Below are 57,671 nucleotides of genomic sequence, written 5' to 3'. Positions count from 1 at the left end.
TAGTCTAGCTAGTTTGCCACAGATTAAAGGATTACTATGATTTTATAATCGATGTAACCAGTGGCAAAAAATAAAATAGTAAATTTAAAATAAATCAAATGCCATGCTTAAAATTAAGTTTGGCATTTTTTGTAACACTTTGCGAACTTTGCGAAAAACTTTGCGAACTTTGCGGTTAAATATACAACAATGACAACACAACAATTAATTGATCAAATTCAAGCTAAAAAATCATTCCTGTGTGTGGGTTTGGATGTCGATTTGAATAAGATTCCGCAACACGTATTGGAAACAGAAGATCCTATTTTTGAATTCAATAAAGCGATTATTGACGCAACGCATGATTTAGCTGTAGCCTATAAGCCTAATACTGCTTTTTATGAAGCGTATGGAATTAAAGGTTGGTTGTCGTTAGAAAAAACAATTCGGTATATCAACGAAAATTATCCTGATATTTTTACCATTGCCGATGCAAAAAGAGGCGATATTGGAAATACGTCTTCGATGTATGCTAAAGCATTCTTTGAAGATTTGAATTTTGATTCGGTAACCGTGGCGCCGTATATGGGTAAAGATTCGGTAGAACCATTTTTGGCTTTTGAAGACAAACACACCATTATGTTAGCGTTAACTTCCAATGAAGGGGCGTTTGATTTTCAAACTTTGAATGTGAATGGAACCGAATTGTATAAGCAAGTTTTAAAAACATCCAAAACTTGGAAAAACAGTCATAACTTGATGTATGTTGTGGGTGCTACTAAAGCAGAATATTTCACTGAGATTCGGAAAATTATTCCGGATAGTTTCTTGTTAGTTCCAGGAGTAGGAGCGCAGGGAGGAAGTTTATCTGAAGTTTGTAAATACGGAATGAATGCAAATGTTGGCTTGTTGATTAATTCGTCAAGAGCCATTATTTATGCGTCTACTGGAATTGATTTTGCCGAAAAAGCAAGAGCTGAAGCCTTACAAATGCAACAAGAAATGCAAGCTATTTTAGGCTAACGTAGTTTTAATTTCTATATTTACAAAAAAGACTACTTGATTAATTATACCTTATACGAGAATAAAGACAGCAACCAATGGGTGACTTTTGTCCATGGGGCTGGAGGTAGTTCGTCTATTTGGTTCAAACAAATTCGTGATTTTCAAAAAGAATACAATGTATTATTATTGGATTTGCGAGGGCATGGAGAGTCGAAAACCAACTTAAAAAAGGCGTTCAAACAGAAATATACTTTTTCGGCTTTGGCCAATGATATCTTAGAAGTATTGAATCATTTGAAAATTGAGAAATCACACTTTGTAGGGATTTCGTTAGGGACAATTTTAATTCGCCAGTTGGCCGAAATGTACCCAGAACGCGTGCAAAGTATGAGTATGGGTGGTGCTATTTTGAAAATGAATTTTCGTTCTCAAATCTTAATGTTTGTGGGGAATGTGTTCAAATATATTTTACCTTATTTGGTGTTGTATCGTTTTTTTGCCTTTGTTATTATGCCGAATAAAAATCATAAGCAATCTCGAATTCTATTCATCAACGAGGCGAAGAAATTGTATCAAAAAGAGTTTATTAAATGGTTTAAATTGACTGCTGAGATTAATCCGGTGTTGCGATGGTTTCGACAAGTAGAATTGAATATTCCAACTTTGTATGTAATGGGTGAGGAAGATTATATGTTTTTACCCGCAGTTCGTAAGGTGGTTGCGAGTCATTACCGTAGTTCTACACTCTGTGTGATTCAAAATTCAGGTCATGTGGTCAATGTAGAACAGCCAATTCTTTTTAATTCGGAAGTGCTGTCTTTCATAAAAATAAATCAATAAAAAATGCCGATAGCTTTTTTCAAGCTATCGGCATTTTCATAACTAACCAAAACCAAAATAATAAATAACCAGTTTATTATCACTGCAAATATCATAAATGATTGATAGTATTAGTGTTAAGGTTTTGTTATTAGTTTGTTGAAGATTCGTTAAGTTTTTAAAACTAAGCAAAAACGACTGTTTTGTTATTGTACACAATAGTTTTTCGTTCAGCATGTAGTTTTATGGCTCTTGCCAAAACCATTCGTTCTAAGTCGCGTCCCTTCATGATAAAATCTTCAATAGAATGACTGTGTGAAACACGGGTAATGTCTTGTTCGATAATTGGACCTTCGTCTAATTCTTCGGTTACATAATGGCTTGTTGCACCAATAATTTTTACCCCACGTTTGAAAGCAGAATGATACGGCTTAGCACCAGGAAAAGCAGGTAAAAAAGAATGGTGAATGTTGATGATCTTATTTTTGTAAGCAGCTATTATCCGAGGTGTGATAATTTGCATATAGCGTGCCAATACGACAAAATCGATGTCATATTTTGCTAATAAATCCAATTGCTGTTGTTCTCCTTGCGCTTTAATTTCTTTTGTAAACGGAACGTATTCAAACGGAATTTCAAAACGTTCAGCTACTGATCTTAAATCTTCGTGGTTACTGATAATTAACGGAATTTCAAGATTCAATTCACCAGCACTATAGCGACCTAAAATATCATACAAACAGTGGTCGTATTTTGATATAAATAACGCCATACGGGGCTTTTGGTCCTGTGAATAAATTTCCCAATTCATGTTAAAGGGATTGGCTAAATGGGTTTCAAAATGAGATTTTATGGATGTTAAATCCCAATCTTTAGCGTTAAACTCACATTCTAAACGCATAAAAAACACATTTTCATCCGCATCTACGTGTTGGTCTAAGTAGGTGATATTTCCTTCAATCGAGGCAATATAATTGGTTACTGTGGCAATAATCGATTTTTGGTCTTCGCAGTGAATAAGTATCGTAATTCGTTGCATATACTTTTTTTAGGGACTAGTTTTTGTTTGTTAATCTGGTTTCAAATCTAAACTTATTTTTCTACAGAATCACCTCATTTTTAAAACAATATAAAGTAGAATTGTTTTATAAAACTAGGTTTAAATCTTGTCAATCTTTAAATAGCCAATATGAAGTATGTCTTCTTCTAAAGTTGTTTCAGAAGGGGTAATTTGTATGGAATACTTCTCCTTAAAAATTGGAGCTAAAATGTCATCTACATTGTAAATTTCATCTACGTCAATGCCATATTTATCATCAATGTGGGAAGTAGCACCTTCAAAGCTAAAATGTTTATAGAACGTAGTAGCTTTAGCTACTTTAGCTGCAAGACCTAAACTTTCGGCTACCGTCAATGTTTTATAATGGTATTCTTCAAATTCATTTTCTTTGTAGCCTCCTAAATTAATAAAGAATAATTTTCTACTGTTCTCGATTGTTTTTTTAGTTCCGATAGAAATAGAAAAATTATCAACGGTTGTTACTTCGCGCCAAGCATCAATATGAAATTTTCCTTTAGCTTCAGGCCAAAAAGCATCCATTTGGGGGATTAATTCTTTTAAAGAATTTCCTATTCCAAAAAAAATATCGTGTTGTTCGGTATATCGGCCTTCGGGAGTACATCCTAGCATGACCATATATAATTTTAAGTCTTGTGTCATCAAACAAAAATACAGATTTATCTACTATGCAGAAATTGAAGATTTAAAAAAAGAAATAAAAAAAGTGCCTTCTATTATAGAAGGCACTCTTGTTGTATATTGAGGTTAAATTACAAAGCTGATTTTACAGTTTTGATAATTCTAGCAGCAATTTTGTAAGGGTCTCCATTGGAAGCTGGTCTTCTATCTTCCAACCAACCTTTCCAACCTTTTTGAACGGTCATTAATGGAATACGGATTGAACAACCTCTGTCAGAAACTCCGTAAGAGAAGTCGTTGATAGATGCAGTTTCGTGTTTACCTGTCAAACGTTGTTCATTATAAGCACCATAAACAGCAATGTGCTCTTTTGTAACAGGACGGAAAGCTTCACAAATTTTCTCGTACGTTTCTTTTGAACCACAAGTTCTTAAAGTTGAATTAGAGAAGTTAGCATGCATACCAGAACCATTCCAGTCAGTATCACCAAGTGGTTTTGGGTGGTATTCAATATAGTAACCGTATTTCTCAGTTAAACGATCTAATAAATATCTAGCAATCCAGATTTCGTCTCCTGCTTTTTTAGCTCCTTTAGCAAATAATTGGAATTCCCATTGTCCACAAGCTACTTCTTGGTTAATTCCTTCGAAGTTGATTCCAGCAGCAATACATAAGTCAGCATGCTCTTCTACTAGTTTTCTTCCGTGAGTATTTTTTCCTCCAACTGAACAATAGTACATACCTTGTGGTGCAGGGTATCCTCCTACAGGAAATCCTAAAGGTAATTGAGTTTTTGTATCCATGATGAAGTATTCTTGCTCAAAACCAAACCAGAAATCATCATCTTCATCATCGATAGTAGCTCTACCATTAGAAGGATGAGGAGTTCCGTCAGCATACATAACTTCACACATTACTAAGTAGCCGTTCTTACGGTCAGGATCAGGATAAATAGCAACAGGAACTAATAAACAATCTGAAGAACCTCCTTCAGCTTGTCTGGTGGAAGAACCGTCAAATGACCAGTTTCCAATTTCTGCTAAAGTTCCTTGGAAATTTTCATGCTCCTCTACTTTAGTTTTACTTCTAAGGTTTTGAGTTGGCTCATAACCATCTAACCAAATGTATTCTAATTTAATTTTAGCCATAATACTATAATTTATATGTGATTCAAATTCTGACACAAATTTAATTTATTTTTCTAAAGCTTAAAAAGATAGGGGTGTTTTTTGTGTTGTTATAGGTTACTTTTCGCATAAGTGTATTTTTTAAGGGGGTATATTTAAAAAAAAATAATTTTTGATAGGCTAAAAAAATAATTTCGCAATTGTCTTCCTCGATTTAATATTGATTATATTTGCTTTTTTAGCAAAAATGAGTATTTAATATTAAATAAAACTGTTATGCCAACATTACGTTTTCAAGCTTTAAGAGAAGCATCTAGTAGGAAACCAATTCATTTTGAGGAAACTGAAAAAAAATCAGTCATTTTTGGTTCTAATGTATTTAATCAAAAAGCGATGAAACAATTCTTGACCTCTGAAGCTTATAAAGCAGTTCAAGGTGCTATTCAACACGGAACCAAAATAGATAGAAAAATTGCCGATTATGTGGCTATGGGAATGAAAGAATGGGCTTTATCAAAAGGTGTAACTCACTATACGCACTGGTTTCAACCATTGACAGGAACTACTGCAGAGAAACACGATGCTTTTTTTGAAACTTCATTTGATGGAGGTGATTCAGTAGAAAAATTTGGAGGAGCGCAATTAGTTCAACAAGAACCGGATGCATCAAGTTTTCCAAATGGTGGAATTAGAAATACCTTTGAAGCAAGGGGATATACTGCTTGGGATCCAACCTCTCCAGCCTTTATTTTTGGTACTACTTTGTGTATTCCAACCGTATTTATTTCCTATACAGGTGAAGCTCTAGATTATAAAACACCATTATTACGCGCCTTGACCGTTATGGATGATGCTGCTACAGAAGTGTGTAGGTATTTTGATAAAAACGTAAAAAAAGTAACGGCTACTTTAGGTTGGGAGCAAGAATACTTTTTAATCGATCGTTCTTTAGCTAAATCCCGTCCTGATTTGATGATGACGGGTAGAACGTTGTTAGGACATACCTCTGCCAAAGGACAACAATTAGACGATCATTATTTTGGGTCTATTCCTACACGTGCTTTGACGTATATGAGAGATTTAGAGCAAGAATGTATGTTGTTAGGAATCCCCGTTAAAACACGTCATAATGAGGTAGCTCCAAATCAATTTGAAGTTGCACCTATCTTTGAAGAAACCAATTTAGCAGTAGATCATAACTGTTTGCTGATGGATGTGATGGAAAAAGTTGCAGAGAGACATGATTTAAAAGTTTTACTACATGAAAAACCGTTTAAAGGAGTAAATGGATCAGGAAAACACAATAACTGGTCTTTAGCTACAGATACTGGGGTGAACTTATTGAGCCCAAGTAAAACTCCAATGAGTAATTTACAGTTTTTGACTTTCTTTATCAATACAATTAAAGCGGTTAATGATAACGAAACCTTATTGAGAGCTTCTATTGCTTCAGCAAGTAATGATCATCGATTGGGAGCCAATGAAGCACCGCCTGCAATTATTTCTGTTTTTATAGGCGAATCATTGTCAAAAGTATTGGCTGAATTAGAAGGGGTTACAACTGGAAAATTATCTCCTGAAGAAAAAACAGATTTAAAATTGAATGTGGTAGGTAAAATTCCAGATTTAATGTTGGATAATACCGATAGAAATAGAACGTCACCTTTTGCATTTACCGGAAATAAATTTGAGTTTAGAGCAGTAGGTTCTTCTGCCAATTGTTCCAATGCTATGACCACTTTGAATGCTATTGTAGCGAAACAATTGCGTGATTTTAAAGTGGAAGTAGATAGATTGATTGAGGATAAAGGCATGAAAAAAGACGATGCTATTTTCAATGTTTTGAGAGAATACATCAAGCAATCTAAAAAAATCTTATTTGAAGGCGATGGATACAGCGAGGCTTGGGAAAAAGAAGCGGCCAAAAGAGGGTTGAGTAATTACAAAACGACTCCAGAAGCTTTAAAAGCTAGAGCGTCTAAACAAGCCTTGGATTTATTCTCGGAACTTGGAATTATGAATCATGTTGAGGTAGAGGCACGCTATGAAATCGAGTTGGAAGAATACACTAAAAAAATCCAAATTGAAGGCCGTGTTTTAGGAGATATAGCTCGTAATCATGTGATTCCAACCGCAATTCGTTACCAAAATACCTTGATTGAAAATGTTCGTGGTTTGAAAGAAATCTTTGGAAAAGATTTTGAAAGTGTTTCTAAAGAGCAAATCGCTATTATCAAACAAATTTCAGCTCATATAGAAGGAATTAACACCAAGGTGGATGAAATGACTGATGAAAGAAAAAAAGCAAATAGTTTGACAGATGCTCAAGCAATGGCTGAAGCCTATTGCAATAAGGTAAAACCGTATTTTGATATCATTAGAAATCATTGTGACAAATTAGAATTGTTAGTCGATAACGAATTATGGACGCTGACAAAATACAGAGAATTATTGTTCACAAAATAGTAAAATAAAAAAAACTCCTATTACTCAAGTAATGGGAGTTTTTTATTTTTTTCTAAATTTAGATTCATTCCTTCTTGGAAATTCTATTTTTCGACGGGTAGGTTCTGCTTTGGGCAAACTCGCTTCTTCGGTTTTACTGGAAGGTGCAATCAATTGGTTTAATTCTTTAATTTCAGCATCGGTTAATTTGCGGTAGCGCCCCACAGGCACATCTAGTGAAATATTGATAATTCGGATGCGCTTCAAAGCGGTTACTTCGTAGCCTAAATACTCACACATTCTACGAATTTGGCGATTCAAGCCTTGTGTCAAAATAATTTTGAAGGTGTATTTGCTGATTTGTTCCACTTTACATTTTCGGGTTACGGTTTCCAAAATAGGAACGCCATTCCCCATGCGTTCGATAAAACGATCGGTAATTGGTCGGTTTACGGTTACGGTATATTCTTTTTCGTGATTGTTTCTGGCTCGCAATATTTTGTTGACAATATCACCGTCATTGGTCATAAAAATCAATCCTTCGCTTGCTTTATCTAATCGGCCAATAGGGAAAATACGTTTAGGATAGTTGATGTAATCGACAATGTTGTCACGAACGTCCAAATTAGTAGTACATTCAATTCCTACGGGTTTATTGAAAGCCAAATAAATGGGTTTTTCGTTTTTTTCTACAATCAGTTTGCCGTCAATACGCACTTCATCGTCAGGTGCTACTTTAGTGCCCATTTCTGGGACAATGCCGTTGATGCTTACTCTTCCTTCTTCGATTAGTTTATCCGCTTCTCTGCGAGAGCAATAACCGGTTTCTCCAATGAATTTGTTAAGGCGTTTTAGATTGTCTTCCATATTGCAAAAATAATGAATTTGGGAGATTTAATTTGCATCAGAAAGAAAGGCTACAATTTTTTTATACACTTCTTTGTTTTGTAAACTGTGTCCGAGTCCTTTGGTGGTTTCTAAAACAGATGCTTTCCAATGGTTGGTTATTTTTTCGCCTTCTTTGTACAATACAATTTTATCTTCTACATCATGAATTACAAATCCTTTGGCTTTAATAGAAGAAACAAAGTGTTTGGCAGAGAAATGTTCTACTTTAATTTGGAAGTAATCCCAATAATGTTGGTGTAATAATTGCACCATACGGCTGTTCAAACTCAATAATTTGATATAATTTTCAAAGATGATTTTAAAATCAGCAGGAGCTCCTAAAAGCACTATTTTCTCAATGCTTGGATTTTGATACGTAGCTTGGTAATATAAGCTTGTTTTTCCTCCGATGGAATGTCCAATGATGTAATTTGGAGTATATTTTTTAGCTACAGTTTCCATATACGCTGCGTACTGAATGACATTGAATTCTTTGCCTCCTGAAAGGCCATGTGCCGGTGCATCAATAGCAATTATAGTATGTCCCGTTTCCTGAAGATGAGGGATTAATTTTCGCCAACGTGCCGAGTTGCTTTGCCAACCGTGAACCAAAAAAATAATCTTTTCGTCACCTTCCCAACGATACGTTTGGAAAGACTGTTTGTTTTTTTCAAATGTTTCTTTTTTTGCTTCTGCTAAAAAAGAAGGAAGCTTGCTACTGTTTAGTTTTCCTTTTCGGGGCTGGCTAAAAAGCGAGTAAGCGAGAAGTGTAGCTTTTTTTGGACTAATAAAGCACAAGAGATTAATATAAATCCCGTATGATTTTGTTGTTATAAAGAAAAGGAATTGTTTCATACTAAAAAAAAGTCCCGATTTGCATCGGGACTTGGCCTATTTAGAATTTAGAAAATAATTTTTCCATTTTTTCTCTTTCTTCTTGTGCTAATGCACTATCCACTAAAATTCTTCCAGAGTGTTCATCGGTGATGATTTTCTTTCTTGAAGCAATTTCTACTTGTGTTTGTGGCGGAATAGTAAAGAACGAACCTGCAGATGCTCCTCTTTCAATAGAAACAACGGCTAAACCATTGCGAACGCTACTTCTGATTCTTTTGTAAGCAGTTAACAAACGCTCTTCAATTTGTGCTTGGTATTCTGCTGATTTTTCAGATAAGAATTCTTCTTCTTTCTGAGTTTCAGCCATAATTGCATCTAATTCAGATTTTTTATGTTTCAAATGCGCTGATTTTAATTCTAATTTTTCTTTAGAATTAGCAATCACTTCTTTTTTATGTTCAATTGAAGCTTTCATTTCTTTGATTTGCTTTTCAGCCAATTGAATTTCTAATTCTTGAAACTCAATTTCTTTAGTCAAAGAGTTGTATTCTCTATTATTACGAACACTTTCTTGCTGTTTGGTGTATTTTTTAATCGCTTCTTTGTGCTCATCAATAGCATTTTTCTTTACTTTGATTTGCTCTTCGATTACTTCAAGTTCGTTTTTTAATTTTTCTGAACGAGTGCTTAAACCAGCCACTTCATCTTCCAAATCTTCTACCTCTAAAGGAAGTTCTCCTCTTACGTTTCTGATTTCGTCAATTCTAGAGTCAATTAGTTGTAAATCGTAAATTGCTCTTAACTTGTCCTCGACACTTAATTCTTTTTTAGTCGCCATATTTTATAAGTACTTAACTGGATTTGTATTTTCTTCTGAAAAAATGATGGCAAAATTAAGGATTTTTTTTCTAAGAAAGTCAACAATATAATTTTTTGTATATCGTTCGCTTTCAAAATGTCCAATATCGGCCAAAAGTAATTGGTTTTCTGCTTCATAGAACTGATGGTATTTCAAATCAGCAGTCAAAAAAGCATCGGCACCTGCCTGAATAGCGTTTTTAATCGCAAAACTTCCAGACCCTCCCAAAACTGCTACTTTTTGGATTGGTTTTTGAAGTAATTGCGAGTGTCGGATGCCTCCTGCTTGCATTTTGTCTTTTACCAATGCTAGAAAATCGTTTTCATTCATGGCAGTTTCCAATTCGCCAATCATTCCCAAACCAATATTTTGATGTTGGTTTTTTAGGTCATAAATTTCGTAAGCTACTTCCTCATACGAATGACTTTGGAATAAAGCTTTTAAAATCTTAGTTTCTAGATGTTTTTCAAAAGTAACTTCGATTTTGATTTCGTCTGCTTGTACAAATTCAAAGCGTTCGCCAATTTCGGGATTGCTATGTTCGTTACCCATATAGGTTCCAATTCCTTTGGAGTTAAAGCTACAGTTGTCATAATTGCCAATGCTTCCGGCTCCCGCATTGAATAAAGCATTGCGCACTTCATCTGCATTTTCGGGAATAGTGTAGGTAACTAATTTACGAATGTAATTTTCTTTTGGAATGAGGATTTTGGTGTTTTTCAATCCTAAGGCATCGCAAACTATTTTATTAACTCCCTCAGGATGATTGTCCAAAGCGGTATGAACCGCATAGATGGCAATGTCATTTTTAATGGCTTTGATAATGGCGCGTTCTACATAGTTTTTGCCTGTTATTTTCTTCAATCCTGAGAATAAAATTGGGTGAAAGCAAACCACCAAATTGCAATTTTTAGTAATGGCTTCGTCGATAACGCTTTCTAAAGCATCGTGACAAACTAAAATTCCTGTGGTATCATTTTCAGCATTGCCTACCAAAAGCCCTACATTGTCAAAGTCTTCGGCATAGGCCAAAGGAGCCATTTCTTCGAGAATAGGAAATATATCTTTTATTTTCATTTTCAATTTTTTCGAAAGAACAAAGTAACGAATAATGAATGCAACTTTTGTATAAAGATAAAATATTCTACTTTCGTACTATGAATCTTCTCCGAAAAATACTATTTCCTTTCGCTATTCTATATGGTTTCATTACGAGTATTCGTAATTTTTTGTTTGACAAAGGATTCTTAAAATCCTTTTCGTTTCCGGTTCCCGTTATTGTAGTTGGTAATTTAAGCATTGGTGGAACAGGCAAAACTCCTCAGATAGAATATTTGATTCGGCTACTTTCTGAACGCTACACAATAGCTACTCTGAGTAGAGGGTATAAAAGAAAATCAGAAGGATTTGTTTTGGCTAATGCTAATGCTACAGCTGAAACCTTAGGCGATGAGCCGTATCAATTTTACCAAAAATTTCCATCAATTCAAGTAGCAGTAGATGCCGATAGGAAAAATGGTATTGAGCAGTTATTGACAAAAGAGAAGAAGCCTCAAGTTATTTTATTGGATGATGCTTTTCAACACCGCAAAGTCAAAGCGGGGTTTTATATTTTACTTACAGCTTACGATGATGTATTTGCAGATGATTTTCTATTGCCTACGGGTAATTTAAGGGAATCAAGAAGTGGCGCTAAAAGAACGGATGTGATTGTAGTAACCAAATGCCCTGCAACACTTTCTGAAACAGAACAAACTCGAATTAAACAAAGAATAAAGTTATATGCCGCAGCTCCGGTTTATTTTAGTACGATTGCTTTTGATGATTGTGTACAATCTAGTAGTGCATCTGTTCCAGTGACTACTATTCAGCAAACAGCTTGTGTTCTCGTAGCAGGAATTGCAAAACCAGACTCGTTTTTTGATTACTTAAAAAACTCGGAATCTATTTGTTTGACCTATCCCGATCATCATCATTTTACGGAAAGTGATATCCAACAAATTAAACAACAAGCAGGTGATAAGTTAATTGTGACAACTGAAAAAGATTATGTTCGTTTGAAAGATTCGGAGTTGAAAGATCAATTGTATTATTTGCCCATTCGCACTTCGTTGATGGTTGATTCAAATGAATTTGATGCGGCAGTATTGGACTATTTGAAAAAATAAATTATACTTTTTGATTGTTGGTATACAAAATCAAATCAATCAATCGGGAAGAATAGCCAATTTCATTGTCGTACCAGCCTACTACTTTTACCATTTTGTCAATCACAGAGGTAAGTTGTGCGTCAAAAACACACGAATGAGTATTGCCAATAACATCTACAGAAACAATTGGGTCTTCGGTATAGGCTACTATTCCTTTTAGATTAGTTTGTGATGCCAATTGGAAAGCAGCATTGATTTCGTCAATAGTTATCGCTCGTTTTACATTAAAGGTAATGTCGGTTAAAGAGCCATCAGGAACAGGAACACGAATACCACAACCTCCCATTTTATTTTCTAAATGCGTGAAAATTTTAGTCAAGGCTTTGGCTGCTCCAGTTGTGGTTGGGACTATCGATTGACTGGCACCACGCGCACGGCGTAAGTCTTTATGAGGTTGGTCGTGTAGACTTTGGTCGGTGGTAAAGGAGTGAATGGTTGTGATGTACGCTTGTTCAATGCCGCACAATTGATCAATAATTTGAATCATTGGTGCCGCATTGTTAGTGGTGCAACTGGCATTAGAAATAATAGTTTCGCTTCCGTCAAGTATTGCTTCATTTACTCCTAAAACTACGGTTTTAATGCTGTCTACTTCAGAGGGTGCGGATAGAATTACTTTTTTGGCTCCAGCTAAAATATGAGCGTTGAGCTCTTCAAACGTCTTGTATTTTCCGGTTGATTCAATAACATAGTCAATGTGGAGACTTTTCCAATCCAAATCAGCGATGCTTTTTTCGTGGGAGAAAAGAATGTGTTTGCCGTTGACTATAATTCCGGTATCATTTGAGCTAACCTCAAAAGGTAAAACCCCATGAATGCTATCGTATTTTACCAAATGTGCCATCGTTTTTGTATCGGCAATGTCATTAATGGCCACGACTTCTATTTGAGGATGATTGAGGAGCAATCGAAAAAGATTTCGACCAATTCTTCCAAAACCATTGATAGCAATTCTAATTTTCAAAGTGTAAGTATATCTTTAAAGAATGTGTTTTTGAGCCTTGTAAGACGAACGCACTAAAGCGCCACTTTCTACATGACGGAAACCTAATTCCAATCCGTATTTTTCGTATTTCTCGAATTGTTCAGGCGTGATGTATTCTTTTACTGGTAAATGTTTTTTGCTTGGTTGCAGGTATTGACCGATGGTCACCACATCTACATTGGCAGCGCGTAAGTCACGAAGTGTTTGCATCACTTCTTCCTCTTCTTCGCCTAAACCAAGCATAATACCAGATTTGGTTCTGTTGATTCCTTTTTCTTTTAAGTAACGCAATACTTCCATACTACGATCGTATTTGGCTTGTATGCGCACTTCACGCGTTAAGCGGCGTACGGTTTCAATATTATGTGAAACTACTTCAGGATTGGCTTCTACGATGCGGTCTAAGTTTCTTTCGATGCCTTGAAAATCTGGAATTAAGGTTTCTAAGGTCGTGTTCGGATTCATTCTTCGGATGGCTTTTACAGTTTCTATCCAAATGATAGAACCACCATCTTTTAAATCATCTCTATCTACGCTAGTGATAACCGCATGTTTGATGTTCATGATTTTAATAGAACGGGCTACTTTTTCAGGCTCGTCCCAATCGACTGTTTCTGGGCGTCCTGTTTTTACCCCACAAAAACCACAAGAACGCGTACAAACATTACCCAAAATCATAAAGGTCGCGGTACCTTCTCCCCAGCATTCGCCCATATTGGGACAACTTCCGGAGGTGCAAATGGTGTTCAAGCTGTATTTGTCTACTAAGCCTCTCAATTCCGTGTATTTTTGACCAATAGGTAATTTTACACGCAACCATTTGGGCTTAGACGTAGGTAATTTATTTTTTAAAACAGTTTCCATACAATCAATTTTTCGGTTACAAATATAAGGAATGTAGTTGAGTTGGATATCCTTATTTTGGATTAACAAAAGTTAAAAAATAGCGTTGGTATTATTTTCCTTTTTGAATGATTTCGGCCAATAATTTTTTGGCTCTCAAAATTTTAATTTTCACATTGCTGAGCGGTTCGTCAATTTTGTTAGCGATTTCTTGATAGCTCATTTCTTGAAAATAACGCATCTGAATGACTTCTTGGTAATGTGGTTTCAATTCTTTGATGAATTTCAATAATTGCGAAAGGTTTTGTTCTGTGATTAGTTTGTCTTCTACAGAAGGCGTCGTGTCGGCTACATTGTGTGCTTTTTGGTCTTCGTCTTCGGTAATTTCAACAAAGAGACTTGATTTTCTTTTGCGCAATAAATCGATATGGCCATTTTTGGCGATAGCAATCAACCACGTATTGAACTGAAATTCATTGTTATAGGTACTGATTTTGTCGAAAGCCTTAGAGAAAGTTTCGATGGTGATGTCTTCGGCATCGGTTTCATTTTCAGTACGAATTAACATAAACGAGTATACCTCATTCCAATAATAATCCAATAGAAAAGTGAAGGCAGTTTGATCGCCTTGTTTTGCTTTTTCTATTTGTTTTTTTATTTCCAATGGATTGGTTTTGAGAATAAATTGGTAAAATACGCGTTCACTTGCGTAAAGATAAGCACAATTTCAACGACAGGGAACCACAATTTAATATCGTTTTCTTTTAATTTTCCAGCCGCAAATCCTATAACAGTCCAAGCAACAACATAGCGTGCCACAAAAATACTTAGTACGATAATCCATTCAAATTGGAATGCCAATAAAACAGTAGCAACTAAGACGAAAAGTAATTGGGAACCATAAAAAACGCCTAATCGCAATTGGTCTATTGATTTAAAGTAATTAGCCGTGGCAATTTGCCTTCTTTTCTGATTGAAAAAGGCAGAGAAAGTTGTTTTTGGTTTTGAATACGAGAAACTTTCAGGCGTGTAGGCAACAGTAGTGTTTTTCCCATTTGCTGCTTGATTAATAAATAATTCATCGTCGCCTGTGCGTATTTGCATGTGGTCTATAAAACCGTTTACGTTGAAAAACTCTTCCTTTTTGTAGGCCATATTACGGCCCACTCCCATATAAGGATGTCCTAGTTTGGCCCAAGCAAAATACTGAACGGTATTCAAGACATTTTCAAAACGGATGATTTTATTTAAGAAGGAGTTGGCTATTTTTTCATATTTACCATAGCCCAATACAATGGTTTTTTGCATGGTAAATTGCGAACTCATAGCGGTAATCCAATCTTTTGATGTAGGATAGCAATCAGCATCAGTGAAAAGCAGGTATTCTTTTTTGGCGGCTTTTATTCCTAAAGTCAGGGCGTATTTTTTGTTGCCCCAAAAAGCTTCGTTGTTCTCCACTTTTACCAAACGGACATTAGGGTATTGCTTTTCAAATTGCTCGAAAATTTCTAGTGTATTATCTGTTGAAGCATCGTCAATCAAGACAATTTCAAAATCGGGGTAATTTTGTTCTGCTAAAAGCGGAATGTAATTGACTACATTTTCTTCTTCATTTTTAGCACACACAATTACTGAAATTGGAATTCTTTTTGGAGTAATTTTTTGTGCTTTTGCAAAAGCGAATTTTCCAAAAACGCCTAAATAGTAAACGAATTGAATAGCAGCTAAGCCAATAAAAATGTATAAAAGTATATGCATGGGGAAATTGTCTTTTTTATCGCTTGCAAAGGTAGGAATACCATTGCGAAATTGAAAAGTATAACTACAATTTTTTAATAGCTATTTTTCTTTTTTATCGGATGGATGTGATTTGACTAAATTACATTTACTTCGGCTTCGATGCGAATTCCAAAAGTTTTAAAAACGGTATCTTGAATGTTTTTGGATACGGCTAAAATTTCTTGTCCAGTAGCATTTCCATAATTGACTAAGACCAAGGCTTGGTTTTTATGTACGCCTGCATCCCCAAAACGTTTTCCTTTAAAACCTGCTTGTTCAATCAACCAGCCAGCAGGTACTTTAATCTCAGTATCAGAAACTTCATAGTATTTCATTTCGGGAAATTGCTGATGAATTTTCTCGAAATCTGATTTTGGAACAATAGGATTTTTAAAGAAGCTACCACTATTTCCTAATTCTTTAGGGTCGGGTAATTTACTTTGACGAATGGCAATTACGGCATTACTCACGTCTTTCAAACTAGGATTTTGAATGTTGTTTTTCTTCAATTCGCCTAAAATATCACCATAGGAAGTATTGATTGTATGATTGCGTTTGGTCAATTTAAAAATCACAGAGGTGATGATGTATTGGTCTTTGACTTCATTTTTGAAAATGCTTTCTCGGTAACCAAAATGACATTCCTCATTTTGAAACGTTCTCATTTCTTGATTAGCAATAGCCATTGCTTGACAAGAAACAAAGCGATCTTTGATTTCGGCACCATAAGCACCAATGTTTTGTACGGGAGTAGTGCCTACGTTACCAGGAATGAGCGACATATTTTCTAATCCACCAAAATTTTGGTCAATAGTCCAAAGTACAAATTCGTGCCAGTTTTCGCCCGCCTGGCTTTCGACCCAAACGAAATCGTCATTTTCTTTAATGATTTTTTTGCCTTTCAAATCGATATGAATCACTAATGCATCAATATCTTGAGTTAAAAGCATGTTGCTACCTCCACCCAGAATAAACTTTTTCTCTGTTGGATTTTCAATTAAAACAGTTTTTAATTCTTCTAGTGAATGAACTGCGATGAATTGTTTTGCTTTAGCTTCAATACCAAAAGTATTGTAGTTTTTTAGAGAAAAATTAGATTGTAGCGTCATGGAATAAAATGCTTTTTGAAAGTTCAAAAATACGAATTAAAATTCGTCGGTAGTTACCGCGCGATTGATAAAATCGTTCAAAGGTTTTAAAGCGATTAATTTTTTGGACATTGTAGTGACAAAGTCTTTTTTCAAGACTTCTGAAATGTCGAATTTTTGACTGGCTTCAAAACTTTTTAGTTTTAAAAACTCAATAGCGGGATGGTCTTTTTCGTATCCACGAGGCGGATTTTTTAACACACTTGATTCGTTTCGATCAAAATCACCAAACTCTTTTTTGAAATTTTTTTCTTGTAGGATAGCCTCTAAATCGTCATAAAAAAAGGCAATTTCTTTACGAACTTTTTTTAAATCTTCAGCTTCAGGGCAATAAAAACCACCGGCAATAAAGCTTTTGTTTCTTTCAATATGAACATAGTAGCCGGAACGATTGTTCCCTTTACTACCTGAAGAAAGCCAAATTCCAACATGTGATTTATAAGGCGTTTTGTCTTTTGAGAAACGAATGTCGCGATTGATTCTAAAGGTACAGTTTTTAACTTCCAATAGTTCGAGTGAAGGATCTAATGGTTTCATCACATCTAGAAAATTACCCACTAATTGTTGATAGTCTTTTTTGAATGTCTCGTATCTTTTTTTATTGTCTAAAAACCATTCTCTATTGTTGTTAGCATTTAGATCGTCTAAAAATTGTACACTTTCTTTAGATAGCATGGGTAAGTATTTATAATTGTTTTTTCAAATCGGATTCGCTGATGTAACCTGAATGTTGCCATTTTAGTTGCTTGTTTTCATACAATAACAAAGTCGGCAATTCGCTTATTTTCATTTCTGAAAGTAGGCTTTTGTTTTTGTCAGCATCAAGGCGAATAATCACTAGTTTGTCTCCCAATTCCTTTTCCATTTTCAATAAATAAGGGGTCATTTTTTTGCAAGGCGCACACCATTCGGCATAAAAATCAATCAACACTTTTTTATCAGAATTCAATAAAGTAGCATATTGTTCTTTGGAAATACCTACTCTTTTAGCAGAAGGTTTAGACAATCCAGCAGCATCCCATTTTAAAAAGCCTCCTTCTAATTCAATAATTTGTGTAAATCCCAATTGAGCTAATTTTTCAGCTGCTTGATGACTTCTACCTCCAATTTTACAATACACAAATACAGGTTTGGATTTGTCGAATTTTGATGCGTTAGTAACAAAGTCATTACTCAGCCAATTTACATTTTGTGCTCTTTCAATATGTTCTGCTGCAAATTCTTCAGGAGTTCGAACGTCTAGAATTTGAGGATTTGGTGTAGCTTCAATTTTCTTTGAAAAAGAAACGGCATCAAGCGTTTCAACTTTTTTTGAGGGTTGTCCGTTGCACGAAGTTAGTGTGAATACTACGATGGCGATTGCTATTTTTTTTAGTTTCATTATGATTAATTATTAAGTTTTGAGTTAGGCTAATGTACGTGTTTTTTTTATCAACTTTTTCTAAAAACATCTTAAATAAATGTTATAAATGGAAGATTTTATAGGTCTGATGGGTTGATTTGACAATGCTTTCTGTTCGTTCAGGGTGGGTATCAGAAATAAAGAGTTGTCCAAAAGTGTCACTATTAACCATTTCTACAATTTTAGCTACACGACTTTCGTCCAATTTGTCAAAAATATCATCAAAAAGCAAAATAGGTTTTACCCCACTTTGTTTTTTCAAAAATTCAAATTGGGCTAATTTTAAAGCAATTAAAAATGATTTTTGTTGGCCTTGTGAACCAAATTTTTTGATGGGGTGCGAATCGATTTCAAATGATAAATCGTCTTTGTGAATTCCAACACTAGTATATTGCAAAGCACGATCTTTATTGATATTCTCTTGCAAGAGTATTATCAAGTCCTTCTCATATAAATGACTCTCATATACTAATTGAACCGTTTCTTGAGAATCGGTTATGGCTTGGTGGTGCTTGTTGAAAATAGGAATGAAATTTTCTATAAATGCTTTTCTTTTTTCAAAAATTTCATGTCCTAATTCGTTGAGTTGTTCATTATATATGGATAAAGTATCGTTTTCAAAGACGTGATTCAAGGCGAAGTATTTCAACAAAGCATTGCGCTGACTGATTACTTTTTGGTATTGAATGAGCTGTTGCAAATAAAGTGCGTCCAATTGTGAAATGACACTGTCCATGAACTTACGACGCGTTTCGCTTCCTTCGATGATTAAATCCCTGTCGGCTGGCGAAATAATCACTAAGGGAACAAAACCAATATGGTCTGAAAATTTGTCGTAAACTTTTCCGTTGCGTTTTAAGATTTTCTTTTGTCCTTTTTTCAGGCTACAAACAATTTGTTCGGCACGATTTTCTTTTTCCAGTTCGGCATCAATGACAAAAAACTCTTCGCCGTGTTTGATGTTTTGTACAGCAAGCGGATTGAAATAGCTTTTTCCGTACGATAGATGGTAAATTGCATCGAGTACATTGGTTTTTCCGATTCCGTTTTTTCCAACAAAACAATTGATTTTGGTGTCAAACTCGAAATTAGCTTCAGAAAAGTTCTTGTAATTGAATAATGAAATCTTTTTTAAATACATTTTTGTCTTGCTAGAATGAAGAATAGGGCTTGTTTAGAGCGCTTTTTCAAACTGCCCGCAAATTATTGAAAAATATCCATAAAATGCCTTTTAGATTTGAATAAAAATTTTATTTTTGCCACTCACTAAATTAAATTGAAATGGCCACTTATAATAAAAGAGGATATAAGACTCCAAAAGAGAAAGAAGTAAAAGAAGTTGTTGAAGACGTTCAGATTGATGAAAAAGACAGCACAACGGCAGGTGTTTTCTCAAAATTAGATGAAACTGCATCAAAAACAGAAGATTTTGTTGCTAAAAACCAAAAAGTAATTATTGGTTTTGTTGCTGCAATTGCTTTGGTAACGGTTGGGTATTTAGCATTTGAAAAATTTATTGCTACACCAAAAGAAGAAGAAGCTGCTAATGAAATGTTTGTGGCACAACAAAATTTCCAAAAAGCAACTGATGGAGTAGCGAGTGACTCTTTATATACATTGTCATTGAATGGTTCTGAAGGTAAATTCGGATTCATTAAAATTGCTGACGAATATGCAGGAACTGACGCAGGGAACTTGGCTAATTATTATGCTGGGATTGCTTACTTGAATACAGGTAAATATGCTGAAGCAATTGATTTCTTAAGTAAGTTTGAATCGAAAGATATGATCTTAGGTGCTTTGGCAAAAGGGGCTATTGGAGATGCTTACGCTCAAAAAAATCAACCACAACAAGCTTTAGAAAATTACATCAAAGCAGTAGAGTCAAGTAAAAATGATTTTACAACGCCTCGTTTCTTATTGAAAGCTGGTAAAACGGCTTTAGCTTTAGGGAAAAAAGAAGAAGCGTTGAAATATTTTACAGATATTAAAGATAATTATGATACTACTCCTGAAGCTGCTTCAGTAGATGTATTGATTGGATTGGCACAATAGTTCATTACCAAATAAACTTTAGGGTTAGCAATTATAATGCAATTAGATTTTGTCTAATTAGTTGTAATTTCTAACCTTTATTTTTATCTTTAACATAAACCTTTAAAAATCAAATACGATGGCTACCGAAAATAAAAATTTATCAGAATACGATAAAAATAGTGTGCCTGATGCACGCAACTTTCGTTTTGGGATTGTAGTGGCAGAATGGAATGAAACCATTACCGAAGGATTGTATAATGGTGCTTTTGCAGCGTTGATAGAAAATCAAGTTCCAGCTCAAAATATAATTCGTTGGAACGTACCTGGAAGTTTTGAATTAATCTATGGTGCCAAGAAAATGCTGCAAACACAAAATGTAGATGCGGTTATTGTAATTGGTTGTGTCATTCAAGGACAAACCAAGCATTTTGATTTTGTTTGCGAAGGTGTAACACAAGGGATTAAAGATTTGAATGTACAAACTGATATTCCCGTTATTTTTTGTGTGTTGACAGACAATACGATGCAACAGTCTATTGATAGAAGTGGTGGTATTCACGGAAATAAAGGAACCGAAGCAGCTATTGCAGCTATTAAAATGGCATTTATTCGTCAACAGGCTTCATTGTCTCATCAAATTGATAATCAACACTTATTAGGAAGTGGCGCCTTGCAAATTGAGAACAATCCATTGCAAATAGAAGAATAGTTACAATAATATACCTTAACAAACCTATACTATATAGTAAGTAGTATAGGTTTTTCTGTTTTTTTGTAATTACGGATGTTTTAAAACCAAGTATAAATTCCCTAAATTTGTGCTTTGTGGTTCAATCACAAACTAACCCCAACAATTAAATTTTTTTTGATGTCGAGTATTATTCAATTGCTTCCTGATCATGTTGCCAATCAAATTGCCGCTGGTGAAGTGGTACAACGACCGGCTTCGGTAGTGAAAGAGTTATTGGAAAATGCAGTAGATGCTAAAGCCACCGACATCAAGTTAATTATCAAAGATGCCGGAAAATCCTTGATTCAGGTGATTGATAATGGTGTGGGTATGAGCGTGACTGATGCGCGTTTGTGTTTTGAACGTCATGCGACCTCTAAAATTCGTCAGGCAGAAGATTTATTTTCTTTACATACCAAAGGATTTCGTGGCGAAGCTTTGGCTTCGATTGCAGCGATTGCTCATGTGGAGATGAAAACCAAGCAAGATCAGGAAGAATTGGGAACACATCTCATTATTGAGGGAAGTAAATTTGTCTCTCAAGAAGTAGCCGTTTTGCCTAAAGGAACTTCGTTTGCGGTTAAAAATCTGTTTTATAATATTCCGGCTCGACGTAATTTCTTGAAATCGGATATTGTGGAATACCGTCATGTTATTGATGAGTTTCAACGGGTTGCTTTGGCCCACCCCAATATTCATTTTACGTTTTACCACAACGGAAGCGAAATGTTCAATTTGCCTCAGTCGAATTTCAGACAGCGAATCGTCGCTATTTTTTCGGGTAAAACCAATGAAAAATTAGTGCCAGTTCAAGAAGAAACAGAACTAGTCGAAATCCAAGGATTTGTGAGCAAACCTGAATTTGCTAAAAAAAATAGGGGAGAACAATTCTTTTTTGTGAATGATCGATACATCAAAAGCGGTTATTTGCATCATGCGGTTATGGCGGCTTATGACGGAATTTTAAAAGATGGTGCGCAACCGAGTTATTTCTTGTTTCTATCAGTTCCTCCGCATACTATTGATATTAATATTCATCCAACTAAGACGGAGATCAAGTTTGACGATGAACAAGCTTTATATGCTATTTTAAGAGCGGCAATCAAACACAGTTTGGGGCAATTTAATGTCGCTCCCATTTTAGACTTTGATCGCGATGCTACTTTAGACACTCCGTACCATTATAAAGATTTGGAAGGGGTCATTCCAACTGTTCAGGTCGATGCTAATTTTAATCCGTTTGCAGAGACGCAACCTACAAAATCGTATTCAGGTTCTGGCTCCAATTATAAAAAAACAGAAATTGCTTCGAGTTGGGAAGGGCTGTATGTGGGATTGAAACAAGAAACCGAAACGTTTTCGGCTTCCAGTAATTTTAGTTTTGAAAATGAAGAAGTTACGTCTTCTTTGTTTGATTTAGAAGATGCAGAGCCAACCATACATAGAACGTATCAGATTCATAAAAAATACATTGTTTCGCCAATCAAATCAGGAATGGTGATTGTAGATCAACAACGTGCACATCAACGAGTTTTATATGAACAATTCTTGGTTAATATGACCGTGCATCAAGCATCGAGTCAGCAATTGTTGTTTCCGTTGAATTTGTATTTCTCTAAAAATGAGATGGAGTTAATTGCCGAATTGCAATTGTCTTTGATGAATACCGGATTTGTTTTTGAGGAAACTCAAAAAGATCATGTGGTTATTTCAGGTATTCCCGTTAATATTACTGAAAGCGAAGTTTCGTTAGTTTTGGAACAATTGTTGAGTGATTTGCAGGATGGTATTCCCGAAAGTAGTTTCAGCCAAAACGACACGATTGCCAAATCCATGGCGAAAAGTTTAGCAGTTAAAACAGGAAGTTATTTGACCGAAAAAGAACAAGAAAATTTGGTTAACGGATTGTTTGCTTGTAAGGAACCTAATGTTTCCCCTTTTCAAAAACCTACTTTCATTACGATGCGTGTGGAAGATATAGATAAAAAATTTGCCCTATGAGAAATGTGACTGAAACTGTTAAGCAGTTAATTATTATTAATATTTTGTTTTTTATCGGGACATTATTGGTATCAAGTCCTGCGTATCGATATTTAGCTTTATTTTTTCCTGAGAACCCAGATTTTAAAGCTTGGCAACCTATAACGTATATGTTTATGCACGGCGGATTCATGCATATTTTCTTTAATATGTTTGCGTTGTATTCGTTTGGGTCGGCATTGGAACTATTTTGGGGAAGCAAGAAGTTTTTGTTTTTCTACATTTCTTGTGGTTTGGGAGCAGCTTTGGTACATACAGGGATGAATTATTATCATTTTCAAGAAGGATTGAATACGTTGTTGTCTAATGGATTCTCGAAAACAGAGATTTTACAATTGTTAAATGAAGGTAAAATTGACACGAGATGGCAAGAATTATTGACGGTATCTCAATTTCAGAGTTTTACTAGTGCTTATGTAGGAACGGCTGTGGGAGCTTCGGGAGCAATTTACGGAATTATTGTTGCATTTGCATTTATGTTTCCTGAGGCAGAATTAGCCTTGATGTTTGTTCCTATTCCTATCAAAGCTAAATATTTTGTACCTGGTTTGGTATTGATAGATTTATATCTTGCTATCTCAGGTAAGTCTATTTTTGGTGGCGGTGGAATCGCTCATTTTGCTCATGTAGGAGGCGCTTTATTTGGGTTTATTATTATGTGGTATTGGAAAAAGAATCAGTTCAATTCTAATCGTTGGAATTAGTTCGACACGATTATAAATAGACGAATACATGAGTAGTATACTAGACGATTTAAAAATGCAGTATCAACTAGGAGGAGTAGCCTTTAGGCTTATCTTTTGGAATGTATTGTGTTTTCTCGTTTCGTTGCCGTTTTTCTATCAATTTCAGTTGGGCGTTTTTAATTTTCCCGATTGGATAGTATTGACTTCAGACCCAAGCGTATTGATTACAAAACCATGGACTTTAATTAGCTATGCTTTTTTTCATCATGGATTTGGGCATTTGTTTTTTAACATGATGGTGTTGCATTTCTCTAGTATGCTTTTCTTGACTTTTTTTAATTCCAAGCAATTTATAGGCTTGTATTTGTTAAGTGCTTTGTTTTCGGGGATTGCCTTTGTAACGGGTTATTATTTCTTGCATTTGAGTTCGGCTATGGTGGGTGCTTCTGGAGCTATAATGGCTATTTTAGTTGCTACCACGACCTATCGCCCTTTAATGACTATTCGATTATTATTTTTTGGCAACGTTAAATTGTGGCATATCACTATGGTAATCTTGGTCTTGGACTTTATGCAATTCCGAATTGAAAACACCGGTGGACATATTGCGCATCTTGCAGGTGCTTTTTTTGGATTTATTTTTATTAAATTGCTCCAAAATGGAATTGATTTAAGTCGAATATTAAATAACCCATTTCAAAAATCAAGACGCGCCCCTTTTAAAAAAGTACATAAAAATTACCCCAAATCGGCACCCAAACCGAGTTCAAGAATTGTTGTGAAGGATAAAACGCAGCAGCAAATAGACGAGATTTTGGATAAGATTAGCCAATCGGGTTACGATTGTTTGACTCAAGAAGAAAAAGAATTTCTGTTCAAAGCAGGTAAATAATTTCAGATACAACAAGAAGATGAAAAATCTTTCGTGGTTCAATAAAGGGATGTTTCTTTTGAATATAGTACTGACTGTAGTGACTTTCAGTGCGTATTTGTTGCCCTTTTTAGCCCCTAAAGCTTTTCCGTTGTTATCGGTTTTGACCTTGTTTATGCCTTTGTTTTTTGTATTTAATGCCTTGTTCTTTTTTTATTGGGGCGTCCAATTTAAAAAACGAATGATATTATCGGGCTTGGTACTGTTAATGGGCATTACTTTCATAAATAAATTTTATAAATTTTCTGCTAAAGAATTTCCAGAAAGCGAAAAGGATTTTACTGTGATGAGTTATAATGTTCGTTTGTTGAATGTATTCAAATGGATTGATAGAGACGATGTTCCCTCTCAAATTGTGAGTTTTATCAATGATAAAAATCCAGATATTTTGTGTATTCAAGAGTATTCTACTTCGGCAGGTATTGATTTGAAGGTGTATCCATACAAATATATTTTGATGGCAGGTGACCAAATTAAAACGGGGCAGGCTATTTTTTCTAAATTTCCTATTATCAATGAAGGGAATATTGTTTTTCCGAATTCGAATAATAATGTAATCTTTGCCGATATTAAGAAAGGAAAAGAAACCATTCGGGTGTACAATATGCATTTGCAATCCATTAAAATCTCCCCAGATGTTACTGAGATTAATGATGATATTAATGCAATAAATCAGAGTAAATCGCAAAAGCTTTTTAATAGAATCAGTAAGGCCTTCAAACAACAACAGCAACAAGCTGAATTGTTTAAAGAACACAAGAAGGATTGTCAATATCCTTTAATCATTTGTGGGGATATGAATAATAGTGCGTTTTCGTATGTGTACCGAAACATTAAAGGAAAATTAAGAGATAGTTTTGAAGAAGCCGGAAAAGGCTTTGGGGCTACCTATAAGTTTCGCTATTATCCAGCGCGTATCGATTATATTTTTGCGGATGAAAAGATGAAAGTCAAAAAGTTTGAAAGTTTTTCGAGTTTTGAAAATTCAGACCATTATCCTATTATGGCAAAACTTGCTTTTGAATAATTATTTTAGTAGCAGTTGTTGTGATTTCAAATAATCCAAAGCAAACTTTCCTTCGTTAAATACTAAATCCAATACGCTAAGATTGTTGATGAAACCAAATTTATCATCAAATACTTGAGTGTAACTTTCAAATTGCGAATGGTCTTTTTTTCCGTTGGCCAAAAAACGAAAATCAATTACTTCGCCTGAATTAATTTCATGAAAATATTCTGTTGTAGTCGAGTATGCAATTTTCATGCGAAGGCATCGGGTAATCAAATCAAATACTTCTAGATTCAAGTCCATTATAAACGAGTGTTTTTTTTCAAAAATAGGCAGTAAATCATCTTCAAAATATTCAAAGAAAGGAGAACTTCTATACGCTGCTTCTAAGGATTTGAAATGCTGTTTTTGCCAATCAAAATCATTTTCAATTTGAATGTCTTTTGTTTTTTGATGAGCTGTTTTAGAGTGTTTTACAGGGATATTCAATAGCTGAATTCCATTAGGACTGTATATATAGGTTCGGTTACGATTAGTTTGTTTTTGGAAATTATCTTCCATTTCAAAGGTCACTTTCTCGGCTTGTACGATAGCTGCAAAATGACTGATAGAAGGGAAGTAGGTAGGATGAATAAGAATGTTCATGAAAAATGTAGCAATTTTTTAATGTAACAATGTGAAAATGTAAGAATGGATAAATTGTTACATTTTCACATTGATCAATCGGTTATACTGATTTCTTTTTCTTCCAAAAATATTCTCCGATGAAATAGGCAACTAAAGCCAATAGGAACAATTTAAAATACGATTGTGGCTGCCCTTCTCCACTAACGGTAGTGAATAATCTATCCCAACGAACTTTTTTCAATCCTTTGGCATTGGAGTCCCAGCTCATCCAAATGAAGATTGGTTTCCCTACAATGTGGTTTTCAGGTACATATCCCCAGTAGCGGCTGTCTTCAGAGTTATGACGATTGTCTCCCATCATCCAATAGTAATTTTGTTGGAAGGTGTATGAGGTAGCAATTTTTCCGTTAATTCGAATTTCTTTACCGGTAACTTTTAAGTCATTTTTTTCGTAGTCGGTAATGATGGCTTTATAGAAGGGTAATGTTTCTACATTTAAAGCCACTGTTTTTCCTTGTTGCGGAATATAAATAGGTCCAAAATTATCGCGATTCCATTTGTTGACGTGTGGAAATATACCGGGTTCTACCTCTTTTGAAATGATTTTTTGCACCCCAGTAATTCCAGGAACATGCTTCAATCTTTCTGCATTAGCAGCAGTTAAAGCAGCTATGAATAGTGTGTCTCTTTTTTCGGCGTTCATAAAACCAGCTCCGTCAGTAACATCCATATCTTTCAAAAGATATTCAAAATCAATAGGCGTTTTACCATCTAAGGCTACTTTGTAAGAGAATTGAGGTTTTGCTCTTTCTGGCAAAATCAATTCTTTTCCATTTACGAATACAATTCCGTCTTTGATTTCTAATTGGTCTCCAGGAACTCCCACACAACGTTTTACATAGTTCGATTTTTTGTCAATCGGTTTGTCTACTCTCAATCCTGATTGGTCTCTGAATTTGTAAACTGTATCGACAGGCCAATTGAATACCACGATATCATTTCGCTCCACAGTTTGAAATCCAGGAAGTCTGAAATAAGGTAGCTGAGGCCAGTTAAGGTACGATTTCTTTTTGGTCAAAGGAATAGTGTCGTGTACCATTGGTAATGCCACGGTAGTCATTGGAGTTCTCGCTCCGTAATTGACTTTGCTTACAAATAAAAAATCGCCTACCAGTAACGATTTCTCTAATGAAGAAGTTGGAATGGTAAACGGCTGAATAAAGTAGGTGTGAACAAAAGTAGCTACTACAATGGCGAAAAGCAATGAGCCGACAGTGTCTGCAGTTTTGTTTACAGGTTCAGCACTTCTATTGGCAGTATAGTTTAATTTTTGGGTATAACTGACATACGCGATATACAAACCGAAAGTAGCGATTCCTAAGACTTTGTCTAAGGTGGAATTTTTGCCAAAACTACCTAAGGTTTCTACCCATACTACAGGAAATAAAATCAAGTTGATAATAGGTAAAAAAAGTAATATTGTCCACCATGTTGGGCGACCAATTATTTTGAATAAAACAATTGCATTATATACGGGAATAGCTGCTTCCCAAGCTTTTCTACCGGCACTTACGTACAATTTCCAAGTTCCTATGAAGTGAACTATTTGTATTAGTAAGAAAAAAATAAACCATTGTGATAGTGTCATAATCGTGTCATTTAAGTTCTAAAGTTTAGGATAAACTTTAAGAAATTATTTAAAATTTAATACGTCTTTCATTGTGAAAACTCCTTGTTTGCCAGCCAACCATTCGGCGGCAATTACAGCGCCTAAAGCAAACCCTTCGCGATTGTGAGCAGTATGTTTGATTTCGATGCTGTCTATTTCAGAATTATAGGTTACGGTATGTGTACCAGGAACATCGGCAGTTCGAACCGCTTCAATGTGAATTTCGTTTGTATTGGGTGTATCCAAAGTCCAATTCGTATACGCGCTATTTTCAATAACTCCTTTGGCTAATGAAATAGCAGTTCCACTTGGAGCATCTAATTTTTGGGTGTGATGAATTTCTTCCATAGCAACAGAATAGGAAGTGTATGGTGCCATTATTTTGGCTAAATAATCATTCAATTCAAAAAACAAGTTCACTCCTAAGCTAAAATTAGAACTAGAAATAAAACCTCCTTTTTTTTCCTGACAAAGGGCAATCATTTCGTCATAATGTTCTAACCAACCCGTGGTGCCAGAAACTACAGGAACATTGGCATGAAAACAACTCGAAATATTGTCAACAGCTGCCATTGGAACGCTAAAATCAATTGCTACATCTGCATTTGCAAGTCCGTCATAGGTATTGAACTCGTCTTTTTTCAAGACAATTTCGTGACCTCTTTCAAGGGCAATTCGTTCAATCACTTTTCCCATTTTTCCGTATCCTAAAAGTGCAATTTTCATTTTTTATATTTTTTTAAAATCCATTTAGAAGTTCCTTTATTTCCTTCTAAAAATTATAATTAAGAGTTAGTCCCACGTTGGCCTTAAATGTTACACCGTCGGGATATACAATTGGTTGTACAGATAATTTTTCATTTACATTAAATTGTATCAAAGCTGCATCTACATTGGCATCAATAATATTCAAAGCATAAAATCCTAAAACGAATAAAGAGGATAAATCTCTATTGCGTTGGTAGAATTTTTGTGCTGTGATTAGTCGATTGTTGTCAAGATAACTAAATTTATCATCGCTATAACCTTCTAATCGTCTTTTGTAAGCATCTCTATATTGATGGTATTTGTTATTGCTATCAATATAAAAATAGAGACTAGTTCCAATAGCACCATATACCAAAGGAATTTTCCAATATTTTTTATTGTAGGCTTGACCTAAACCGGGTAATACAGCCGAATAAAAAGCGGCTTTAGCTGGGGTTAAAGGATCGATATTATTCGATTTCAAGCTGTCTTTTACTGCTTTTTGGGTAACGGCTTTAGTTTGTGCAAAAACGACGGTGTTTCCCAGAAATAAAAAGAAAATAGCTATGAAAAGAGTTTTATGCACTATCCTTTGATTAATTTGACAATTCTATTGAAGTCTTCTTCAGAGTGAAAAGGAATGGTAATTTTACCCTTGCCATTTCCTGCTACTTTGATGTCTACTTTGGTTCCAAAATAGTCTGCAAATTTATTTTTATCGCTTGGAGTCACTTCAAAAGAAGCTGATTTGGCTTTAGTCGCTGGTTTAGGCTTCAAACTTTCTTGATAATTTTTTACTAAAGCCTCTGTATCGCGAACGGATAAATTTTGACTTACAATTTTTTGGTAAATATCAGTTTGAACATCTAAATCTTCAATGTTGATAATAGCACGACCATGCCCCATACTGATAAACCCATCGCGAATACCAGTTTGGATAATTGGGTCTAGTTTTAGCAAGCGCAAATAATTGGCAATTGTAGAGCGTTTTTTACCTACGCGCTCACTCATTTGTTCTTGAGTTAATTCAATTTCGTCCATCAAGCGTTGGTACGAAAGTGCAATCTCAATAGGATCTAAGTCGTGACGTTGGATGTTTTCCACCAAGGCCATAACCAAGGATTCGTTGTCATTTGCAATTCGGATATAGGCCGGAATTGTTTTTAAACCCACTAAGGTAGAAGCACGTAAACGACGCTCTCCCGAAATTAATTGGTACTTATTGAATTCTAATTTTCGTACAGTAATAGGCTGAATTACACCTAATTCTTTGATAGAAGTGGCTAATTCTTTTAATGATTCTTCATTGAAATTACTTCTTGGCTGAAAGGGATTGATTTCAATTGAATCAAGTTCAAGTTCAATAATATTTCCTACAACTTTATCCGCATTTTTATCATGTACCGATTTGATATCGTTTTCTGGATCTTTTAATAGTGCAGATAATCCTCTTCCCAAGGCTTGTTTTTTTATTGCTTTTGCCATACAATTAATTGCTGTTTTTTTGGATTACTTCTTGTGCTAAATGCAAGTAATTGGTAGCACCTTTACTTGTTGCATCATAGTTAATAATGCTTTCGCCAAAACTAGGCGCTTCGCTTAATTTTATATTTCTTTGGATGATGGTTTCAAATACCATATCGTTAAAATGTTTTTGTACTTCTTCAACTACTTGGTTGGATAAACGTAAACGCGAATCAAACATGGTTAGCAAAAGTCCTTCAATATCGAGTTCTGGATTGTGGATTTTTTGAATACTTTTAATAGTGTTCAATAATTTCCCTAAACCTTCTAACGCAAAATATTCGCATTGAATTGGAATGATAACAGAATTAGAAGCAGTAAGAGCATTAAGTGTTAGCAATCCCAAGGATGGGGCACAATCAATAATGATAAAATCATAGTGCTCTTTCACGCTTTCTAGTGCTGTTTTGAGCATGTATTCTCTGTTTTCTTTGTCAACCAATTCAATTTCGATGGCAACCAAGTCAATATGAGCAGGAATTACGTCTACATTCGGAGCCGAACAACTGATGATGGCTTCTTTTGGTGAATGGCTATGTTCTAAAATTTGGTACGTACCAATTTCAACTGATTCAACATCAATTCCTAATCCCGATGTGGCATTGGCTTGAGGATCAGCATCGATTAGTAATACTTTTTTTTCTAGAACACCCAAGGAAGCAGCAAGATTTACTGATGTAGTAGTCTTTCCAACTCCTCCTTTTTGATTGGCAATAGCAATGATTTTACCCATTTATTTTTTTAAATTTTGAATGGTAAAAATACAATTATTTATTGTTTCTGAAAATCTATTTTGTTAACATTTGTTATGACTTGATTTATTGTCATTTAATGTTCATTTAAAGCTTGTTTTATTTAGATTCAGCTGTTTTTTGGTGAGGAACTAAAAAAGAAAAATCCTTTTTGCATTGCAAGAAGGATTTTGTCGGGGTGGCAGGATTCGAACCTGCGGCCTCCTGCTCCCAAAGCAGGCGCGATAACCGGGCTACGCTACACCCCGTAACAGCGCTGCAAATATACTATTAATTTTTATTTTAGCAAGTTAAAATGATAAATAGGAAGCGATTATTTTTTAATAAGTAAAAATGATATTTTTTTGATGAATATTTTTAATTTAAAATTACCTTTGTCATTCAGAAAAAAAATACAATTATGTCAGATACAATCGAAAAAATCAAATGTCTTATAATAGGTTCTGGACCAGCGGGTTATACGGCTGCTATTTATGCAGCAAGAGCCAATATGAATCCGGTTTTATACCAAGGAATGCAACCAGGTGGGCAATTAACTACTACTAACGAAGTAGAAAATTTTCCAGGTTATGTGGATGGAGTAACAGGGCCAGAAATGATGATGCAATTGCAAGCACAAGCACAACGCTTTGGTGCTGATATTCGTGATGGATGGGCTACTAAAGTTGATTTTTCGGGATCAGTTCACAAGGTTTGGATTAATGATACGATTGAATTGCATTGTGAAACGGTAATTATTTCTACAGGCGCTTCGGCAAAATATTTAGGATTGCCTTCAGAACAGCATTATTTAAAAATGGGCGGAGGTGTTTCTGCTTGCGCGGTTTGTGATGGATTTTTCTACAGAAATCAAGAGGTGGTTATTGTTGGAGCAGGGGATTCGGCTTGTGAAGAAGCGCATTACTTATCTAAATTGTGTAAAAAAGTGACTATGTTGGTGCGTAGTGAAAAATTCAGAGCTTCTAAAATTATGGAAGAACGTGTTCGCGCTACAGAGAACATTACTATCTTAATGAATCACGACACAGTAGAAGTGTTGGGAGACGAACAAGTGGTGACAGGTATTAAAGTGAGAAATAAAACGACTGACGAAATTTTTGAAATTCCAGCGACAGGTTTCTTTGTAGCTATTGGACACCAACCGAATACAACTATTTTCAAAGACTATATTACGCTTGATGAAACAGGATATATTGTGAATACTCCAGGTACTTCAAAAACAAATGTAGCAGGAGTTTTTGTAGCTGGAGATGCGGCAGATCATGTGTATCGCCAAGCGATTACGGCTGCGGGTACAGGTTGTATGGCAGCTTTGGACGCAGAACGTTATTTGGCAGCCAAAGGTCATTAATGCCGTTTTATACTTATAAAAAAAGTCCCATTTTGGGACTTTTTTTATGATTATTTTTATTTTTTTGAAGCAGGTTTTTTGAATAATTTGGCTTCTCCAGCAAGTTTCCGAATTTCTATTTTGGGGTCACCATACAACTCGATTTCGGTTTTGTCAGTTGCTTCAATGTTAATGTTGTTTTCGGCAAATAGTTTACAAGAAGCGCTTTCTTCAATTATAAGGTCGGTATTTTTACTATTAAAATTACGTGCGTTGAGTTCTGCTGAATTACCTAAGCGAAAGGCGGTATTATTCGCATCCCCCTCTATAGTGGCAGTTGCTTTTTGGTACAAGTCACATTTAAGATCAGTACTATTGATGAGCGCTTTTAATGTAGCATTCTTGCTTAGTTCAATAAAAGTACTTTCTCCTTTTAGATTAAGTTCTGTTTTTGATTTGTCGTTCGCTTGAAGAATGAAATTTTTAGAATTTGCATTTAAAAAAAGTTTGGAACGATCAAAGGTTTTGAAAGTGATGTTTTCTAAAACAATTTCTTGTATGGCATTGACAACTGATTCGTCTTTGGTAGTTACCAGGTTCAAATCATTAGTGTACTTTATTGTAACGGATAGTTTTTTGAATCCTTGGGCTTCTTTGCTCGTTGCAAGCATTAAGATATTATCTTGCACTTCTAAGGTAATGATATCATGCAAATTATCATCAGCTTCAATTTTAATTTCGTTTTTATCTCCTTTTTCTAAATTGATTTCTAGATTATCTTCTATTTCAATGGCGTTGAATGCTTTGACTTCTTTTGTGGTGGATGTGACTACCTTAGATCCTCTTATTTTTTCGGCTTTTTGTGCTAAAAGCAGTGTTGATGAAAAAAGGAGCATAATAATTGAAAGGTAGATTCTTGGTTTCATAGTTAGTTGGTTTTATACAAATATAAAAAAATCATTCACTTGTGATGAATGATTTATCTTATTTTGAAATGAGTTGACTTTAGTCTAATTGGATACTACCGCCAGAACTTGCTTTTTGATTGATGGTTTTGGGGGTGGTGTTATAATTAATCGATGCGCCACTCGAAGCCTCCGCTTTCAAACTAACAATAGGATGGATTTCGATATTAGATCCGCTCGATGCATCAGCACTGACTTCGTTTACAAATAATCGAAAACATTTGTTAGCACTTCCACTAGAGGCTTTGGCGATTAATTTTAATGCTAATCCTTTTAACTTAATTGTACTTCCGCTACTGGAGTTAGTGCTAATTGTATCTATTTCAATGCCGTCTAAATTTATAGTTGCAGCACTTGAAGTTTTAAGATAGAGCTGGTTTCCTTTTAATGCGTTTACGTTGGTTATACTAGAAGCGCTAGAAGCCTCTAATCCCTCAATTATTGGCATTTTTACTCGTACTTTACGTGTACCATTGTGAATGCTGATATATGATTTATTTGCAATGATCAACTTACCATTCTTAACTTCGGTTACAATTGTGTTTTGAAGATTATCATCTGCTTCCACCACAACTTCAGTCTTGTCTGATTGTTCGATGATTAATTCGATTGCGCTGCTTACATCAATATTTGTAAACTTCTCTGGTATTGTTCTGTTCTCGGTTGTGATTCGTCCACTACCTTTGACGCTATTATAGTCAAAATGACAGGAACTAAAAAACAGTGCAGTAAGTACGATTACAATAATTTTGGTAATCCAAGTGATGATTTTTATCATAGCTATTATTTTTTTATAATTACACCTTCTTTATTTATGGTTAGCCCTTTTTTTGACGATTGATTCACGGTTACAACTTCTCCATTGACTTTAACCGTTGTGGTAACAATGGTATCGTTACCAGTGATATCCTCTGTAATTCCTGTCTCAACATCACCGTATTCGTTTTCATTTTCTGGACAGTTTAAACATTTCACCTGTGTTGTATTTACTTTGTAAATGTAATCATTAGAACTGAAATGCAGATTAAAAAACTCATCGTCAGATTCATCATAATGCTGAACAGATTCATCAACTTTAAATAAAGTTCCTTCAGGTAAGTACAAATAAATAGCTACTTCTTGATCTCGAAATTTATCTTTTATACTACTTAATAAATAATTATCTAAAAGTAACTGATTCCTTTCTAATTTAAAGCCGTACTGAATTTTTTCGGCTCGTTTTTTAGCTTCTTGGAAAGACGCTCCTCTAGCCATTCTTTCAATTTGGATAAAAGGTGCTTTTTCGTCTGTTTTTAAAATTTCAAATCGAATATTATTAGAGTAAATTAATTGGTTGTTTGAGGCATCTTGCACAAACCTAAAATTATCATTATCATCAATATCTTTAGTGTAGTATTCGTTGTATTTGAACTTAATTTGAAGTGTGTCAGTAGATTGGATATTCAAATTCTCTTTTTGAACGGTCTTGCCTTCATAAGCTACTTCGGAAGCTTGTTGAATTCCAATAGAAATTAGTGCAGCAATGGCAAGAATCCATAATGCTAGCAAGGTGTATTTTGCAATACTTCCGATAGATTTTATGTTAGGTGATAGCAATCTAAATCCTAACAAAGTCAAGAAAAAGAATGGGATTCCCACCGCTAAAAACATTAGTAAACCAAATACCCAAATAGGATAATCTGTAAAGTTTCCTGCATTGATAAACTCAGTCCATGGGAATTCTATAAAAATTCCGGTGCCCAAAGTAAAAATGCCAACAAATAAGAAAAATAAAACAGTAAGTCCTGTAATTATTAGAATAACTCCTAAAAACTTTGCAAAAACTTTGAACATATTGGTTATGATTTCGCTTAACGAGCCTGCTAATTTGTCGGCTCCAGTTTTGATTTGGTTACCAAATTTATCATAATCGACATTTTTAAATTTCTCAGAAACTGAATCAAATTCTTCTCGAACCTTTTTCTCAATACTAGATATTGTTACGGGTTCGCCTGTCATTTCTAGTTTTTCTGAAGTAGTTTTTGCTTCAGGTGTAGCAATCCATAGAATTATATAGGCTAAAACTCCAGTTCCAGCTCCAAATAGAAGTAATAGCATTATCACTCGAATCCACACCACATCAATACCAAAGTAATGTCCTAATCCAGCAGCCACCCCACCGATCATACCTTTATCTTTATCTCGGTACAATTTTTTCGATTTTTTATACGCAGTGTATCTGGTTTCACTTTGAGGCTCGTCTTCAATGATGTAGTCTTCTGGTTGTCCCATTACGGCAATCATTTCATCAATTTCTTTTAACCCAATCACATGTTTATCAGAAAGTAATTTTTCACCTAATAATTCAGATACACGCATTTCGATGTCTTTGATTATTTCATCTTGTCCTGATGAATTATTCAAAGAACGTTTGATTGCATCAAAATAGCGCGATAATTTTTGATACGCATCTTCGTCAATGTGGAATACAATTCCGCCTAAATTTATAGTTACAGTTTTATTCATGACTATTCGTTTTGATTAGTGATTAAGTTTACAGCATTTGATAATTCCATCCAAGTGCCATTCAATTCATTTAAAAAAGCTTGTCCATCTTCGGTCAAACCATAATATTTTCTTGGCGGTCCAGAAGTTGATTCTTCCCAACGGTAGTCTAACAAACCATCATTTTTTAATCGGGTTAAAAGTGGATAAATCGTTCCCTCCACGACCAATAATTTAGCGTTTTTCAAGGTATCTAATATCTCGGAGGTATAGGCATATTTCTCTTTCAAAACCGAGAGGATGCAAAACTCGAGAACCCCTTTACGCATCTGGGCTTTAGTGTTTTCTATGTTCATTTCTTTTTGTTTTTTTGTTAAGGAGCTGTTTCCCGCTTTCCATTACAATCTTTTTATTTCGCTGTGCTCCATAAAAAGGATTTTCATTGCAATCGGGGCTAGGAGTACACTTTATTTCATGAATTTTATGGTTAAGGGATAGCTGTAGGATTCTCCGTTAGCCGTTTTAACCGAAGCTTGAATAATCAAAAAAAACTCGACTATTTTTAAGCAAACTAAAAAGAATATGGCAATGAAACCCGTACTAATTAACCCTGTACTTTCTCCAAAATTAATGTGTTCTATTCTAAAATTTCGATATTGAATCAGTTCGGATAATGGAAGATGTTGTAAAAAAACAATCAAGAATACCGGAACGATGATAGCACCCAAAATCAACGAGTACAATAAAACGCTCAATTGAAAATTCAAACTTTGCTTTCCATTAGCATCAATAAAATCGGATTGGTCTTTTTTTGAACTCCAAATAATGATAGGTAGCACAAAATTTCCCAACGGAAAACAATACTGACTTAACGCACTTAAGTGTGTCAAGGCAGCCCAATTTTTTTCTGAATTTGTTAGCATAATACGAGTATATAGTAATTTCTTATGCAAATATATATCTAAAAAACAGTATCTTGCTTTACATAGTAGTAAATATTAACATAATATTAACATTTTAAAATCAAGTATTTTTAATTTATTTATCTTTAAATCAAATTGTTAGTAGTGTTTTTGATGCGAGATATAAAATCCAATTCAATTTATTATTTTTACTAAAAATTACTTTTATGACATTTACAGCATCTAAACTGAATCGATTTTTGTTGTTTAAATTGCCTTCGGCTTACTTTTGCGGAGTCCGAGTACAAACCATAGACGCTAATCAATGTGTAGTTTCGGTAAAACACCGTTGGATCAATCAAAATCCGTTTCAGTCCATGTATTTTGCAGTTCAAGCCATGGGGGCTGAGTTGAGTACGGGTGCTTTAGTGATGTATCATATTCAAAAAAGCGGTCGTAAGATATCGATGTTGGTAGCCAATAATAAGAGTAATTTTACTAAGAAAGCAACAGGACGTATTACGTTTACCTGCAATGACGGTCATTTAATTGAAGCTGCGATTCAAAAAACTATTGCTACAGGCGAAGGACAAACTTTTTGGATGAAATCCATTGGAATGAATGAACAAGGAGTTCAGGTTTCTGAAATGGATTTTGAATGGAGTATTCGTGTGAAATAAAAAAAGCCTCTTTTTAAGAGGCTTTTGTATTGGAATCTTAATTGATTATTTTTTTGCACAACATTTTTTGCCAGATGCAGTTTCCATTTTAGCATCGCATTTTTTCCCTTCTGCTTTGCATTTGGCTTTGCATTTAGCCACTTCGTCAGCACTCATTTTTTTATCGTGCTTCATGGTTACACTCATTTCTTTTTTCTCTTGTTTTGTTTCTTGAGCATTCATACTTACAGTAAACAAAGCCAAGGCTAGAATAGCTACTACTTTTTTCATAATTTTATTTTTTATCTGTTTTATTTTTAGTTTTCAATCTCTTACAAAGATAAAATAAATTTCAAGATTGATTTTTAAAATAAAGTTAATGTTTGCTTAAATCCATTATTGGTTAAAATACTTTTTTCTCCACCAAAACGCGACATTCACTAAAGTAATTAAAGCTGGAACTTCTACTAATGGTCCAATCACACCCGCAAAAGCCTGTCCACTATTAATGCCAAAAACACCAATGGCAACGGCAATTGCCAATTCGAAATTATTCCCAGAAGCGGTAAATGATAGGGCTACGGCATCACGATAATTAGCGCCAATTTTTTTGCTCACAAAAAACATTAATGTAAACATAATGGCAAAGAAAATTACTAGAGGTAAAGCGATGCGAAGTACGTCCAAAGGTAAATAAACAATCATTTCTCCTTTTAAACTGAACATCACTACAATGGTGAACAATAAGGCAATCAGGGTAATGGGAGACACAAAAGGAAGGAATTGTTGGTTGAACCATTTGTCGCTAATGAATTTTTTAATAGCATAGCGACTAGTTACCGCTAATACAAAAGGGATGCCTAAATAGATTCCGACGGTTTGTGCAATTTCAGCAATAGTAATGTTCAGCGCTAAGCCTTTGATGCCAAAAAGAGGCAACATAATCTCTAGATAGAAATAGGCATACAAACTGAAGAAAAAAACTTGCAAAAGACTATTAATCCCTATTAATCCTGCGGTAAGTTCGCGGTTACCTTCGGCGAGTTCGTTCCAAACAATAACCATAGCAATACAAGGAGCTAGCCCAATGATGATTAAGCCTGTCATATATTCGGGATAATCTCTTAAGAATAAAATCGCTAATGAAAACATCAAAAATGGCCCTACAATCCACGTAATAAAAATGGAAGCGGTAAGGAGTTTTGGTTTTTCAAACATTTGAGGAACTTTTGAAAAGTCAATTTTAATCAAAGGCGGATACATCATTAAAATCAACCCGATAGCCAAAGGAATATTGGTCGTTCCAGTAGAAAAAGAATTAATAAAATTAGCGGTATTTGGGATAAAGTAACCAATAGCAACACCAACTAGCATGGCTAAAAATATCCATAGGGTTAAAAACTGGTCTAAAAAATTAAGTCTTTTTTTCATATATGTTAATGTTATTTGTCAGCGGTCCTATATGTTATCGCTTCTATCTATTGATTTTGCTATCGCAAACTAGTTTTAGTAGCGATTTCATGGTTCATTATAATGCACGAAGCAATCTCATTTATTGTTAATTAAAATACCTACAAGGTTTTTATAACCTTACAGGATAGTTGATTTTCGAAAAAACATAATACAGTTCTGAAGCAATTTCCAAGCTACGCTCAGCATATTTTGCATTCATTACGTTGGTTCCGTCGAAGGCTTTAGGATCGTTGTAGCGAATGGGTAAACGTTTTTCAGCTCCTGCAATGAAGGGACAACCTGCATCGGCAGAGGAACACGTCATAATGGCTGCAAAGGCACTGTTCGGATTGAAAGCGTCATCAAATGTTTTTGAAAAACAAATGATAGCCGCTTCATTTTCGTCGTATTTTACAGCATATACAGGATTTTTGTCACTATTTAATTGTTGAATTTGAAATCCTTGATTAACTAATGTTTCGCCTACTTTAGGAAACATGGCGGTAGCTTCTGTTCCGCCCGAATAGCAGAATATATTTTTAATTCCGAAGTGAAATGCCATCGTTTGCGCCCAAATTTGAGATAAATGACTACGCCTTGAATTGTGTGTACAAATAAAGTTCAAACGAATCGGTTGCTGCGTGTCGATTTTAGTTTGTATATAGTCAATTAAAGCTTGGAGGATTTCTTTTCGTTCATCGGAAAGAGTAGTATTAGAAATGCCTTCTATAGTTGTAGTTAAGTTTTGGAACATGTTCTATTTATTTTGATTTAACAACAATTGGAATCAGGTGTGCAACATGAAGTAGCTTTTGTTTTCCATTGTCCTACTTTAGGCTGTGATTGAGTTTCAGGAATACCACAATTGTCTTTGGCTAGACAATCAGTTAATTTAGAGGTTAATTGAAAATGAGATCCGTCAAATTCTAATCCGAATTTACCAATGCTGTCTTTCATTTGGTATTCGACTTCGATTTCTAAATCAGGAAGTGCCAATGTTTTTTCTGATAATTCAATGATGCTAATTAGTTTTTCGGGCTGCAAACGATGGTCGTAATCATTAGCTTCCCATAGTTGAAAATTAGCCACTTCTTCTGTTCGAACTGTGCCGCCACAGTCGATGAAATGTTTGGTCACTTTTCCTACTTCTGTCACATGAAAGTGAGGTGCTACGAGTTGGCCATTTGGTAATTGAAAAGCAATAGTGGATGCTTTTTTTAGTTCGGATTTAATTGCTGAAAGTGTCATAGTTTTATAATTTTAGTTAACAACATTCTTTCTTAATAAGGTACGCATTAATATTTTGAAAAAAGCCTTTTAATTTGTTAAAACCTTCTTCGTTAATACAATAACAAATGGAGGTTCCTTCTATATTCCCTTTGATTAGACCTGCGTTTTTCAATTCTTTTAGATGTTGTGAAACGGTAGGCTGGGCGAGAGGTAATTCATTGACGATATCGCCACAAATACAAGAATCTATTTTTAAAAGGTATTCGATTATTGCAATTCGCGCTGGATGGCCTATGGCTTTGGCTAAAATTGCCAATTCATTTTGTTCTGCTGTGAATCTTTCTGTTTTAGTAATTCCCATTTGTTATATTATTATATTGCAATATTACGATAAATAATTTAATTTATCTATTTATATTTTTTTTGCATATTTGTTATGTTTAATCTCAAATCTAAGAAAAATGAAAAAAATTATGTTATGCAGTTTTCTATTTACAACAATAGGAACTTTTTCGCAAGCGTTTCAGTACAAAATTGTAACTTCAATTGAATCCATTGTACCAGGTGGAGTTGGCCGTTCAAGAATTATTGAAAATGGAGCAGAAGTTGATTATACCCAGTTCACTACTATTAGAACAAAGGATGGTAAAGACAAAACAGATAAAGATAGAAGTGATGTAAAAATAGATGATTTAAAAGAATCTACATTAGTGAATTTTTATAGTTTAGTAGGGATTAATTTTCAAAATATAGCTTCAAATGATGCCATGATAACTTCTATGTTGAATAAGTATAGTAAAGACGGTTGGGATTTGTTTTCTATCGTTAGCGGAGTAGAGAGCGACGCAGGAAAAGGAGATGGTGATGGGATTTTTATTACGCGCTACTATTTTAGAAAAAAATAAAATTAAAAATTAATAACAAAAAACCCTTAATAAATTGATTATTAAGGGTTTCTTTTTTTTGTAGCGAAGACGGGAGTTGAACCCGTGACCTCAGGGTTATGAATCGATAATTGATTCTTTGTACGTCAGTAAACCCAATAAATACGTTAGATTTTTGTTCAAATTTAGTCATTTTTTAGATATCTCCTCACGCAGTTTCCTCACGCAATAAAAAATGTAATTAATTGATATATAATAATTTAACTATTATATTTTTTGTACTTAGGATAACTTTGGAGCGAGTTAAAAAGATGTCAATTGACACCTTTCTTTTTTTGATCTTAGAAAAGTTTACTTAAGAGTATGATATGTTTTTGTGAAACTTTTTTATTATTCAAGGTTTTGAACTAGTTTTTTTGTTGAAAAACTATAGGAAGGTAGTTTAAATAAATCATACTAATTTTACAAAATTGGAAAAAGTTCTATATATTTGATTAAATTTAACAGATGTAATCTAACCCCCAAATAAACTATGATTAACAAGAGATCTCCATTTTACGCCTACAGATATTTAGTTACACCAACAAGTAGTCAAATTACCTTAATTCAAGAGTTGAATAAAAGTAAAGAAGAATTAATGATAGACATCATTAAAAGTCTTGCTATTACTGGTAAGACCGAGTGGACAAAAGGAAATAAAAGATACCTTTTCATCGGTTTTCAACATAAGGATGATATTTACATTATAAAATTTGCAAGAGAAAGTATTGAAAACATTTATATTGAAGGTGAAGATGATATTGAAATCAGAAGAATAAATGAAGCTAAATACGTTTACCTAATTATTGATACAAAACATCAAATAATGTTAGTAGAAAGAAATGTTTCTGTGTTTCAACAAATAGAAAGTTCTGTAAAGATTCTAGCAGAATTTTTCAGAAGTAAAATGAGAGATTTCGACTATGTAGTAAATATATATCCTTTAGTATCTAAAAAGAAATTTTGGAATTACGTCGATTCTGCTGAGGAAATTTATGAACTCACATTAGAGATGAATGCTCCTAATATGGCTTTGTTTGGTAATTCGGAGACGCGGGATGTACTAAGGGAAATAAAGGAAATAACCAATAACGAGGTAGTTGACATTTCATTTAAAAATAAAGAAGGTAAATTAATTATTTTGAAAGAATCACTTGGGGGTTATATTGACTATGTCCGAGAGGTCGGGGGAAAATACCTTCTTAAATTTATGAGAAACGGTATTCGGGAAACAAAAAGTAGTGAAACAGATACTGCGAAAATTCATATTGAAAGAAAGAAGTCAGAAAAGTATACAGACGAAGAGATGCAAAACATTTCAGATAAATTAGATTCAATACATTATCTTGAAACTAGAGAAGATGAAAATGAAATCGAAGAAGATTAATCGAAGAATATTGACAATTTTAATAGTTTTTGTAATTGGAGTTGCTTCTAATTATTTTGTGAATACAATCTCAATTTCATCATTTAAAATTTTTGACACAGTAAATTTGTTTACTTATTTCGGTGTCCTAATTGGATTTGCATTAACAATATACACTTTTGGACTTTCAATGGTGTCAGACATTAAATCCAAAATCGATATTCATAAAAATATATCAGAAGATCGGAAAAAGAAAATATATTCAAAGTTAGTTAGAGGTTTTAGCGAAATAAAAGAAGATATTTGGATAATATTTGTGTCAATAATTATAGTAATAGGATTTGAAATAGCGAATGAAATCCCAAATCCATTTGGGTGGCGAGTTGAGGATTATAATATTCCAGAAACAGTTAATCTGACTCTTTTTATAACGACAACAATTGCTATGTTTGACATAATGCAAACACTTTTTAATTTATCTGAAATAAACCTACATTTAAACAAATACGAACAACACGACAAAAATTAAATTAAGGTCTCGTTTAGTCTGGATTGATAAAAAAGGCATTATTTAATTGGTTTATAAATTCAAAAAGGTGTCAATTGACACCTTTCTTTTTATATCATCTATCTTATTTGAATGTATACTTGTTTTAGATTCAACCCAAGAGTGTGGTTTAAAAAAAAGGCGGTTTGCTTGTAGAAAAACTAAGTTGTAATCATAAATTCATTGCCCCCAACAAATTTGCAAACCGCCTATCCAAATCTTAATATCAAAGGTGAGAAATTTTTATGTTTATTTACAAGAAAAACATAGTTTAATATTATTTAAAAACGTTAAATTTTTCACTGATTTGTCCGAATATTCCTTTACCTGTTAATTCCATTGTTTTTTACATTCAAAAAACAGTGTCAATTATTAATTGCTATACATACACTTATTACTCCGCTACTGCTTTTCATCTCAAATAATTTGATGTTTGTATAATTCTGCCAGATTTAAACTTCAAACATTACTCTAGAAAAAGGAAAGATTAACTGTTTTAATTGAATATAATGCTGGGGTATTTTATACTGTTTTTATTATTTATAGTATTGCAACACCAGTAAGAAATATCCCAAAAGAGTATAAGCCCTAAAAATGATTACAATATTTGAATCTACAAGTTTTGAAACTTTAACAATTAGAAAATTATTAGTATCCAATGCAATTACAGTTTTTGTCAGTTACAGATGTGTTGAAAGCTCTCAACCTTCGATTATTAGTTCAGGAGGTAATTTCATCACAGTATTGAAGGTTTGTGAAACAGATTATTTAAGGGCTCAAAGAGTATTAAGGAAATATTATAAAAAGAATTTTCTTTTGAATAAAAAAGTATAAGAAGAGGATTTTGTAATAATTTCAAAAAATATGTAATCGATAGTCTATAATTAAAATAAATTACTATTTTTATCTCACCTAAATTTACATAACCTAAATCTGACTTTTGCCCCTATGAACTTCAAGGAACAAATTGAACGTTTAGAACGAATTAAACAAATGCACCGTCTTATCAGCGATAAGACAACAGGAACTCCCGAAACATTTGCTAAGAAAGTTTGTCTGAGTCGAAGACAAATGTATAACCAATTGGAAATTTTCAAAAAATTTAATGCTCCAATACGTTACAGTAAAATAAGCCAAACATTTTACTATGAAGAGAGTTTTGAAATAAACTTTGATTTTAATTTTACCGTTACTTTAGAAAGAGAAACTCAAACAATCTATCACATATCCTCACAAGACGAAATAAATTGTATCACTCAAAACGATTCAATATGTCTACAATAGGAAAAAAAATACGTAGACTTCGGGTCGAAAATAATTTATCTCAACCCGAACTATCCAATCTTTTGGGAATTTCCCAATCAACATTATGTAATATTGAGAGTGGGGATCGAAAAAAAATAGATTTTTCCCTTATTCAAAAAATCAGCATTATTTTCAATAAAGATTTGAATTATTTTAAAGAAGATTCGGACTGTTTAGAATTAGATTCAAATGAAAACCAATCTGAATACAATGAAGTAGTTACAGGAGCATTTTCAATTATCATAGATCAAATTAGATTATTGGTTAAGGATAATAAAACTAAATCAAAGATTATTCAAGATTTGGAAAATAGATTAAAGTCGAACAAGTAATTGTCTGATGACTTTTTAGTAATATTTGTACTTCTATCTAAAATTTATAAATCCCCACTAAGATCAAAATAAGATAGAAAAACGTTCCGGCAGATAATAATAAAATCCTTTTTAACTCAAACGAGTTTTTATCTCGATTATAAAATAATTGATAACCTGTTATGGCTACAATAAAATAAAAAATAATAGGTAAAACAAAGAATAAGAAAACTCTATTGTCCCAAATTTTATGTTGATTATTTATTCTCATTGTAAAAAAATATTTGAAAGTTACTCTTTCCAATACTCACTATAAAAGTTATTGGTTTGTATTAGTTGTTCGTGATTACCGTGATGGGTAATTGTTTTATCTTCTAAGACATAAATTTCATCGGCAATATTCTTCAGGGTGTTTAATCTATGTGAGATAAAGAAAATGGCACACTTGGGTTTTATCTTTTCTAACAACTCCATTGAAAATTTCTCCGTGTTTCTATCCATTGCGGATGTCGCCTCATCCAAGATTAACAATTGAGGTTTCTTGAATAAAACACGAGCAAATGCAATTATCTGTTTTTGACCCCTGAGAGGTTAATTCCTTCTTCACCTACAATTGTACCCAATCCTTGTGGTAATTGATTAAAATAGTCTAAAAATCTATATTGAGTGATAAAATCCATTATGGTTTCGGGCGTAACAGTATCACCCAACAGAATATTGTCAATTACAGTACCATTAAAGATGTTTATCTCTTGGGGAATAACCCCTATTAGGTTTCTAAAACTCTTAAGTTCAATATCGTTAAGTTCATACTCATTGTTCACTTTAACACTACCACTTTCAAAGGAATAAAATCGTTGTAAAATTTGTCCCAAGGTACTTTTCCCACTGCCACTCTCACCAACTACAGCCACCAACTTCCCTCTTTCAATATTCAGATTGATATTTTTAAACAATTCTTTTCTTCCTGCAAAACGAAATGAAAGGTCTCGAACGGTAATATTTTCAATCTCCGAAATAGCTTGACCTCCCTCAGGTTCTTTTTCCATTGAGGTAAACTCATACATTCTATTGAACGCAATCTTAGCCTCGTTGATTGGTATTGAGATTAGAGCCAAATTAGCGATGGAAGGTAACAATGAACTCACAATCCCTAATATTGCCATCAGTTCTCCTAATTTAATTTCTTTATTAAAAACCTGAATAGAAGTATACACCAAAACTCCAATTAAAAAGAAAACACTTGCTAATCCCGATTGCCAAGACAGTTTAATGTTGATCTTTCCAAGGTTAAAAATCTTTTCCTGAAAAATCCCAAAAACAGTCTGATTCAAATTCTTAAAAACCTCCTGTTTGTTATCATTTTTAATAGTTGAAATTCCTTGGATGGTATTGATGTAATTACCCTCATTAAAAGCGTAACTCTGCATCACTTCAGTTTGTGATTGAATGATTTTTTTGTTACTTCTGTAAATGATATAAAAGTAGATAGGTAAACTAAGGAGTGAAATTAATCCAACCTTCCAAGAATACCCAAATAGAAACACCAATGAAATTATAGACACCAAAACATCAATTACTAAACTACTTGTCAATAGTTTAATTACACTTTGTATTCTTTGTGTATCGTTTAATCGAGCCACTAATTCTCCTATCTTTCGGGTATCAAAAAAAGACTTAGGTAGGTGTAATAAAGAACTGAAAAATTGATTGTTGATTCGGTTATTGAAGTCTTTGGTTTGTTGTAATAAAAAGTATTCTCTCAATACTGAAATACCTACTCTTGCCAATAGGAGAATGGTTAATAGTCCAATTCCTGAGACCAACTTTGTGATTTTGTGTGAGGGAAGAATATCGTCAATTAATTTCTGAGAGAATATAGACATCGCCATTCCTAAACAAGCGATAACGACACCTAACAAAACACTAATCCAAAGTAGTTTGTCATCTTGTTTTATTAAATCAATAAACCATTTTCTTTTGTTGTTTTTGGATGTAGCAGATTTCTCAAACGTATCGGTTGTGTCTAATGTCAAACATTTTTTCGATACCCATACTTCGTTTAATTCTGAAGCAGACAGATAGTAAATCCCTTTTGCTGGATCTCCTATAAGAAATCCCTTTTTATTATCGTAGTGATAACAAACCAAGTAGTGTTGTAACTCATTCTCGAGTGTAACGTGGATTATTGATGGTTGTTCAAATTCAGCTAAAGTTCTAATATTTGTTTGAAAACCCTCAGCAGTAAAACCTAATTGGTTTGCCACCTGATACAACCCTAAAAGAGTAGTTCCTTGTTGAGTAGTCCCACTTAATTTTCTTAATTTTTCTAAAGAACAATCCCCTTTGTAAAATTTGATTATGGATAACAAACAAGCTACACCACAATCGGATTGATCGTGTTGGAGTATGTGAGTTGACTCAATATGTTTTAGGTTCATTGTTTTAAGATTTGGAATTTGGGTAGTCTTTATTATTTCAATTTTTTAAGAAGGATTTCGGGTTTTATTTGTCCTTTAATTTTTTCAATCAGTTGCTGGTCTTTATTATATAAAACTAAGCAAGGAAGTGATTTAACATCAAAAGTAGGAGCGAAACTAACTTGTGTATCAGATAAGAAATTAACTTTATCATAGTGGTTTAATTTATGTTTGACAGCAAACGATTTAATTAAATCGGGTTTTTCAAAAGAAACAAAGATTAATTGAAAGGCTGAAAATTTCTCAATGTTCTGTTCTATCATTTCTGCTTCTTCATTACAAAATTCACATTCACTATTAAAATAAATAAAAATAGTAGGTGTGTTTTTTATAATGTTTTGATTGGTAAAAACACCACCATTTATGTTTTGAAAACTAAATTTTGGAATAGTTTTTATGTTTTCTGCTACTTCCTTTTTGTATTTGATCTTTGAGGCGATTTGAAAAATCATAAACCCAAATAAACCTATAAACAAAACAGGAAGAATAATTTTAAGATATTTTTTCATTTGTTGTTTTTTGAAATATATAAATTAATTGAAGTTAATGACATAGAAATAAATCCTAATAGAGTGTTTAACCAATCTTCTCTATAGATAAAATAACCCAATACGTGATAGATACCTAAAAGACACACAACAAACAAAAAGTACTTTCTTGAAATGTGTCATTTAAGAAAAATTTAAAGTAAAAAACATTACTATTGTTACCCATAAGAAAAGAGCTGGGATATAACTTGAAGCAACTATTTTTAATCCCGAATCTGCATTAGTTTTCGTTAGATTTCCTATTTGATAGGACAAATAAACAACATAGGCTAATTCAAAAAGATTTAAAGTCTGTAGTGGGTAAATTAACCAAGGTTCTAATCCTTTGTAACTTATAATGTTTAAAGCGGATAAAGGATAAAAGTATTGGATGTCAATTAATTTATATTCTGTTTGAAAAAAATAAAACCAAATAATTTTACAAATGGGTACCAGTAAAAATATGAATTCAGAGTTAATTACAATTTCCCAAAGTTTCTTAAATGTAGTGGTAGATTTATTGAATATAAAAACACCAATATACAGAGCACTGGTTATAAAAACAGTCTTAATTAATACGAGAATTGGAACCATAAAATAACTAATCCACTGCCATTTATCTTGAAATTCAAGATACTCTTTTACTTGTTTGGATGTAAGCTGTTCAGACAACGAATTATAAAGTAACCCTCTAAAGTCGAATACCCTGTTGGCAATTTCGGATAGAAAAATTAAGATTATGGATAAAATTAAGAATTTAAAAAGAGGCGATTTCATTGGGATTTATAGGGTATGATTAAGTATGTAGGAATATTTTTAATTCCAAGGGTGATGTTTTTGAATAGTTGGGTATATCAAACAAACAATGGTCAAAATAATCAAAGATTGATTGTTATCAGGAGAAAATGAGGTTAATAAATTAAGCACATATAAGGAACCGAAAAAAATTACTCCTGAATAGTTTTTCACTACTTTAATCAATAATTTCATATTAATAGTTTTAAATTAACATCTATACTTCAAGATATAATTCTTTAAAATACTTGTGATTCCAAATAGGGAAAGTCAAAAAATCCTTTTTGTTGAGAATCCCTTTGTTCTTTAATCTAAAATAATCTATGAAAATTCGGTAGATAAAATAGATAATAAAAAGTATTACAAATAAATTAGCATCTCCACTTTTTGCAACAAAATACAAAAATGGGATTGGTACAAAAATTTGTAAATAGTAAAGAAATAGTCTATTCATATTTTATTATTCAATTAATAAACCCCAAAGACAAAAAATATCTTTGAGGTTTATTTTGCAACCATTTTAGTTGTTCTTTTTCTTAAATTCATTATACCTATGACCAAATCCTATAATTATTACAAGGAATGACATCATTATAGATCCTTTACTCATAGGTTATTTTTATTAAATTAATACAAAACAGATGATTTTGAGATCTGTAACAAAAATCAATTTTTAAAACAAAAACTATACTTTCTTGGTGTAATGATAATATTTAAAGTATAAAGATAATGTGATGGAAAAAAAAGTAATGATACTTATAATAGATGTTGAAATAGATAGAAAACCTTCTAATATAAATAAAACAGCATATGCTCCTAAAAGCATTACGTTAATTAACGACCATACTAACATTCTATTTTTTACTTTCATAAATTTTATATTTATATTAATGAGTCATTTCATAAGCTAAAGCTCCTGCTCCTGCTCCAGTACAAAACGCACCGGCTAAAGTTATACCAAAAACTGTACCTGCTCCGAAAGTAAATACACTAGCAGCTATACCTGCCATACCCGCTACGAAACAACCAGCCCCAATGCCATATATAACTGTTTTCCCTCCACTATTACGATAACCACCAACAATTTCTTCCATTTCGTCTCTATCAAGAGCGATTTTTACACTGTTTAAATCTATTTGACCTAATAGATTGAATTCTGGGTTTAATTCTAAATTCTTCATAATAAATAAATTTGGGTTAGTAAATAATTAATATTGTAAAGTTGAGAAATCATTTTCAATACACCAATCTCAAAACAGATAATTTTAATTTGAAAACAGATAATTTACAGTTGGTATATACTTGTTATTCTTAAGGTTAAGTAATTTACTAATCGATTGTTGATTAATGTCAAGAGAGTGTTCAAGGATTCTTCATTTGAATCGCTTGGAGACAGATACGTTTTTATCTTCAATATAAATTCATTGTATTCAACAGGTTTGGATAATTCTTGTATCATTACCCTATCAATTTGATCTAAATTGTACCGTCTTGATTCTTCATTACGCTCTTTAATTAATATATGAAAAAAGGGTTGATTGTTTTTCATTTCTGTTTTCACCTCGAAAGAAGGAATCATAACCAATTTAAAAGGCTCTTTTCTTTCTACACAATCACGAAATCTGTTCTGAGAACCTTCATTATATAAATCTCTTTTAATCAAAAAATCTGATGTGGAGAAATCGTTGGTTTTTAATTCCTTTTCAAAATCACTAATTAATTCACTTACTTTTTCTGAAGTAAGGAAATCAACGTCAGTAGCAATGGAAGTATTCTCATTAATCATACTCATAAGTCTTGAATAAGACTCAGGGTAATATCTCATTGTATAAATTTCCATTTGAATACAATTGATAATTTCTTGTTTGTACCCTCCTAGTAGATGTAAATATTTTTTTTGAGGAACATTCCCGAAATCAGCAAATCCTTTATATCCTCCGCTATTTGGAGTATCTTCAAACATAAAACTAATTTCTTCGTTTTTTTGTTTGGCGAGTCTATAAAAAATTATTTGCTCAAAAAACACATTAAAATTATAGTCTTTAATTTTGCTCCAAGCGGGTCTGTTTTTTTCTACAAATTCTAAACTCTTTTGGGTGTAGTCAGTAAAAAAATCTAAGTTGTTACCGCCAATAATTCCCATATTAGTAACTAAATCCGTGGTGGTACACTTGAAGTTTTTTAGAGTGTCAGGGACATAAACAAGTTTAGGTCTAATTAAACCCCACTTTTCAGGGTAATAGGTAGAAGTTACTTCTAAATTTTGAACTACTAAATTTGAATTTTTAAATTTTTCTGTCAAGGATTCCCATACAAATACATCTCCATCAACGTGCAAGAATGGTTCTGTTTGTAGTTGAAAGGTTTTAATTTTAGCAACTGCCCATAAGTCTTTGTGAAAGTGATTCAGTTCGTCGAGAACAACGTGTACTTTAGTATAGGGTAACTGCAATTTGTTAATTAAAATTTCATATCCAAAAGCATCAGTATATAATTCAACTTCATCGTGAAACGTTACTAATTGATGTGAACTTAAGATCCAACTAATCCAATTGTATTTATAATTACACCATCCGTGGGTGTTCGTAAAATCATTTTGATTGCCAGTCCAAAAACTTTGTATTATTTTCATTTTAGATTTGGGTTTAAAAGTGTTTGTTTTTGATACAGTAAAAGTTTCAATAATAATTTGAAAAAACTATTCATAAACAGATAATTTTAATACGAAAACAGATAATTTTCAATCAATCCAAAATTTACTTAAAGCTGTTTTTTCTTCTTAAGACAATGAAGACAAGGGGTTAAGTATAATATGATTTTAAAAATAATAAAGATCATTTTTAAATTATTCCTATTAGGAATATTGAGATTTTATAACCAGAAAAACATTTTGTAGAATTGTATCGATTTGACCTATTTTATTTAAACTTTGAAACTATGATAAATTCAATTTGTGAAGTAATCCGTATCGAGAGACTCAGAAGAAGACTCAAACAAGAGGACGTGGCTATTAAATTAGGTAAGTCTCAGAGTTATTACGCAAAAATGGAAAATGGAGAAGCAGATTTTTCTCTTAGAAAATTAGTTACACTATTTGATGTTTTTGAAATTGACCCCGTTGATTTTTTTAAGGAAGTAAAGAAGTTGGAAAAACAAAAAGGAAAATCATCTTAAACATCATTCAAAATTAAAGGAAGAAAGGTGTTAATTTACACCTTTCTTTTATTTCAATTATCTAATCGAAAGTTGTTTTGAAGTAGATGAAAAAAATTAAGTCGGAATTTGGGTTTTGGGGAATATTAAGTTTAATTTAAAAAATTAAAAACTACTGATAACTGTAGTTTTTGTAACTACGGATTTTTGGAAAAGATCACATTTGTGTTTCGTGAGAATTTATATCTTTAACAGAAAGTAATTCGATCAGAAGATCTCCCTCTCTCAACACGACAAACGATTAATGTTCATAATAATTTAAAGATTAAATTAAAACAGAAACTAATGCAAAATCTCAAAGAAATAGTTGATTATTATCTAAAGTCAAACACCAATTATGCCTTGATGATAACTGGTGAATGGGGGATTGGAAAAACATATTATTTTAAAAACATACTTTCAAAGGAGATATCTCAAACTTCAACCTATAATGATGATAGTAAAACATATCGACCTATTCTTGTATCGCTTTTTGGATTAAAATCCATAGAAGAAATTCAATCAGAGATTTTTCTTTGTCTCTACCCAATTCTTAAAAACAATAAATTAAAACTTGGAGCATCTATTGGGAAAGCTGTAGCGAAAGGAATGTTACACTTTAAAGGATTAGGAGAATACACAAAATATATTGAAGAAATTAATGTGAATACCAATGATTTTATAAATTTTGATGAACTTGTTTTATGTTTTGATGATTTAGAAAGAATTAGTGAAAACCTGAAATTAGAAGAATTAATAGGTTATATAAATTCACTTGTTGAAAATGAAAATGTAAAAGTTGTAATTATTGCAAATGAGAATAAAATTGACATAAAAAATTATCACATTCTTAAAGAAAAGGTTGTTGGTAACAGCATAGAGTATATCTCGAGTATAGAGAATACTTTTGACAGCTTAATTGAAGTTAAATTTTCTGGATACCATCTATATACCAGTTTTTTAATAGAAAACAAATCGTTTATAATTGATGTGTTTTCTAAAAAATCAAAAAACATCAGAATTTTGAGTTATTGCTTATCATATTTCCAAGATATATTTTCTAAAATTACTAGTAATTTGAATACTGAAAATATTTTAAAAGAGAAGGAAAAAGAAATTTTCCAAATGCTATTAAGATTCTCAATTGCAATATCTATAGAATATAAAGAGGGTAATATTTCGTATTCTAATCGAAACTCTCTGGGGGAAGTTTTTTTAATGGATTTAGATTTCTTTTTTGAGAAAAATAATTTTCCTAAAGATAAGGAGCAAAAAGAAAAAACATATATAGAGCAATTTAACACAGATTATTTTGAAGATAAAGGATTTGTCTATTTTAAATCAATCTATGATTTCTTAACTGGAGGGAATATATTCAATTACGAAGATGTATTAAATGAACTGAATAAACATTACAATATTGCAGAAAACAAAATTCAAGCACATTATGAAGTCTTAAATAATTTAAATTATCATAACTGTTACTCTTTAACAGATAGAGAATATCTAGAATTAACAAAAAAAATAATCGAATTTAGTAGCAAAGGTTTATATGAAATTTCAGAATATTTATCAATTTTTTACTATGTTTCAAGGTTTAATAATCCACTAAATTATAATCTTGAAAATTTAGAGAAAAAGATTATTAGGGGAATGAAAAAAGGAAAAGCTAATTATAAATTTACTCCTTCATTAGATTTTTATTTAAGGGTTGATGAAAATTCAGTACATAAAACACATTTAGAAAATATTTTAGCTGAGATTTTACGTTTAAATGAACAAATATTACAAGAGGAAAAAAAATCAAAAGCAATTGATTTAGAGTCAAAATGTTATGAAAATTTTACAGAATTTTTCACAGAAGTCATAAGAACCGACAAAGAATATCTCTATAATCCAATAATGAAAGATTTTAATAGTTATAAATTCTATAAATTCTTTTTAAGCAACGACAATCAAGGGAAATGGGAAATCATTAAATTTCTGTCATATCGTTATAAGAAATATGAAAATCATTTATTAAAACCTGAATTGTTGTTTTTTCAAGAATTAGAGAAAAGAATTGAACACAAATGCAAAAAAATTAAAAAAGGGAATTTATCAGGTTTTTTATTCAATGAATTTAATGTAAAGATTAAAGATACAATAGAAATATTGAAAGGATAAAACTTACTCTCGGTAACTAGGTTTTACATTATTACAGGTTTTGAACTTAATTAATTGTTGGATGTAGGAATAAGTAAAGAAGTTCAGAAATATATATTTTAAGACTCATTTTAGGTGTCAATTGACACCTTTCTATTATAACAGACTATTTATTAGTAAACAAGTAGTACTATGAAAACAACACAAAAAAGGATGAAAATTATTCTGAACGAATCACAAGTAAAAAGACTTTTGGATACTATTACAAAAGAATCCGTTTTGGAAGAAACTCAAAAACTAAAAACTTTTAAGTTGACCGCATCGATTTAAAGTTCAAACCTTACCAAATCATTTTTTAACGACCTCTCAACTTTGAGAGGTTTTTTTATTTTGACACTTATCGATCTACAAATAATTTGGAAAATGCCAAAAAATTTTTAAAACGTGATTTTAGTAAAAAATCTAATTTTTGAGGTTTTTTCTGGAAAAATTTCACTCGTGAAACCGTACCTACTCTCAGAACTACTAAAATCCACTTATACAAGGGGGGATGTGAGGGAGGGGGGGAGTACCCGTGAATTCCCATCCCGGTGAAGAGATCTGGCGCTTACACAGTGAATTGTGTTTGGCCCTATTTGAGGTTTGATTCTCTTCAGACTCTGAGAGATGGGACAAATGTTCTTTGGCACAAATCTTAAATCAGATACCCATCTGACTTACTGGTGAGGATCTTAAATGTGTTTGGCTTTATGATGAAGGTGAAGATCCAGGAAGTAAAAATAAAGTTTGGCTCACCATCCTAATAAAATTCTTGTGTTTCCTTAAATCATAATAAAAAGGAAGACATAAATTTTCTATCTAAACCCGCATAAACATTAGGCATTACGGCATTTTTGCTGTAACTTTATTGTGCGATTAATAAGAAAGCAAAATGAAGGTAAAATACAATAGGGTTTCTACATTATTACAAACAGGAAACCGATTTGAGGCAGATACTGAAAAATACGATTTGGTATTATTGGATAAAATATCAGGTTCTGTGAGTTTTATGGATCGACCCAAAACAAAAGAACTAATTCAATTAATTCAATCGGGACTCGTTTCTGAAATTGTGGTGGAAGAGCTCTCGCGACTTGGGAGGAATACTGGGGACGTTATCAAAACCTTGGAATGGTTTGAGAAAATGGAAATCAATGTCCGTGTTAAGAATATCGGCCTTGAATCTCGACCAATGGGAAAGAAGAATCCCATTTGGAAAATGATTTCTTCGGTGATGAGTAGTTTATATGAACTGGAATTGAGTAACATTCTCGAGAGAACCTCAGTCGGACGAATGGTTTACGTTCAAAATGGTGGTGTTTTGGGAAGACCAACAGGTGGCGGAGAAACAGATTTACAATTCATCAGTAAACCCAAAAATCAAAAGGTGTTGGAATATTTGAAAAAAGACAGGACAATCAGGGAGATAGCCAAACAATTAGATATGTCTTCCAAGACCGTAATGAAGGTAAAAACTACTGCATTAAAGATGGAATTGATATAGTATGGTAGAACTTGGATTTGGATTGTATTTCTTAGTATTGTTTTTAATGTATCTCGCCCTGCCACAAAGATGGGTGAGAATGAAAAATTTGCGTATTACACAAAAAAAGATGGTTGACGATGTATTGCTTTGGTGTCATCAAAATTATTTTCCCACACCGAAAAATCACAAACTCCAATATAAAATCCATTATTATCAGCACAAGAAGTTTGATGGATTATATTGTGGGATTTCCAAAACAATAACTCTTTACATCACACCTGAGAAAAGAGTCATTGATGTAATTGATACGATACTTCACGAGTATCAACATTATATGGATATTCAAAACAAAAAACAGGTCAATCTTTATTCAGAAGTACTTACCCAAGTAGGTTATGATAAACATCCAATGGAAATTTCTGCTAGAAAGTTCGCCAAGAAACACCGAGTTAAGTGTTTTGAAAATTTTCAAAGAAAATGGTTTTAGTTCACAAATGGGTCAATTCTACACCACTATTTTTAAGATAAGAATTACCTTTTGTGGTATATGATTTATTGGGTTTGTAATACCTGTATCGGGAAATTAGGTTAGAAAGACTTATAAAACTAAGTGTAAAGTTCCACCAAAGAAAATACGACAAAAAATTACTAAAAGCTACCACTATTTTAAGACAATCAAACGGAAATTTAAAAGATAAATTCATCACTAATTCGTAGTGGAAAGTTGGAGTACAAATCTACTGTTGCATTGGTTCTTAAAGTTCTTGACCTACCCACAGCTTGAATCAAATCGGCTTGGATTAAGGATAATTGAATCATTCGTAGTTCCAGATTATCAAAACAATTGAACTTGAATTTAAATCCATTATACTCAATGTTCTGAAAACTCATCGTGGTTTGGGTGGTTTTAAACTCAATTCCTAAAACTATAGCCGTTAGAAAGTATTCGATATTGTTTCTGTGGGGAGTTCCAACCACCGCAATGTCAGTCCCTTTTAAAGAATCATACCCTGAACAATTTCCGAAGTACATATCCTTTACTGGATTTTTGAATTGGTTGGCGAACGCTTTAAAAGTGATAACAGGTTTATCACCAACTCTATTACTGATAATGGAACTATACCTCCCTAGTGAATTTCTCGAACACGACCTTTTGGTAAATTGTATTACAGACCCCATCTGTTTTACATCCCCAATATCAATGACTTCAATTCGGTTGGGATAGAGTCTTTTATAAATCTCAATTGGAATGGTTGCCGACATAATGATAATTTTTTTATCAATGGGAAGGTCTCTTTTAATAACAAAATGAATAAGGTCAGGATCTTTTCCATCCTTAAGGAAGAAGGAACTGTTTAGAAAATCAAAGACATTGGACTGAATTGAAGTTTTCGAGACCGCTTCCACTAAATCATCGATTTCAATTAGATAAGTGGGAGTCTTTTTAATCTCCAATGGACTGGATTCCGATAGGGACTGAATGATTCTTGATAGAGGTTCATTTACCTCTTTAGAGGTCAAACTTAATTTGAATAAATCCGAAACATTCATTGTTTTGATATCAATTAAACTACTCAAGGGGTCTTCGTCAAAGATTATGGTATCCAAAGGAAATTGACTGTGAAGAACTCGTTTATGTGTAGTGAGAACACTCCCAGTGGATAAGTAAGATAACTGTAGCTGTTCGATGTATTGTCTTGCCAGCTGGATATCTTCAGAAGTGTATTCATTGGAGTTTCGAGAACTTACAATATGATTGAGTATCTCCATCGATTTATGAGGAAGTCCAATTGAGTAATAGTACTGTAATTTTAGATTAATTGATTCGTTCTCAAATGCAATTGGGTCAGGTGTTTTCACATAGTCAATTCTCATTCGATCACCCACTTCATTTTTAAGGTCATTGGTTGGTAATGCGATGGTGGCAAGAGACGATGTTAGACACTGGGTCTTACCAATTGCCGTAGGGAGTGAAAACAAATATATTTTCCCGACTTCCCCCTCACGGATTACCCTTTGATAGTTTTCTTGAAGAATTTCTTCCCCTTGTGATAGTTCGATTCGGTTGATGGGTTCAATGATTTGTACCGATCCTCTAATATCTTTTGTGGCGGAGACTAAATCATAAAGGTCATTATCCTGCTGGAAAGGAGAGAATTGGTGAATTGGAATCGGTGGATAATTTACCTTATTAATATAAGGAATGATATTGAAATTGTTTTGAGTGTACTGAGTTGTTCCATTATTATTGTAGTACTTCATAGTATCTTTCATTAATTTTTTTCCTCCTTTAATATAATGTAGGTTGGTAGCCAATCCAAAGAGTTCATCGTGGTACAACCATTGACCATTTAGGAATTGATCCAATATCTTTACTTTTGATCGTGCCACATTAAAATCGATGGTAGTTATTTCGCCCCCTTTTGTAGTTGTAGGGGTTGTAGTAGTTGTACTAGAAATTGGTTGAAAACGGCTATTTCTATAGTTATTATATAGAAAAGTACGTTTTTCACCAAAATTGGATTCATAGTAGTTAAAGTTGATCTCGGGTATTTTTCTAGTCTTACCGCCGTCCTTGGTGATGAGTTCAATACTCAGTAGATGGAACAACCTTTGGGTTGAAATTGGTTCTGTGTTCGTAATAAATGATTCTTTACCCCCGAGGAAGAACCTTGCGGGATTTTTACACTTTTTATCCGCTTGAGGAAAAACAGATAACAGTCCCCCAGTAATTAACTTATGGATTCTTAGATCTG

61 protein-coding genes and 1 tRNA gene (2 of these 62 running past the window's edge) are annotated in these 57,671 nt (G+C 33.2%); 23 read left to right on the top strand and 39 right to left on the bottom strand.

The features are described from left to right. The 3 genes from prfA to MG292_RS11050 form a co-directional block, all read left to right on the top strand. Window positions 1-3 carry the final stretch of a peptide chain release factor 1 gene (gene prfA, locus MG292_RS11060; protein ID WP_264532668.1) on the top strand. The gene continues 1,071 nt to the left of window position 1, outside the view, so 3 of the gene's 1,074 nt are visible here — the last part of the coding sequence; its start codon lies off the left edge, out of view; the stop codon is at window positions 1-3. 186 nt (window positions 4-189) lie between these two features. Beyond that, window positions 190-1,002 carry an orotidine-5'-phosphate decarboxylase gene (gene pyrF, locus MG292_RS11055; protein ID WP_264532669.1) on the top strand — a complete coding sequence of 271 codons (813 nt, stop codon included), beginning with the start codon at window positions 190-192 and terminating at the stop codon, window positions 1,000-1,002. A 36-nt stretch (window positions 1,003-1,038) separates the two neighbouring features. Continuing rightward, window positions 1,039-1,824: an alpha/beta fold hydrolase gene (locus tag MG292_RS11050; protein WP_264532670.1), complete on the top strand. Its 786-nt coding sequence runs from the start codon at window positions 1,039-1,041 to the stop codon at window positions 1,822-1,824. A 163-nt stretch (window positions 1,825-1,987) separates the two neighbouring features. On the opposite strand, the gene purU is transcribed toward MG292_RS11050, so the two are convergent. From purU to MG292_RS11035, 3 genes are all read right to left on the bottom strand, one after another. After that, window positions 1,988-2,842 carry a formyltetrahydrofolate deformylase gene (purU, locus tag MG292_RS11045; protein WP_264532671.1) on the bottom strand — a complete coding sequence of 285 codons (855 nt, stop codon included), beginning with the start codon at window positions 2,840-2,842 and terminating at the stop codon, window positions 1,988-1,990. 120 nt (window positions 2,843-2,962) lie between these two features. Further along, a complete protein-coding gene (locus MG292_RS11040) occupies window positions 2,963-3,523 on the bottom strand; it encodes a DUF1543 domain-containing protein (RefSeq protein WP_264532672.1) in 561 nt (186 codons plus the stop codon). 110 nt (window positions 3,524-3,633) lie between these two features. Beyond that, window positions 3,634-4,650 carry a glutamine synthetase beta-grasp domain-containing protein gene (locus tag MG292_RS11035; RefSeq protein ID WP_264532673.1) on the bottom strand — a complete coding sequence of 339 codons (1,017 nt, stop codon included), beginning with the start codon at window positions 4,648-4,650 and terminating at the stop codon, window positions 3,634-3,636. 255 nt (window positions 4,651-4,905) lie between these two features. Between MG292_RS11035 and MG292_RS11030 the strand changes: the two genes are divergently transcribed. Continuing rightward, window positions 4,906-7,095: a glutamine synthetase III family protein gene (locus tag MG292_RS11030; RefSeq protein WP_264532674.1), complete on the top strand. Its 2,190-nt coding sequence runs from the start codon at window positions 4,906-4,908 to the stop codon at window positions 7,093-7,095. Window positions 7,096-7,137: 42 nt separating this feature from the next. Here the strand turns inward: MG292_RS11030 and rluF are convergent, their stop codons facing one another. The 4 genes from rluF to MG292_RS11010 are packed head-to-tail and all read right to left on the bottom strand — an operon-like array spanning window position 7,138 to window position 10,735. Then, window positions 7,138-7,941, bottom strand: coding sequence for a 23S rRNA pseudouridine(2604) synthase RluF (gene rluF / locus MG292_RS11025; RefSeq protein ID WP_264532675.1), 804 nt, complete (start codon window positions 7,939-7,941; stop codon window positions 7,138-7,140). A 27-nt stretch (window positions 7,942-7,968) separates the two neighbouring features. After that, a complete protein-coding gene (locus MG292_RS11020) occupies window positions 7,969-8,817 on the bottom strand; it encodes an alpha/beta hydrolase (protein ID WP_264532676.1) in 849 nt (282 codons plus the stop codon). Window positions 8,818-8,857: 40 nt separating this feature from the next. Beyond that, window positions 8,858-9,637: a zinc ribbon domain-containing protein gene (locus tag MG292_RS11015; protein WP_264532677.1), complete on the bottom strand. Its 780-nt coding sequence runs from the start codon at window positions 9,635-9,637 to the stop codon at window positions 8,858-8,860. A gap of 3 nt (window positions 9,638-9,640) precedes the next feature. Further along, window positions 9,641-10,735 carry a Nif3-like dinuclear metal center hexameric protein gene (locus MG292_RS11010; protein ID WP_264532678.1) on the bottom strand — a complete coding sequence of 365 codons (1,095 nt, stop codon included), beginning with the start codon at window positions 10,733-10,735 and terminating at the stop codon, window positions 9,641-9,643. An 80-nt stretch (window positions 10,736-10,815) separates the two neighbouring features. On the opposite strand from MG292_RS11010, the gene lpxK reads away from it, so the two are divergent. Continuing rightward, entirely contained in the window at window positions 10,816-11,826 is a 1,011-nt protein-coding gene (lpxK, locus tag MG292_RS11005) for a tetraacyldisaccharide 4'-kinase (protein WP_264532679.1), read from the top strand. A gap of 1 nt (window position 11,827) precedes the next feature. On the opposite strand, the gene gap is transcribed toward lpxK, so the two are convergent. The 8 genes from gap to recF form a co-directional block, all read right to left on the bottom strand. Continuing rightward, the gene (gap, locus tag MG292_RS11000; RefSeq protein ID WP_264532680.1) at window positions 11,828-12,832 is read right to left on the bottom strand and encodes a type I glyceraldehyde-3-phosphate dehydrogenase; all 1,005 of its coding nucleotides are present in this window, start codon (window positions 12,830-12,832) and stop codon (window positions 11,828-11,830) included. A 15-nt stretch (window positions 12,833-12,847) separates the two neighbouring features. Continuing rightward, a complete protein-coding gene (gene lipA / locus MG292_RS10995) occupies window positions 12,848-13,717 on the bottom strand; it encodes a lipoyl synthase (RefSeq protein WP_264532681.1) in 870 nt (289 codons plus the stop codon). Between the two features lie 91 nt (window positions 13,718-13,808). Further along, a complete protein-coding gene (locus MG292_RS10990) occupies window positions 13,809-14,360 on the bottom strand; it encodes an RNA polymerase sigma factor (protein ID WP_264532682.1) in 552 nt (183 codons plus the stop codon). Continuing rightward, window positions 14,351-15,454: a glycosyltransferase gene (locus MG292_RS10985; protein WP_264532683.1), complete on the bottom strand. Its 1,104-nt coding sequence runs from the start codon at window positions 15,452-15,454 to the stop codon at window positions 14,351-14,353. Before MG292_RS10985 ends, MG292_RS10990 begins: the two co-directional genes overlap by 10 nt. A 116-nt stretch (window positions 15,455-15,570) precedes the next feature. After that, the gene (murB, locus tag MG292_RS10980; RefSeq protein ID WP_264532684.1) at window positions 15,571-16,611 is read right to left on the bottom strand and encodes a UDP-N-acetylmuramate dehydrogenase; all 1,041 of its coding nucleotides are present in this window, start codon (window positions 16,609-16,611) and stop codon (window positions 15,571-15,573) included. Between the two features lie 9 nt (window positions 16,612-16,620). Then, window positions 16,621-17,298: a DUF2461 domain-containing protein gene (locus tag MG292_RS10975; RefSeq protein ID WP_264532685.1), complete on the bottom strand. Its 678-nt coding sequence runs from the start codon at window positions 17,296-17,298 to the stop codon at window positions 16,621-16,623. Between the two features lie 10 nt (window positions 17,299-17,308). After that, window positions 17,309-18,004 carry a thioredoxin domain-containing protein gene (locus MG292_RS10970; protein ID WP_264532686.1) on the bottom strand — a complete coding sequence of 232 codons (696 nt, stop codon included), beginning with the start codon at window positions 18,002-18,004 and terminating at the stop codon, window positions 17,309-17,311. Window positions 18,005-18,086: 82 nt separating this feature from the next. Next, the gene (gene recF, locus MG292_RS10965) at window positions 18,087-19,166 is read right to left on the bottom strand and encodes a DNA replication/repair protein RecF (protein ID WP_264532687.1); all 1,080 of its coding nucleotides are present in this window, start codon (window positions 19,164-19,166) and stop codon (window positions 18,087-18,089) included. A 140-nt stretch (window positions 19,167-19,306) separates the two neighbouring features. On the opposite strand from recF, the gene MG292_RS10960 reads away from it, so the two are divergent. The 6 genes from MG292_RS10960 (at window position 19,307) to MG292_RS10935 (ending at window position 25,476) form a co-directional block, all read left to right on the top strand. After that, window positions 19,307-20,080, top strand: a complete 774-nt coding sequence (locus MG292_RS10960) for a tetratricopeptide repeat protein (RefSeq protein WP_264532688.1) — start codon at window positions 19,307-19,309, stop codon at window positions 20,078-20,080. Between the two features lie 118 nt (window positions 20,081-20,198). Then, on the top strand, window positions 20,199-20,771 hold the full coding sequence (gene ribH / locus MG292_RS10955) for a 6,7-dimethyl-8-ribityllumazine synthase (RefSeq protein ID WP_264532689.1): 573 nt from the start codon (window positions 20,199-20,201) through the stop codon (window positions 20,769-20,771). A gap of 159 nt (window positions 20,772-20,930) precedes the next feature. Beyond that, on the top strand, window positions 20,931-22,793 hold the full coding sequence (mutL, locus tag MG292_RS10950; RefSeq protein WP_264532690.1) for a DNA mismatch repair endonuclease MutL: 1,863 nt from the start codon (window positions 20,931-20,933) through the stop codon (window positions 22,791-22,793). Beyond that, window positions 22,790-23,536 carry a rhomboid family intramembrane serine protease gene (locus MG292_RS10945; RefSeq protein WP_264532691.1) on the top strand — a complete coding sequence of 249 codons (747 nt, stop codon included), beginning with the start codon at window positions 22,790-22,792 and terminating at the stop codon, window positions 23,534-23,536. Before mutL ends, MG292_RS10945 begins: the two co-directional genes overlap by 4 nt. Window positions 23,537-23,564: 28 nt before the next feature. After that, entirely contained in the window at window positions 23,565-24,410 is an 846-nt protein-coding gene (locus MG292_RS10940) for a rhomboid family intramembrane serine protease (RefSeq protein ID WP_264532692.1), read from the top strand. Window positions 24,411-24,429: 19 nt separating this feature from the next. Further along, window positions 24,430-25,476, top strand: a complete 1,047-nt coding sequence (locus MG292_RS10935) for an endonuclease/exonuclease/phosphatase family protein (RefSeq protein WP_264532693.1) — start codon at window positions 24,430-24,432, stop codon at window positions 25,474-25,476. Here MG292_RS10935 and MG292_RS10930 read toward each other — a convergent pair whose 3' ends face one another. From MG292_RS10930 to MG292_RS10900, 7 genes are all read right to left on the bottom strand, one after another. Further along, complete coding sequence (locus tag MG292_RS10930; protein ID WP_264532694.1) at window positions 25,477-26,103, bottom strand: WbqC family protein; 627 nt, start codon at window positions 26,101-26,103, stop codon at window positions 25,477-25,479. A gap of 82 nt (window positions 26,104-26,185) precedes the next feature. Then, window positions 26,186-27,733 carry a signal peptidase I gene (gene lepB / locus MG292_RS10925; RefSeq protein ID WP_264532695.1) on the bottom strand — a complete coding sequence of 516 codons (1,548 nt, stop codon included), beginning with the start codon at window positions 27,731-27,733 and terminating at the stop codon, window positions 26,186-26,188. 45 nt (window positions 27,734-27,778) lie between these two features. Continuing rightward, on the bottom strand, window positions 27,779-28,480 hold the full coding sequence (gene dapB, locus MG292_RS10920) for a 4-hydroxy-tetrahydrodipicolinate reductase (RefSeq protein WP_264532696.1): 702 nt from the start codon (window positions 28,478-28,480) through the stop codon (window positions 27,779-27,781). A 46-nt stretch (window positions 28,481-28,526) separates the two neighbouring features. Continuing rightward, on the bottom strand, window positions 28,527-29,087 hold the full coding sequence (locus MG292_RS10915) for a DUF5683 domain-containing protein (protein ID WP_264532697.1): 561 nt from the start codon (window positions 29,085-29,087) through the stop codon (window positions 28,527-28,529). After that, window positions 29,087-29,986, bottom strand: a complete 900-nt coding sequence (locus tag MG292_RS10910) for a ParB/RepB/Spo0J family partition protein (protein ID WP_264532698.1) — start codon at window positions 29,984-29,986, stop codon at window positions 29,087-29,089. Before MG292_RS10910 ends, MG292_RS10915 begins: the two co-directional genes overlap by 1 nt. 4 nt (window positions 29,987-29,990) lie before the next feature. Further along, window positions 29,991-30,758, bottom strand: coding sequence for a ParA family protein (locus MG292_RS10905; RefSeq protein ID WP_264532699.1), 768 nt, complete (start codon window positions 30,756-30,758; stop codon window positions 29,991-29,993). A 192-nt stretch (window positions 30,759-30,950) separates the two neighbouring features. Beyond that, a tRNA-Pro gene (locus tag MG292_RS10900) sits at window positions 30,951-31,025 on the bottom strand. A 152-nt stretch (window positions 31,026-31,177) separates the two neighbouring features. Here MG292_RS10900 and trxB point away from each other — a divergent pair. Beyond that, the gene (gene trxB / locus MG292_RS10895; RefSeq protein WP_264532700.1) at window positions 31,178-32,128 is read left to right on the top strand and encodes a thioredoxin-disulfide reductase; all 951 of its coding nucleotides are present in this window, start codon (window positions 31,178-31,180) and stop codon (window positions 32,126-32,128) included. A gap of 56 nt (window positions 32,129-32,184) precedes the next feature. Here trxB and MG292_RS10890 read toward each other — a convergent pair whose 3' ends face one another. The 5 genes from MG292_RS10890 to MG292_RS10870 all read right to left on the bottom strand — a co-directional run bounded on the left by MG292_RS10890 (window position 32,185) and on the right by MG292_RS10870 (window position 36,479). Beyond that, window positions 32,185-33,033: a GIN domain-containing protein gene (locus MG292_RS10890; RefSeq protein WP_264532701.1), complete on the bottom strand. Its 849-nt coding sequence runs from the start codon at window positions 33,031-33,033 to the stop codon at window positions 32,185-32,187. Between the two features lie 79 nt (window positions 33,034-33,112). Then, window positions 33,113-33,850 carry a head GIN domain-containing protein gene (locus MG292_RS10885; RefSeq protein WP_264532702.1) on the bottom strand — a complete coding sequence of 246 codons (738 nt, stop codon included), beginning with the start codon at window positions 33,848-33,850 and terminating at the stop codon, window positions 33,113-33,115. A gap of 5 nt (window positions 33,851-33,855) precedes the next feature. Next, a complete protein-coding gene (locus MG292_RS10880) occupies window positions 33,856-35,577 on the bottom strand; it encodes a PspC domain-containing protein (protein WP_264532703.1) in 1,722 nt (573 codons plus the stop codon). Between the two features lie 2 nt (window positions 35,578-35,579). After that, window positions 35,580-35,912, bottom strand: a complete 333-nt coding sequence (locus MG292_RS10875) for a PadR family transcriptional regulator (protein WP_264532704.1) — start codon at window positions 35,910-35,912, stop codon at window positions 35,580-35,582. Between the two features lie 111 nt (window positions 35,913-36,023). After that, a complete protein-coding gene (locus tag MG292_RS10870; protein ID WP_264532705.1) occupies window positions 36,024-36,479 on the bottom strand; it encodes a DUF4870 domain-containing protein in 456 nt (151 codons plus the stop codon). A 206-nt stretch (window positions 36,480-36,685) separates the two neighbouring features. On the opposite strand from MG292_RS10870, the gene MG292_RS10865 reads away from it, so the two are divergent. Then, window positions 36,686-37,138, top strand: coding sequence for a DUF4442 domain-containing protein (locus MG292_RS10865; protein ID WP_264532706.1), 453 nt, complete (start codon window positions 36,686-36,688; stop codon window positions 37,136-37,138). A gap of 45 nt (window positions 37,139-37,183) precedes the next feature. Here the strand turns inward: MG292_RS10865 and MG292_RS10860 are convergent, their stop codons facing one another. The 5 genes from MG292_RS10860 to MG292_RS10840 all read right to left on the bottom strand — a co-directional run bounded on the left by MG292_RS10860 (window position 37,184) and on the right by MG292_RS10840 (window position 40,160). Next, window positions 37,184-37,408, bottom strand: a complete 225-nt coding sequence (locus MG292_RS10860) for a hypothetical protein (protein WP_264532707.1) — start codon at window positions 37,406-37,408, stop codon at window positions 37,184-37,186. 105 nt (window positions 37,409-37,513) lie between these two features. Then, window positions 37,514-38,548, bottom strand: a complete 1,035-nt coding sequence (arsB, locus tag MG292_RS10855) for an ACR3 family arsenite efflux transporter (protein WP_264532708.1) — start codon at window positions 38,546-38,548, stop codon at window positions 37,514-37,516. Between the two features lie 151 nt (window positions 38,549-38,699). Continuing rightward, window positions 38,700-39,323, bottom strand: coding sequence for an arsenate-mycothiol transferase ArsC (locus MG292_RS10850; RefSeq protein ID WP_264532709.1), 624 nt, complete (start codon window positions 39,321-39,323; stop codon window positions 38,700-38,702). Between the two features lie 17 nt (window positions 39,324-39,340). Continuing rightward, on the bottom strand, window positions 39,341-39,817 hold the full coding sequence (locus MG292_RS10845; RefSeq protein WP_264532710.1) for a DUF6428 family protein: 477 nt from the start codon (window positions 39,815-39,817) through the stop codon (window positions 39,341-39,343). 16 nt (window positions 39,818-39,833) lie between these two features. After that, window positions 39,834-40,160 (bottom strand): ArsR/SmtB family transcription factor, encoded by a 327-nt coding sequence (locus MG292_RS10840; protein ID WP_264532711.1) that lies wholly within the window; start codon window positions 40,158-40,160, stop codon window positions 39,834-39,836. Between the two features lie 100 nt (window positions 40,161-40,260). Between MG292_RS10840 and MG292_RS10835 the strand changes: the two genes are divergently transcribed. The 5 genes from MG292_RS10835 (at window position 40,261) to MG292_RS10815 (ending at window position 44,272) form a co-directional block, all read left to right on the top strand. Next, window positions 40,261-40,704: a hypothetical protein gene (locus MG292_RS10835; protein ID WP_264532712.1), complete on the top strand. Its 444-nt coding sequence runs from the start codon at window positions 40,261-40,263 to the stop codon at window positions 40,702-40,704. Window positions 40,705-41,215: 511 nt separating this feature from the next. Next, window positions 41,216-42,109, top strand: coding sequence for a hypothetical protein (locus MG292_RS10830; RefSeq protein ID WP_264532713.1), 894 nt, complete (start codon window positions 41,216-41,218; stop codon window positions 42,107-42,109). 10 nt (window positions 42,110-42,119) lie between these two features. Then, the gene (locus tag MG292_RS10825) at window positions 42,120-42,617 is read left to right on the top strand and encodes a hypothetical protein (protein ID WP_264532714.1); all 498 of its coding nucleotides are present in this window, start codon (window positions 42,120-42,122) and stop codon (window positions 42,615-42,617) included. Between the two features lie 966 nt (window positions 42,618-43,583). Continuing rightward, on the top strand, window positions 43,584-43,919 hold the full coding sequence (locus tag MG292_RS10820; protein ID WP_264532715.1) for a hypothetical protein: 336 nt from the start codon (window positions 43,584-43,586) through the stop codon (window positions 43,917-43,919). Next, window positions 43,907-44,272 (top strand): helix-turn-helix domain-containing protein, encoded by a 366-nt coding sequence (locus MG292_RS10815; RefSeq protein ID WP_264532716.1) that lies wholly within the window; start codon window positions 43,907-43,909, stop codon window positions 44,270-44,272. Before MG292_RS10820 ends, MG292_RS10815 begins: the two co-directional genes overlap by 13 nt. Before the next feature lie 270 nt (window positions 44,273-44,542). Here the strand turns inward: MG292_RS10815 and MG292_RS11325 are convergent, their stop codons facing one another. From MG292_RS11325 to MG292_RS10790, 6 genes are all read right to left on the bottom strand, one after another. Further along, complete coding sequence (locus MG292_RS11325) at window positions 44,543-44,818, bottom strand: hypothetical protein (RefSeq protein ID WP_342032624.1); 276 nt, start codon at window positions 44,816-44,818, stop codon at window positions 44,543-44,545. Continuing rightward, window positions 44,818-46,692: a peptidase domain-containing ABC transporter gene (locus tag MG292_RS10810; RefSeq protein WP_342032614.1), complete on the bottom strand. Its 1,875-nt coding sequence runs from the start codon at window positions 46,690-46,692 to the stop codon at window positions 44,818-44,820. The genes MG292_RS11325 and MG292_RS10810 overlap by 1 nt, the downstream gene beginning before the upstream one ends. A 32-nt stretch (window positions 46,693-46,724) precedes the next feature. Continuing rightward, complete coding sequence (locus MG292_RS10805) at window positions 46,725-47,240, bottom strand: peroxiredoxin family protein (protein WP_264532718.1); 516 nt, start codon at window positions 47,238-47,240, stop codon at window positions 46,725-46,727. 162 nt (window positions 47,241-47,402) lie between these two features. After that, window positions 47,403-47,930: a hypothetical protein gene (locus MG292_RS10800; protein ID WP_264532719.1), complete on the bottom strand. Its 528-nt coding sequence runs from the start codon at window positions 47,928-47,930 to the stop codon at window positions 47,403-47,405. A 1,010-nt stretch (window positions 47,931-48,940) separates the two neighbouring features. Further along, window positions 48,941-49,234, bottom strand: coding sequence for a hypothetical protein (locus MG292_RS10795; RefSeq protein WP_264532721.1), 294 nt, complete (start codon window positions 49,232-49,234; stop codon window positions 48,941-48,943). A gap of 104 nt (window positions 49,235-49,338) precedes the next feature. Next, on the bottom strand, window positions 49,339-50,685 hold the full coding sequence (locus MG292_RS10790) for a DUF6734 family protein (protein WP_264532722.1): 1,347 nt from the start codon (window positions 50,683-50,685) through the stop codon (window positions 49,339-49,341). Window positions 50,686-50,990: 305 nt separating this feature from the next. On the opposite strand from MG292_RS10790, the gene MG292_RS10785 reads away from it, so the two are divergent. The 5 genes from MG292_RS10785 to MG292_RS10765 all read left to right on the top strand — a co-directional run bounded on the left by MG292_RS10785 (window position 50,991) and on the right by MG292_RS10765 (window position 55,402). Then, window positions 50,991-51,227 (top strand): helix-turn-helix domain-containing protein, encoded by a 237-nt coding sequence (locus MG292_RS10785; protein ID WP_264532723.1) that lies wholly within the window; start codon window positions 50,991-50,993, stop codon window positions 51,225-51,227. Window positions 51,228-51,551: 324 nt separating this feature from the next. Next, window positions 51,552-53,411, top strand: coding sequence for a P-loop NTPase fold protein (locus MG292_RS10780; RefSeq protein ID WP_264532724.1), 1,860 nt, complete (start codon window positions 51,552-51,554; stop codon window positions 53,409-53,411). 171 nt (window positions 53,412-53,582) lie between these two features. Then, window positions 53,583-53,720 (top strand): hypothetical protein, encoded by a 138-nt coding sequence (locus MG292_RS10775; protein WP_264532725.1) that lies wholly within the window; start codon window positions 53,583-53,585, stop codon window positions 53,718-53,720. 601 nt (window positions 53,721-54,321) lie between these two features. Next, the gene (locus MG292_RS10770; protein WP_264532726.1) at window positions 54,322-54,933 is read left to right on the top strand and encodes a recombinase family protein; all 612 of its coding nucleotides are present in this window, start codon (window positions 54,322-54,324) and stop codon (window positions 54,931-54,933) included. Window position 54,934: 1 nt separating this feature from the next. Further along, window positions 54,935-55,402, top strand: a complete 468-nt coding sequence (locus MG292_RS10765; protein ID WP_264532727.1) for a hypothetical protein — start codon at window positions 54,935-54,937, stop codon at window positions 55,400-55,402. Window positions 55,403-55,602: 200 nt separating this feature from the next. Here the strand turns inward: MG292_RS10765 and MG292_RS10760 are convergent, their stop codons facing one another. Then, window positions 55,603-57,671, bottom strand: the 3' portion of a protein-coding gene (locus MG292_RS10760) for a hypothetical protein (RefSeq protein ID WP_264532728.1). Its footprint extends 379 nt past the window's final position; only the last 2,069 of its 2,448 coding nucleotides appear in the window; its start codon lies beyond the right edge, outside the window; the stop codon is at window positions 55,603-55,605.

The sequence above is a fragment of the Flavobacterium keumense genome, from assembly GCF_029866485.1.
GTDB lineage: Bacteria > Bacteroidota > Bacteroidia > Flavobacteriales > Flavobacteriaceae > Flavobacterium > Flavobacterium keumense.
This window is presented reverse-complemented; position numbering and strand designations above follow the sequence as displayed.

Coding starts and splice junctions, on each gene's coding strand:
- MG292_RS11015 (WP_264532677.1), bottom strand. CDS start 9,637: ATGGCGACTAAAAAAGAATTAAGTGTCGAGGACAAGTTAAGAGCAATT.
- MG292_RS10875 (WP_264532704.1), bottom strand. CDS start 35,912: ATGAACATAGAAAACACTAAAGCCCAGATGCGTAAAGGGGTTCTCGAG.
- MG292_RS10930 (WP_264532694.1), bottom strand. CDS start 26,103: ATGAACATTCTTATTCATCCTACCTACTTCCCTTCTATCAGTCATTTT.
- MG292_RS11010 (WP_264532678.1), bottom strand. CDS start 10,735: ATGAAAATAAAAGATATATTTCCTATTCTCGAAGAAATGGCTCCTTTG.
- MG292_RS10830 (WP_264532713.1), top strand. CDS start 41,216: ATGATTAACAAGAGATCTCCATTTTACGCCTACAGATATTTAGTTACA.
- MG292_RS11035 (WP_264532673.1), bottom strand. CDS start 4,650: ATGGCTAAAATTAAATTAGAATACATTTGGTTAGATGGTTATGAGCCA.
- MG292_RS10835 (WP_264532712.1), top strand. CDS start 40,261: ATGAAAAAAATTATGTTATGCAGTTTTCTATTTACAACAATAGGAACT.
- MG292_RS10865 (WP_264532706.1), top strand. CDS start 36,686: ATGACATTTACAGCATCTAAACTGAATCGATTTTTGTTGTTTAAATTG.
- MG292_RS11020 (WP_264532676.1), bottom strand. CDS start 8,817: ATGAAACAATTCCTTTTCTTTATAACAACAAAATCATACGGGATTTAT.
- MG292_RS10945 (WP_264532691.1), top strand. CDS start 22,790: ATGAGAAATGTGACTGAAACTGTTAAGCAGTTAATTATTATTAATATT.
- recF (WP_264532687.1), bottom strand. CDS start 19,166: ATGTATTTAAAAAAGATTTCATTATTCAATTACAAGAACTTTTCTGAA.
- rluF (WP_264532675.1), bottom strand. CDS start 7,941: ATGGAAGACAATCTAAAACGCCTTAACAAATTCATTGGAGAAACCGGT.
- MG292_RS10940 (WP_264532692.1), top strand. CDS start 23,565: ATGAGTAGTATACTAGACGATTTAAAAATGCAGTATCAACTAGGAGGA.
- MG292_RS10935 (WP_264532693.1), top strand. CDS start 24,430: ATGAAAAATCTTTCGTGGTTCAATAAAGGGATGTTTCTTTTGAATATA.
- lpxK (WP_264532679.1), top strand. CDS start 10,816: ATGAATCTTCTCCGAAAAATACTATTTCCTTTCGCTATTCTATATGGT.
- MG292_RS10790 (WP_264532722.1), bottom strand. CDS start 50,685: ATGAAAATAATACAAAGTTTTTGGACTGGCAATCAAAATGATTTTACG.
- MG292_RS10815 (WP_264532716.1), top strand. CDS start 43,907: ATGTCTACAATAGGAAAAAAAATACGTAGACTTCGGGTCGAAAATAAT.
- MG292_RS10885 (WP_264532702.1), bottom strand. CDS start 33,850: ATGATAAAAATCATCACTTGGATTACCAAAATTATTGTAATCGTACTT.
- MG292_RS10845 (WP_264532710.1), bottom strand. CDS start 39,817: ATGACACTTTCAGCAATTAAATCCGAACTAAAAAAAGCATCCACTATT.
- MG292_RS10795 (WP_264532721.1), bottom strand. CDS start 49,234: ATGAAGAATTTAGAATTAAACCCAGAATTCAATCTATTAGGTCAAATA.
- trxB (WP_264532700.1), top strand. CDS start 31,178: ATGTCAGATACAATCGAAAAAATCAAATGTCTTATAATAGGTTCTGGA.
- MG292_RS10810 (WP_342032614.1), bottom strand. CDS start 46,692: ATGAACCTAAAACATATTGAGTCAACTCACATACTCCAACACGATCAA.
- MG292_RS10880 (WP_264532703.1), bottom strand. CDS start 35,577: ATGAATAAAACTGTAACTATAAATTTAGGCGGAATTGTATTCCACATT.
- MG292_RS10985 (WP_264532683.1), bottom strand. CDS start 15,454: ATGCATATACTTTTATACATTTTTATTGGCTTAGCTGCTATTCAATTC.
- MG292_RS10850 (WP_264532709.1), bottom strand. CDS start 39,323: ATGTTCCAAAACTTAACTACAACTATAGAAGGCATTTCTAATACTACT.
- MG292_RS10975 (WP_264532685.1), bottom strand. CDS start 17,298: ATGCTATCTAAAGAAAGTGTACAATTTTTAGACGATCTAAATGCTAAC.
- MG292_RS10870 (WP_264532705.1), bottom strand. CDS start 36,479: ATGCTAACAAATTCAGAAAAAAATTGGGCTGCCTTGACACACTTAAGT.
- purU (WP_264532671.1), bottom strand. CDS start 2,842: ATGCAACGAATTACGATACTTATTCACTGCGAAGACCAAAAATCGATT.
- MG292_RS10860 (WP_264532707.1), bottom strand. CDS start 37,408: ATGAAAAAAGTAGTAGCTATTCTAGCCTTGGCTTTGTTTACTGTAAGT.
- arsB (WP_264532708.1), bottom strand. CDS start 38,548: ATGAAAAAAAGACTTAATTTTTTAGACCAGTTTTTAACCCTATGGATA.
- MG292_RS10785 (WP_264532723.1), top strand. CDS start 50,991: ATGATAAATTCAATTTGTGAAGTAATCCGTATCGAGAGACTCAGAAGA.
- MG292_RS11030 (WP_264532674.1), top strand. CDS start 4,906: ATGCCAACATTACGTTTTCAAGCTTTAAGAGAAGCATCTAGTAGGAAA.
- lipA (WP_264532681.1), bottom strand. CDS start 13,717: ATGGAAACTGTTTTAAAAAATAAATTACCTACGTCTAAGCCCAAATGG.
- MG292_RS10960 (WP_264532688.1), top strand. CDS start 19,307: ATGGCCACTTATAATAAAAGAGGATATAAGACTCCAAAAGAGAAAGAA.
- MG292_RS10840 (WP_264532711.1), bottom strand. CDS start 40,160: ATGGGAATTACTAAAACAGAAAGATTCACAGCAGAACAAAATGAATTG.
- MG292_RS10890 (WP_264532701.1), bottom strand. CDS start 33,033: ATGAAACCAAGAATCTACCTTTCAATTATTATGCTCCTTTTTTCATCA.
- MG292_RS10905 (WP_264532699.1), bottom strand. CDS start 30,758: ATGGGTAAAATCATTGCTATTGCCAATCAAAAAGGAGGAGTTGGAAAG.
- MG292_RS10770 (WP_264532726.1), top strand. CDS start 54,322: ATGAAGGTAAAATACAATAGGGTTTCTACATTATTACAAACAGGAAAC.
- MG292_RS10805 (WP_264532718.1), bottom strand. CDS start 47,240: ATGAAAAAATATCTTAAAATTATTCTTCCTGTTTTGTTTATAGGTTTA.
- MG292_RS10910 (WP_264532698.1), bottom strand. CDS start 29,986: ATGGCAAAAGCAATAAAAAAACAAGCCTTGGGAAGAGGATTATCTGCA.
- dapB (WP_264532696.1), bottom strand. CDS start 28,480: ATGAAAATTGCACTTTTAGGATACGGAAAAATGGGAAAAGTGATTGAA.
- mutL (WP_264532690.1), top strand. CDS start 20,931: ATGTCGAGTATTATTCAATTGCTTCCTGATCATGTTGCCAATCAAATT.
- MG292_RS10970 (WP_264532686.1), bottom strand. CDS start 18,004: ATGAAACTAAAAAAAATAGCAATCGCCATCGTAGTATTCACACTAACT.
- MG292_RS10820 (WP_264532715.1), top strand. CDS start 43,584: ATGAACTTCAAGGAACAAATTGAACGTTTAGAACGAATTAAACAAATG.
- MG292_RS10775 (WP_264532725.1), top strand. CDS start 53,583: ATGAAAACAACACAAAAAAGGATGAAAATTATTCTGAACGAATCACAA.
- MG292_RS10780 (WP_264532724.1), top strand. CDS start 51,552: ATGCAAAATCTCAAAGAAATAGTTGATTATTATCTAAAGTCAAACACC.
- MG292_RS11040 (WP_264532672.1), bottom strand. CDS start 3,523: ATGACACAAGACTTAAAATTATATATGGTCATGCTAGGATGTACTCCC.
- ribH (WP_264532689.1), top strand. CDS start 20,199: ATGGCTACCGAAAATAAAAATTTATCAGAATACGATAAAAATAGTGTG.
- MG292_RS10765 (WP_264532727.1), top strand. CDS start 54,935: ATGGTAGAACTTGGATTTGGATTGTATTTCTTAGTATTGTTTTTAATG.
- lepB (WP_264532695.1), bottom strand. CDS start 27,733: ATGACACTATCACAATGGTTTATTTTTTTCTTACTAATACAAATAGTT.
- pyrF (WP_264532669.1), top strand. CDS start 190: ATGACAACACAACAATTAATTGATCAAATTCAAGCTAAAAAATCATTC.